This window comes from Paraburkholderia sp. BR10937 (genome assembly GCF_040965695.1).
Lineage (GTDB): Bacteria > Pseudomonadota > Gammaproteobacteria > Burkholderiales > Burkholderiaceae > Paraburkholderia.
In genome coordinates this window covers 1-57671 of record NZ_JBFRCL010000057.1, presented here as the reverse complement: position 1 = coordinate 57671, position 57671 = coordinate 1, and the positions used below count along the sequence as shown (strand labels likewise).

Below are 57671 nucleotides of genomic sequence, written 5' to 3'. Positions count from 1 at the left end.
AGTTTCTCCGACTTGCGACCGAACTGCATACGGCGCAGCTTGGCAATGAGCAGCTTCAGGTGTTCGACTTCGGCGACGCGCGAAGCCAGCGCGGCTTGTTGCGAGTCGACCAGTTCTTGAAGCTTGAGCATTTGCGCGTCGCGCTCGCGCAGCGCCGCCTCCTGGCTGAGCAGCATGGCCTTCAGCGTTTCGACATCGTCGGGAAGTGGGCTCGCGCGCGTCATGCAGGCAGTTTACGCGCCGGCAGCGACGTTTACAACGCTGAGGTCGGTCGAGCCGTTCTCGCCGGTTGCCGCCAGTCGATGCCTTCCAGCAGCATTGATAGTTGTGCCGGGCTCAGGCAAATGACGCCACCATCGGCTTGAGGCCATACGAAGCGCCCCTTCTCGAGTCGCTTCATCAGCAGGCACATGCCATCGCCGCTCCACCACAGCACCTTGAGCAGGTCGCCACGTTTGCCGCGAAACACGAAGAGGTGTCCGCAGAATGGATCGCGTTCAAGCACCGTCTGCACCTTGGCGGCGAGACTGTTGAATCCGGCCCGCATGTCGGTCACGCCGGCAGCCAGCCACACACGCGTGCCGACTGGAAGACCAATCACGTCTCGGCCTCGGCAGCGGCACGCAACGTACGTAACACGACACGCAGCGTGGCTGCGTCGGGCGTGCCCTCGATACGCACGCGTGCGATGCCGACGCAAATCTCAATCACTCCCGCGACGACCGGCTGTGCCTTGTTCTGCGACTGAACGGGCAATGCAGCCGCCGCGCTCTCAATCGTGCGTTCCTCGTGAGTCACTTCAACCGGCAACAGTGTCGGCGGCTCATACTGCCCAGCCTGATAGGCTCGGCGCCATTTGAACAAAAGATTCGTATTGAGCCCGTGTTCCAGAGCGAGTCGTGCGACCGAGACACCCGGTTCACATGCCAGCTTTGCGAGTTCTCGCCGAAACCCAATGGGGTGGTTGGGGGTGCCTTTACGCGTCCGTCTTGCCGCTGTCGCTATCTCAGGTGACAAAGTAGTCTCCACCACTCGTTTGGTGGGGCCTACTTTGTCCACTTTGGCGCCATCGGTCTAGACGGTGCTCAAGCAACGCTTACGTCGCACCACGCCGTTCTCCGTGCGCTTTCTCGGCCGTCGCGTCTACGTTGCCGCAATCATGGTCGTCGTCAGTGCCACGCGCGCCAGTGCCGGCACTGCTGCCGCGATGCATCAGCTCGGCGAGCTGGGCGTGCCGCGCGCAACGATCGCGCAATGGCGGCGCTGGTGGCAGACCGACTTCGTCAGCACGCCGTTCTGAACGCTTGGGCGGGCGGCGTTCGTGCCGCCCGTCGAGACCGTGCAGGCGCCGGCGAGCCTGCTCGAGCGCTTCGCTGCGGCGTTACAGCCTGACCCGATGCTGTGCTGGCTCTCGCCGCTCACCCGCAGCAGCGCCATGAGCACCGTGCATGAGGGACGGTAGCCGCCCGCAGAACTTCTCGCTCGCCCTCTCCGAACAGCGCTTGTAGTCTCGCCTCTCCCCTGAATCGCGGCGCGGTGCGCCGCATCTTTGGAGAACGCATGACTGAACTTCACGATCTACCCGTGCGGGATCGTTGGGCGCGCTTGCGCTTTGCGATCGTCGGCCCCTTGCTTGCAGCACCGCCCGAGTCGGGGCAGTTGCGCGAACTCATCACCGCGCTGGCCGCCAGACGCTGGCGTCATCCCGTCACTGGCGACGATATCCAGTTCGGCCGCTCGACCATCGAACGGTGGTTCTATCAGGCCCGCAAGGCGCCACACGACCCGGTGGCGAAACTGCGCAAGCGCAAGCGCCCAAGTGGCGCCGGCGCAAACCTGTCGCCTCAGACGGTACAGGCGATCCGCACGCAGTACCGCGACCATCCCGGCTGGACCTGCCAGTTGCACTTCGACAACCTCAAGGTCATGCTCGGTGCGGCGAACCTGCCGTCGTACACGACCGTGCGCCGTTACATGCGTGCGCAGGGCCTGTTCCGGGAACGCCAGCCCCGGCACACGGGCGCCGGCGCGATGCTCGCGCGCGATCGCCTCGAGAAGCTCGAGGTCCGCAGCTTCGAGGTCGAGCACGTCAACGCGCTCTGGCATCTCGACTTCCATCACGGATCGCGCAAGCTGCTCATCCATGACGGCCAGTGGATCACGCCGATGCTGCTGTGCGTGATCGATGACCGCTCGCGCGTCGTCTGTCACGCGCAATGGTTTCTCGATGAGACTGCGCGCAGGCCTGATCCACGGACTCGCCCAGGCGTTCCAGCGCCGTGGGCTGCCGCGCGCTGATGACCGACAACGGTGCGGCAATGCTGCCGAGGAGACGACTGCCGGGCTGCTCGCGCTCGGCGTGCTGCATCAGACGACGCTGCCATATTCTCCGTATCAGAACGCGAAGCAGGAGACGTTCTGGGCGCGTATCGAGGGGCGCGTGATGGCCATGCTCGAAGGCGAGACCAATCTCACGCTCGAACTGCTCAACCAGGCCATCCACGCCTGGATCGAGCGCGAGTACCATCACGCGCATCATTCCGAGATCGGCGGCACGCCGCTCAAGCGCTACCTGGCCGGTCCCGACGTGCGGCGCGAGTGTCCCTCCAGCGATGCACTACGGGCCGCGTTTCGCATTGACGTGACACGAACCCAGCGGCGTTCGGACGGCACCGTGAGCCTGGCCGGCACGCGCTTTGAGATCCCCTTGGCTTACCGGCACCTGCAGCGCGTACGCCTGCGTTACGCGGGCTGGGACCTGAGTCGCGTCGATCTCATCGACGCCAACAGCGACGTCGTGCTGTGCCCGCTGTGACCATTGGACAAGGTCGCCAATGCCGACGGCCAGCGCCGTCGCATTGATGCCGTCATTGTCGAGCTGCCACCGGCCACTGCGCCCGGCATCGCACCGCTGCTGCGCCAGATGCTGGCCGAACATGCGGCAACCGGGCTGCCGCCGGCCTGGATTCCCGCTGACTGGCAGGAGGGCGCATGAGCCAACGCCTGCAAGCCCTCTACGGCCTGAAGTGGAACCCGTTCTCGCCGGAGCCGCCGCTCGAAGCGCTGTACGTGCCGCCCCGCGTCGAGAACTTCTGCTGGCGCATCGAGAACGCGCTCGTGCGCGAAGGCGGCTTCGCGATGATCCACGGCGAGCCCGGCACCGGTAAGAGCGTCATCATGCGCGTGCTGGCCGAGAAGCTCGAGCGGCTCACCGAGCTGATGGTCGTCTCGATCAATCACCCGCAAAGCAGTCTCGCCGACTTCTATCGCGAGATGGGCGACATCTTCAATCTGGAGTTCAAGGCACACAACCGCTGGGGCGGATTCCGGTCGCTGCGCGAGCGGTGGCTATCACATCTGCAGAGCACGCGCCGACGTCCGATCCTGTTGATTGACGAGGCCCAGGAGATGAGCGCGGGCGTACTCAACGAACTGAGGCTCATGGCCAGCGCTCGCTTCGATTCGCAGCCGCTGCTGTGCGTGGTGATCGCCGGCGATACGCGCTTGACCGACAAGCTGCGGCGCGACGAACTGCTGCCGCTGGGCAGCCGCATCCGATCTCGCCTGGCGACCGAGAAGGCCACGGTGGATGACCTGCTGGCCTGCCTCGATCATCTGCTCGCGAGCGCTGGCGCCCCACAGCTGATGACGCCGCCGCTGCGCCACACACTGTGCGAACACGCGCTGGGCAACTACCGCGTGCTCACCACGCCTGCCAACGATCTGCTCGCCACCGCCGCGCAGCGGGAATTGACCGAACTCGACGAGAAGCTGTACTTCGAGGTCTTTGCCCCGTCACCGCCATCCTCGCGCCGAACGCCCGCACGTCAACCCAATGGAGCAAGATGACATGTCCCGTAAAACATCACCTCACAAACCCGATGCGGCCCGACGCCTGCCGTTGCCCGAACTCTCCGACGAGGCCGCCTACATGATGCAGTTCTTCATCGAAGACTTCTATCTCTGGTTCAGCCGCGCCTACGCTACCCAGATCCGGCGCTACCGCAAGCCTTGGTACCGCGGTCCGACGCAACCGCCGCATCAGGTCGTCGACGAGCCGTTCTGAAACAACAACGGGGGCTTCATCGCCCCCGTTTTACTTCGTCCCTTGGACATCACATTTAGCTTGCCCATTGCCCCATCGATTTACGTGCTTACGCTCACTGGTTCTGCGCAGTTTGTTGTTCGTAGGCTGACACGGCGGCGGCTATGCCAGCAGGTCAGCCCTTGGCGTTGCAGGCTGCGCGACGTACGCGCTCCGCGCGCGCCGGCTGGCCCTGGGCACGCAACTGCCGCACGATACGAGGACGACGGCAGCTGCCGCGACTCGCCGGGTAGATGGTGGCGACCGCGGCGTCCAGCGCTGCATTGGCCTGAGCGCGCCTGCTCGATCCGCGGCGACGCCACTGGCAATAGCCGCTGCGCGATACATCAAGCATTCGGCACGGGCGGCTGACGCGGTACTGGTCGCGGTGGGAATCGATCCATGCGTACTTCACCGCGACCCTTTCGCGAAGTACGCCGTCGCTTTTGAGAGATTTCGATGTCCAGCTTCGCACTGGCCAATTCCTTGCGCAACCGGCTGTTCTCCGCTTCCAGCGCACTGATCGGGCGAGTTGTTCGTGCCGTGACCGCTTCGCGACCACTCGCCGGGCCAACGCCCTCGAATCGGCAGCCACGCCGCATCCAGTTCCCTAGCGTCGCCACTGGCACCCCAAGCCTTCGTGCAGCCTCGTGCTGCCCGACTGATTCGGCAAGCCTGACGGCCTCGATCATGAATTCGTCTGTGTGTTGTCGTTTCGGCACTGACCTTTCTGACATGCAACCCCTCCGTACAGTAGGAAATTAACAAAATTCCTGCTGTACGCGAAATCGAGGCACGGTCAAACCCGCAATCACTTGAATCAATTCACAAGGTCAGCTACCTCGATCACAGCCATTCCGCAGAGATCCTGGTTTGCATTTCCCACAGCGGCGGCACGGCTAGCCGCTTGCGGCGGTAGCCAGCGAGCGAGCGCCTCCTTGACTTGCATCAAAGTGCAAGCGAGCACTTGTTGGCGGAAGGCTCGGCGCATCTCCTTCGTCACACCGCGACGCTCCGAACGATCGGCTGCACTGGCGAGAGTATATGGTGCCAGAGGTTTGTCGAGTCGCTTGATGACTGAGATGATGGCTCCTTCGAGGGTCTGTTGGCTAAAGTATGCGTCCTGGATCTCGCGCACCGAGCCCGCGAAATCCGCGTAGGTGCCCGCTAGCCGGGGATCGCGAAACGAACTCATCGTAAAAAGGCCATCCTCCGCGCTATAGCTGGCCCAGCCGCCGTAGGCTCCCCCCTCTTCGCGCAGCTTGCGGTGCAGCGCAAGATGGGTCAGGAGCTCGGCGGCAACAGCGAGCGGCGCAGCATCGGGATGCTCGACACTAGGCGCGGCCCATGCAATGTGGCAATGGTTCACCTGGCTTGCCACACGCAAGGCCACGTTGGCGACTTCATGAGCACGCGAGATCGCGTCAGATGCACCCAGCCTGCCAGCCCGAGAGGGGCGCAGGTCCAATGCCTTCGAGGCCTCGAGCGACGATCCGTTCAGGCCAACCCAAATGACGCGATTGGGCACCTCCAGCAACAGCTGGTGAATGCGCTTCAGGTGGTCGGCGATAGCTTGAACGCCCTCCGGCGACTCCAGCATCTTGCCTAGCGCGGCGACGAATGGCAGAGAGGCTAGGCCGTGCACGCGGTGGGCAAATTGCCGACGAATCGAGTAGGCCGCGGCCGCGGCCAGAGAAGCGTACTGGCCGGCCGCCGCTGCTAAGCCGTTGACTTTACGCGCGACGCGCGCTTTGGTCAAAAACGAGATGCGGTCGAGTTCATCGAATCGCGGCACCAAGGTCCACGCCGCGATGGCGGAGGGGATTCCGGCTTCGTCCTCAGTCAGCGCGGAGGCATGAACGTTCAGTTGCGGCGTCAGGCTCGTGCGACCGGCCTCCACCAAGGTGTCCAGCGTCATTGAGAACGAGGACACCTGACGCTGGCGCCATCGGCCCGCTTCTTCAAATCCCAAACTACCAGTCCCGAGGTCCGGCACGATGTCGGCGTACAGGGATAGCCAGGGCCAATCGTCCTTCGGGGCCGTGCTCAGATCGAAAAGCGTGGTCGCATAGGTGATGCCGTTGGTGGCGCCACCGACGACGCTAATCGAGCTGTGCTGATGTTGAATCTCTGGCAACGCGATGGGCTCACGCCTGAGTTCGCTCGGCTGAACGCAAGGCAGTACATCGATGTTGCTTCGAGCCTTGCGGTGTTCGGCCAGAGCGGCCTCCTCGGCGCCGATCTGGCGACGCTCGTCGTCGTTCAGCTCGCGCTCCTTCAGCGCGAGCGCCTTGGCTTCCTGCGCCTCGCGCAGAGTCGCGAAGTCGGCATCTGCAATCACGTGCGTGGCCAGAAGATTCGGGTGATTGATCAGCTCACGGACGGCATGCTTGAAGAAGGCCGGGTCCTCAATCTCTTTCCCGAGTTGCTGAAGCACGGGTTCGATATCGAATGCCGTTGCGACATCGCCTCCGTTCATCAGCAAGGGTACGGCGTCAAGCAACCGGCGCAGTGCGTCTGGGATGGTGTCCCCCTGAATCTCGCGCTTTGCAAAACGCATGTCGCGCAGTGCGGTTTTGAGGACATCCACCGGAACGCCGTCAGTTGCGGCGTCCTCGAGGGCGTGCTCGATACAGCTCTTTGCTCGCTCCACCTGTGTCTCGGTCAATCCTTCCATGCCAATATGCAGCACAAGCTGGCGCAGGCCGCTGTCGACGAAATTCATCTGGCTTGGTCGGCCGAAGCCTGCCGACTGCATCGCCTTCATCACCGGCGCGGAGGCGTCGCCAAGCAAGCCGTGGCTCAGTAGCCGAAGTCGTGCAGTGGCTAGCGGGTCGGTGGATTCACCGAAGCGCCAGCTGAGCTGCAGGCCATGTTCGTCAGGGCGCGCTTGAGCCGACGGTACTCTGACCTGAGCGCGGCGCGGTGCTATCCAGTCAGCAGCCAGCTCTGGCCGACGCGCCGGGCACCGTCCCGTGCGGCGCGAGAGCACGCGCTCAACGAGCTTGGCCTGAATCTCCTTTGCCTCGATTCGACCAGCGCTCATGAACATCGCCTGCGAAGGGTGGTAGTGGCTGGCGTGGAACTCCAGCAGCATTTCGTGTGAAAGCTCCGGGATGACGAGCGGGTCGCCGCCGTAGTTCTCGGCGTAGGACGTTCCGGGGAACAGAGCCTTGTTGAGGCCGGAGTACAGGATGCTCAGCGGATCGCCAAACGCGCCCTTCATCTCGTTGAGCACTACACCTTGACGGACCAGGCGATCGTCCTTGAAGGAATGGCGCCAGCCCTCCTGACGGAAGCTAAGGTAATCCAGCTTGGGGAAGAAGGTCGCGTCAAGATAGACGTCGAGCAGATTGAAGAAGTCGGTGCGATCGGTACTCGCGAACGGATAGACCGTGCGGTCGGGGTACGTCATCGCATTCATGAAAGTCGCCGTTGAGCGCCGCAGCATTGCGAAAAACGGGTCCGCCACCGGGAAACGCTCCGAGCCGCACAGTGCAAGATGCTCGAGGATATGGGCACGCCCGTCGCTAGCTTGCGGAACCGTCGGAAAGCCCACCAGGAAAGCGAACTCGTCCTGGTCGCTGGCCAAATGTACATGACGTGCTCCGGATGCGGGGTCTAGGTATTGCTCGAGCTGCGCGCGCAGATCCGGGATGGGGTGACTGGAGATGTGTTCGAAGGAGGTCATTGTGATTCAGTGTCGGGTTGGCTGATCGATGAGGTACGGCTAAGCGCAGCGGCGCGTGGCCTGTCCTTACGTTCCACTTATGCAACGCCCCTCATTGGTCAAAGAGTTTCAAGCTGTCTAATGATCCCTACTTCGTAGAGAAGGTGCGCGATATTGTCGGGCTGTACCTGAGCCCACCGACCAATGCTTTGGTGCTGTGCGTCGACGAAAAGAGCCAGTGCCAGGCGGGCAGGGCGCTACCCGCTGTTCGCCGCCCTCAATACGGCAACGGGTGAAGTCATTGCGCAATGTAAGCCGCGCCACCGTCATCAGGAATTCCTCGCGTTTCTCAGGCATGCGGATCAGGCGGTGCCCGCACAATCTCGATGTGCATCTGATCGTCGACAACGATGCGACGCACAAGCATCCGAAGGTCAGGGTGTGGCTGGCCAAGCATACGCTACCACATGCACTTCACGCCGACGTATTTTCGCGACATTCGTTAATGTTTAGTTTCGCACACGCTCCAATTTCGTTGTTCATGGCCTCCTACCCGTGTTGACCAATGTTTGACCTACCTCAAGGTCGCCGTTACAGCCGTAGATGAATGGACTCAATTTTGCCTCTGTTGAATTTCCAGTGGGGGGTATCGTCCCGACTTCTGCATAAACACGACGAGGGCAGGTCGTGCACAGCAAGCTGTTCGAAGCCGCATTGGGCGTGAGCAATGAAATGAACGCGTCCGTGCGCCGGTCAAACCCGGCAAGGCGTTGTGAATGAAAGAGTCATACGTTGAAGGTCTAGCCAACCACAACGGCCTCGAGTCATGCGTGTGCGTCCGTAAGGGCGTAGGCGAAGCGTTGGCAGAGGTACGCATCGGCCAGGTATCGAGCTGCGAAATCCATTCCCCGTTCCGAAAGGTGCGGGCTGATCGGGGTGCCGAGGCGCTGGACGCTTGCCGAAAGCCACACCGGGATTGCCGTATTGGCAAGGCAATCCCGGACCCCGCGCGGTCGGAGACCCTGAGCACGTGCGGAAACACCTTGCATGGGAACCGGGAGATCCCGCGCCCTACTGCGTCGCGCTGAACGAGCATCAACATTGCGAAAACGACGAAATGAAGCCCTGCAAGCGTCTGCGGAAGTCGCTCGTAATCTCGTGCGAGCCGCCGGAAGCGATTCAACCAGCCAAAGCTGGCTCGACCACCCAGCGACGCGGCAGGAGGACAAAGCCTTTTTTCGCCTCCGGCAGCTTGATGGCCTGCCGTTCAATGCCTTCATCACGCGCGGCCTGCGTCGCGTCCTCACCTGTATGGTCTTGGTCCGCGAATGCCACCTTCACTGTTTGACCCGATACCTCCTGAACCTGGCGGGCAAGCTCGGCGACCTGCGCTCGCCCCTGCTCGTTGGCCGGCGTAATGTGCACAGCCAGCAGATTGCCCAGCGTATCGAGCGCCATGTGTACCTTGCTGCCACGCTTGCGGTTATAGCCATCGTAGCCCGCACGCGGGCCGCTTTCGCACGTGGACTGCAACGTGCGTCCATCCAGGATAACCGCGCTGGGTTGCCCCCGGCGCTCCTGGGCGATACGCAGCACCGAACGCAATTCGCTGACCATCCCATCGAAACAACCCGCGTTCAGCCAACGTTTGTGTTTGCTGATAGACCAGTTCCGACGGCGCGAAGTTGGTCGGCAGCATACGCCACGAGGCACCGGCTCGCGCCATCCATTTGCGTGCTCCTTCGGAGAAAACGATGTGTGCAAGCTCCGTTTTACTCCAGTCGGGCTTACTTCCGCGGCCCCCCCACATAGCATCTAATGCGACACACAACCGTCACGGATCCCAACATCATTGTTGGCATGCGGTCAGGCGCCTGAGCGCGTTGCACGAGGCAGCACCGTTGCGGCATGTAGAACCTCCACCGAGATCGACCGCAGCGGCGCCTCGTCAATGAAACGGTCCAGCAGTTCGCGCACGTCGTGGTCGATGAAATCGGCGCGGGTTGTGTCGACGATGAGAGTCGCCCGATCCGGGATATGCGCAAGCATCTCCTTGAGCGCCACCTTGCCGAGAAACGACACATCCTTGCGAAACGAGAGCAGGAAATGGTCGTCGTGTCGCGCGAGGGCAATAGGCCGATGCAGATTCGCCCACAACGCGAGCGCGGCGCTGCACAGCACGCCGAGGACAATTCCGGTGAGCAGATCGGTGGCGAGCACCCCGGCAATCGTTACAATGAATGGCGTGAACGCTGCCGCTCCCTGTTTCGCGAGCATAATGAACAGCGACGGTCTGGCGAGCTTGATGCCGGTATGAATGAGAATGGCGGCGAGACTCGCGAGCGGAATCAGGTTGATCGCATCCGTGAGCGCGAACACGCTGACGAGGAGTAGCACGCCGTGCACGATTGCGGAGAGCCTGCTTCGCGCGCCGGCGTGGACGTTGGCCGAACTGCGGACGATGACGGATGTGATGGGCAATCCCCCGATGGCGCCTGCCACCATATTGCCGACGCCTTGCGCTTTGAGTTCGCGATTCGGTGGTGCGGCGCGACGCTGCGGGTCGATCTGCTCGACGGCTTCGAGGCTCAGGAGCGTTTCTAGGCTGGCGACAACGGCAAGCGTCAGGGCGACGATCCAGATTTCTGGATCCACAAGGCGCGCGAAGCTCAACCCGAACTCAGCGAAATGCAAGGCGTCGTGGAGCGCCGCCAACGATTTGATGGCCGGCAACGCTACGCGGAGCTCAGGTGGCAACGCGAGCGTGGCGCCTAACGCGCCGCAAACCAGCGTCGCGCTTACGCCCGCAACTACGACGACAAGCGGCGCGGGCACGAACCGCACTAGGGCGAAGCGTCGCAATGTATGCGTGTCCCAGGCCGCAAGGATGGCCAGCGAGATGGCGGCTACAGTACAGACTATGGGCGAGATGGATACAAGCGCGCCTGCCAACGATTCGGTGTTGCCGCCCGACGTCAGACCGACTGCGAGTGGAACCTGCTTGATGATCAGCAGCAGGCCGATTGCGGCGAGCATTCCCTTGATGACGGGTGTGGGGACATACGACGCGAGCTGCCCGGCTCGAAGCGTGCCGAAGCCGAACTGGATGGCGCCCGAGAGCAGCAATGCAATAAGGAATGCAGAGAAACTACCGAGACGCGCGATGCCGTCGACGACGATCACGACGAGGCCCGCGGCGGGGCCGCTCACACTGAGGGACGATCCGCTGAGCAAGGCGACGACGATGCCACCAACGATGCCAGACACCAACCCGGCTAGCGGCTCTGCGCCGGAGGCTTTTGCAATGCCGAGACACAACGGCAGCGCGACGAGAAAGACTACAGCGCCGGCTGCGAGGTCACGTAGAAGCGCAGAAGGGAAAGCTTTCGAAGTCATGACGGAAACGAAAAATAGTGAAGGGTGAATACCGCGACGGCGAAACTTGTGCGACTGCCATGTTCCGGTGAACGAGGTAAGCGGAGCGATCTGGAGCGGGTCAGACGGGGGCGATTGCCTTCCTTGTTTCACGCCCGTAGCCCGACACGAGTTCGCGCATCTGGCCGTCGTTCAGTGAAAAGATCCAGCCGTGCACAAGGGGAGAGGGTGCACGCCCACGCACGAGCGGATGCTCGCGCAGCAGGCGTACCTGTTCGAGTACATTAAGTTCGACGAGCCGGTTGATGCGTGCCTCTTCCGATGGCAGGCGAGCGAGCGCCGCGTGATGCGTGTGTGCGAGTGCGCAAAGCGGCCTGATGTGGCGGTTGAAGTGCGGCGAGGCATCGGCTGGCGGAAGTAGCGAGGCGCGCACGCCCCCGCATCCGTAATGCCCGCAGACAATGATGTGCGCGACCCGCAGCTCACACACCGCATATTCGAGCACGCTCATGGTGTTGTCGTCATCAACATGAAAAAGGTTAGCGATGTTGCGATGAACGAATAGATCCCCCGGCGCGCACTGGGTGATGGTTTCGACGGGTACGCGGCTATCTGAGCAGCCAATCCAGAGCACTTGCGGTTTCTGCCCCATGGCTAGCGCGCGAAACAAGTTTGGTTCGCGCCGTCCGATTTCCTGGGCCCACGCGACATTGGCGACGAGCATGCGTTTTGGAAGATTCACGAGTCGAGACTCCAATCAGGTCGTTGGCTTCGATCAATGCTTGCGAATAGCCTTCTATCAAAAAAATGGGTCGTTCCAAAATGACGCTGGACGACGCCAATACGTGGCGCGGACTTCGCGGTCACCCGTCAATCAACCAACCCAGTGCACTCGGCCGCCGCCGGGATACCCTAGCAGGCCGCTGGAATACAGCCCAACGGAGACGGCCTTGTTCCGCTTACGCGGTTTCTGCCGAAAATTTTTCTGATTGCGCAATCTCAACGCGAATTCAACGTTGTTTTGGCGGTTTGAGGCTACTTTTTTGGCCTCATTGCCGCTTTCCCGCCACTATGGACGCACCCGTGCCAGCGATCGCATGCGCACAAGGTTGTACGCCGCCATATTCAACACGAACATCTGGTCCACCTTCTTCAAGCCATGCACCATCACCTGGCGCATGCGCCCCACGGTCTTGGCCCTGCCGAAACCCTGTTCAATCAACTTGCGCTTTTGCTCGAAATGGCGTAGCCCACGCTCGAGGCAATCGCATCGTGCACTGCCGAACGCCGCCCCGAGGTGTTTTGCGCAACGTGCGGCGTGACCTTCATCTGCTGGCGCGCCTCGACGAATTCCTGTGCGTCGTAGCCCTTGTCTGCACCCAGCGTGATTTCCGCGCGCGGATCCTCTGCCGCCTGCCGTACGTCGTGGATCATGATCTTGGCCGCTTCACGCTCGGCATGACCGGCGCGTGTCACACGTGCGTTGACCACCAGGCCGTGCCGGTTGTCCGTTAGCGTATGGCCCATGTAACTCAATTCGCTGGCCGTTTTGCCTTTTCGATAGAGCTTCGCATCGGGGTCGGTCTTCGACTGATGTGTCTCGTTGCTGCGTTTCTCGCTTTTTGCAGTCGCCCGCGCCGCCACCATCGTTGTCCTGATCGTCGCCGTTCTTGCGTACAAAACTCTTGTGTCCGACCCACGCCTGGATTAGGGTGCCGTCCACGCTGAAATGCCCGCCCGAGAGCAGACACTTCTTCCCGGCGATGGACACCCCTTCGTTGAAGAATTCGATCACGGCGTCGTGCTCGATCAGACGCTCGCGGTTTCTCGTAAAGACCGTGGGCACCCACACCTCGTCGTCCATCGCCAGGCCAATGAACCAACGAAACAGCAGGTTGTACTGCACCTGCTCCATCAGCTGGCGCTCTGAGCGGATGCTGAAAAGCGCCTGAATCAGCGTGGCTCGCAGCAACTTCTCTGGCGCGATGCTCGGCCTCCCGCCCTTTATGTCCGCTTCGTACATCTGGGCGAACAGTCGATCCATCTTCGCCAGCGCTTCATTCGCCATCACGCGGATCGAACGCAACGGATGCGACTTGGGGACGAAGTCGTCCAGCTTGCACATGGAAAACAGACTCTCGGTGAATGTGTCGGCGCTGACGCCATGCCGACTGCCATTTGCCATCGTCCCGGCAGAAGATTCTTCCATGATGGCGATCTCATACAGTTTTTGCGCCGACAGATGGTGTTGAGCTTGATGAGAATTGCGATGCATTTCATTCCAGTCATTAAGGTTTGCATAACAGAATTCAGTCTACCCGGTATTTTAGATGAGTCATCGTGTCGCAATTGTGTCGTCAAATACGTTAGGCTACCCCGTCCATTGTTTGAACGGAACCATGCGTTGCCTCAGTAGGCGCATAGATTTGCGCACATCTTTTATACCGACTGTGCTTCAGATGCATTGATAAAATGCAGCAAACAGACCTCAATAGGACCTACGCCATAGACATAAGTGCAGGCATAAATTAATTTGATGACGTACTTCTCAGTAGTCTCGCTTACCGCGTGGCATTATTTGCGCTCGGCTGGTTCCGATTATTGGGTGTGCGCAACAAAGTTCGGTGCATGTTGCGGTGGCAGTGCGATGAGTCCGCGTCGATAAAGGACTGCTAACCGGTTTGGTCGCGGATCGATCATATTGGCATTGTCGCGTTGCTGGGGTGGTCGAGTAAAATCGTGGGATGAAGGGTTCTGGTTCAAATAGGTAGGATAGCTTATTGATCGAACAGGACCGCATTCCATACGGTGGGCGCAGCGGCCTCCTTGAGGCCGAGCTTCGCGAGATCGGAGTGCTATCCAGCGAAACCGCGTCGATCCTGATGCGAACGATCTGTGCACGCTGTAATTCCGTGAACACGCGACGCAGCACGCCACTTCTGGACCAGCGGTTCATCCGCGTGTAAATCGTATGCCATCTACCGAAGCGCTTCGGCAGTCCACGCCACTTGCAGCCGTGCTCGGCGACATAAAGATCGCATTGCACTTGCAGGTTCGTCAGACTGACTGTTGCCACGCTGTCGTGGCAGACAATGCTCGATCCGTTGATAATTGGGCTTCGGTGATTTCCATCGCCAGAGTGGACGATCAAACGACATTAGCGTGAACACGCCATAGGACCACTTGTCCACCGGGGCCACGTCACCATCCTTGCCTGTTCGCAGATCTTGCTCCGATACAGCTGCGCAAACTTCCGCAGCTGCGCAAGTTCTTTTCGAGATTGGAACCGAGCCTGATCGGCATCGAACACCGTCACGGTTCGCACTTCTGGGCTCTGGAATTTATCTCGCAGGGGGCACACGGTTCGACTGCTGCCGACACAATATGTGAAACCCTTTGTGGTCGGCGGCAAGAACGACGAGAATGATGCTTCCGCCATCTGTGCAGCTGTGCCACACCCGGCATTGATCCAGCACCGATCAAGCGCCGAACAGCAATCATTGCAGTCGGCTCATCGCATGAGTGAGCGGGCCGTTTGCGAGCGAACCGTGAAGTCAAATCAGATACATAGCATGTTTGCATGCAGAAGAGGGGTTCATCTTCCGGACGGCCCTTGTCCAGCTTCGGTAGGACTTCAATGGTTCAATGGACTGGGAGTCGGTGCCGTCGCAGACGGCTCTCGTGCAAACCTCCTTTGATCGCTATCCGGCGCTTTCGTGCTCGCTGTCTTGCACGTGACCATATTCATTGGACAGGCTTTGACGGATGGGCTTGCCGCATCGCAGATTCAGGTCCAGACGACAGAACGGGCTCGCGAGGATATCGTCGACGCGGTTAGCGGGAAAGAGCGAGTGGAGCGTCAGCCTGATTGCTCGCCAGTCGGTAAAGGCACCGCTTTCGGCAAGTTCGAAGGCCCTCCTCCGGATAATCCCGCGGCACTCGATCGTGTCGGCGTCGGCCATATTTTTCATAGTCGCACCTCCTCCTGAGTAACAGTCATTCGTGCGTCATCCTGACGCGTAACTTCTGGGGAATTCCGGATCATGCGGCCTTGGCACGATGACGAGGAGCCCCCGGGCGACTACGTTGATGGTTTCTCTGCTGCGAACCACGATGCGCCACAAACTAAAAACCTGCCGCCGCCCGCTCGCGCACCTGCATTAGTGAAGATACGCGCGCGATTCACCCTCGATGTTGATATGCGTCAATGCTGCGAACGAGCCAACCAACACCGTGATGCGGTCGGAGTAGAACAGCGAATATAGTCCCTCAATCCCATCTCGTTGTACAGAAGTGTCGTACCCTTCGCGCAGGATCTGTAAAGTGGCTCCCGGATTTGAGACAGTAATTTAGTCGACCCTGAAAAACTCGAAGCGCCTTGCGCGGCAAGGGTTTGAAGCTGATAGTTGTTGATGCATTTGCAGGAACTTCCCGCTCGCGGTGATTTGACTGGTGTCAACCGCAACGATCCCATTCAACTTCTAGCGTTCGTCGAGGCAATTCCGCCCATCCGCGGCAAGCCTGGCAAACCACTATCAAAGCCTCGGGTCGTTGAGGGCGATAGAGGTTACGACCACGACAAATATCGATGTCCACTGCATGCGGTCATGCATTGCAGAAATCGCTCGACGTGGTCAGCCTCTGTTGAGCAGACCATCTCGTGGCTTCACAACTTCCGCCGACTGCGCATCCGCTTCGAACAGATCGCTTCCATCCACGGATGGCTTTCTTCAGAATTGCCTGCTGCATCCATATGCTGGCGACCACCTGAAAAAGTGATTCTGCAAACCCCTTACTGCCGCGGCTTTCCGACACAGCATCAACGTTGAGTGCAAAGTGAGCCACGTCACCCCCCCGAGCCGTGCGCGGGGCTTCTGCGAGAAGAATCAGCGAAGCATTATTCAGTCCCAGCTCGAACTCAAGAGCCGCGAGGAACCGGCTTTGCGCATGACGCTATCCGACGGCTAATGGGTCTACAGGCGGAGCCTTTTCCTCAGGCGTGACGTCAGCGCGCGGGCCGGCAGGCTCGCGAGCGAGGCAACGGCAAATACGGACAGGATCGTCACTGCATCTGCAGCGAGACCCAGCCACACATCATGCTGGCCGCCGGTTGTCCGGGCCAACACGGCATCGGCGCTCAGCGAAACTACGGTGCCGGCGACGAAGCACTGCAGGCTCCTACGGCCGATCGCTCCGACCCACGGTGCCCTCTCAGCAGCGTGTCGTATCCAGCCACGGCGGACGAGATCGGCGACCAGCCACGCCAGCGCGATGAAATTCACCGCGCGTGGCCATTCGAGGTCCCGCTTCATGATGCCAGGCGTTGAGGGCTCGATCCTCAGCTTGTAATAGGCACCAGAGGCGATGATCGCGAGCGCTGCAAGCCACGCGATCCTGCCGAAACGCGCGGAATCGATGTGTTGATAAACGGGCTGGCAGCGCGCGAGTGCGCCGAGCACAAATACCAGTTGCCAGGCGAACGGATTGAAATCCCATCGGTTGTTCAGTGCGGCGGGAAGATACCAATATAAGGTTCCCGCGACCGCCCAGAGCCCGAACGATAGCGCTACAAGTAGCCACGGGCGCTCGCGTGCGAGCGGTACCATCACCGGTGCTGCCAGCGCGAAGAGTACGTACATCGGCAGCACCGACGCAAGATATGGTTGACGGCGTAGCAGCACGATATCGCGCAGCACCGTTGCCGGCGACGCAATCAATTGCTGCAGATCACGTGCCGTGTGCGGCGTTTCGATGTGGAACGCGCGCAAGACGGCGCTCGCCAGCAGCAGTAAGCCAGCCGTGAAAAGAAATGCCCGATAGATCACCCACGCTCGTTTGATAAACCACCTACGCGCGGCCGCTTTGTCGCGGTACGCTGCCAGAGTAGTCCATGCGGTGGCTGTCGAGTAGCCCGCGAGAAACACAAACGCTTCAGCAGCGTCGCAAAGCGCATACGTGTGCAACGTAATGTGCGACACGACGCTGCCGCTGACGTGATCGACGACAACGATCAGCAATGCGAGACCGCGGAGAAAATCGAGTTCTGGCAGCCGGGAGGTCGATGAATGCATGGAGTATGGATGGTGTGAGGCTGGAGCACTCACGGGCAGGGCGCTCGGGTGCAAACAGAACGCATGAAGGAAATTTCATTACGGAAAGGATTCGCCATCAAGAAGAGAGAACGAGCTACCACACTGCTGCCGACGTAGTGTCTTGAAGGCTTAATTTTGCCCGCTAATATGCCCAATATCATTGGGCTTTGCGAACCGCATCGGCTGGCATCTGGCCGTCCCGGGCAGGGCTTCGCTCCTGCTAGCCGCGCAAAAATTCTTTCGACCGCGTAGACATGAAGTCTTCTATGCGCGTGTAATAGCGTGGAGCATCTGTTTGCGTCCAATCCAGAATCCGGGTTAGCTCTTCCCAATAGGCAACTGCAGATTAATTGGTTGTTGCATTCTGCTTCGTCGAACGCTTCGCTCTATAGCCATCACATGCCTTGCCGAACGCGCCTAGCATCTTCCGGCTCCTCGTCGCTTGAGGCGTGCCATTCAGGAGGCCACTGCAGCGCGAGTTAAAATGTGGATGCGTCCGTGTACAGTGCTTCCATGCCTCCGTCATCCGCGACTGCCTCCAACCGAACTCTTTGGCCAACCTGTGCGATTCCTTGCTTGTATAGCGAGTTGACGCGTAACTCGCTGCCGTCGACCGCAGTCCGCCAGACCCGACGACAATCAGACATGCTCGAAGCGGAGCGCGTATTCACGTCCCGTCAAAGCGATATTGCCACATTAGATCAGTTATTGAATATGAATTTTTATTATGGAAACCTAACGCATACTAATGCGTGTATGCGTGGAAGATGATCTTGATGTCAGGTTCGTCAGGTTAGTAGGTAGGGCTCAACCAGCATGAAGCCGCTCACCCTAGCGGCAACGCCCGATTTTCGTCCCATGATCGGTTGCAGCATTGTCATCTTTTCGTCACGGTGCTGCGTCGTTCGTAATACCGTAGATCACGTAGTTTCGCGGAGCTAAAGTCGAAAGTAATGGGATCGACGCCCCCACCCGAAGCGGCATCAATTTGCCAAATCTATGGTCCGCCACATTTTTGCAACCCTGATTTTCGATGGCGAGCTGGCTTGCCTAAATCTATTCGGCGTCGTTTTGGGGGGCGCACCCCGCGCCACGATGAGATTCGCGCCTGACGATCCTTAACAGTGGCTCGGCTTCGAAAGCCTGTTTGGCACGCAGGTTCTTCGTCAGGCCGGTATGCCGTTCACGTCATCAATTTTCGGTCGTCGCAAAACCAGTTGGGTGAGTGTGGTCAATAAAGATGAAGCCATGTTCGTTCAGGTCGGGCGGGTTGTGAAGCCCGCGTCGAATGTGGTGTGGCGCGCAACAATTGCTCAGCCGGTTCGCGCCAGCTTGTTGGCCAGTGCAGACGCCACCAGGCTTGAATGCCGCTGCACGAGCATTGCGCGAACCCAGTCCGTCAGGCGGCCGGTTCGTTTCTCTAGGCCTCGCATGTAGGCTCGGGCGCACAGGACGAGCAGGCGCCTGACATTTTTGGCGCCGCGCCGGCTGATCCCGAGAAGATTGGTCTTGCCGCCCGTACTGTATTGCCGGGGGACGAGCCCAATCGATGCCGCAAAATCGCGGCTGCATCCGTACTGTTTTGCATCGCCCATTTTCGCGGCCAACGCGCTTGCGGTGACCGGGCCAACTCCCGAGATGCTCATGAGGCGCTGTCCCATCTCGTCCTCAGCGAGCTGGCGGCCCAGCTCCTGGTCAATCTCACCGATCTGTTCCTCGAGGTACTTGACGTGCTGGTGGTGGCGCTCCAGAATCGCAACCAGCCGGAGCGGCAGTTCCTGCATGGCGAGCACGGACGGCAGACGTGCGACAGCGGCCTTGCCCACCGGCAGACTGATGCCAAACTCGAGGAGAAAGCCATGCATCTGGTTTACGGTTCTGGTGCGCTCGCGCACCCATCGATTCACGCACACGATGCAGCACCGAAAACGTCTGTTGCGATTCCGTCTTCGGGGTTACAAATCTCCATCGCCGGGCGCGAGGCTGTTTCGCAGATCGCCTCGGCGTCGACGAAATCATTCTTGTTTGACTTGACGAATGGCCTGACGAACTGAGGCGAGATAAAGCGCACCGTGTGCCCGAATTCGGCCAGCTTGCGGGCCATATGATGCGAACCGGCACAGGCCTCCATAACGACGGTACAAGCATGGAACGTCGCGAAGAATTCGACCAGTTGTTTGCGCTCATCTTTTTACGGAACACAGCCTTGCCTTTTGCGTCCTGCCCATGCAGGTGAAATGTGTGTTTGCCCAGATCGATACCAACGAGCGTGACTCCGTCCATGATGGCCTCCAGTTCGGTATGAACACTGCCAGCCTATCCTATCCGCCAGGGCGGGGACCATCCCATTAGTGGAAGTGTCACCGCAACCACCTGACCGAGGGGTGCGCCCATCATGAAGATTACGACGATTGGCATCGATCTGGCGAAGAACATTTTTTCCGTGCATGGTGTAAATGAACATGGCCGAACCGTGCTGAAGAAAGTGCTCAAGCGAAATCACGTTGCGGAGTTCCTTCGCCAACCTCTCCACCTGCGTAATCGGGATCGAGGCGTGCGCCAGCGCGCACTGTTGGGCCCGCAAGCTGCTGGCAATGGGCCATACCGTAAGATTAATCGCACCCCAGTTTGTCAAGCCGTACGTCAAGACGAACAAAAACGACGCGGCGGATGCCGAGGCGATCTGCGAGGCAGTCGCGCGACCTAACATGCGTTTCGTACCGGTCAAGACCATCGAGCAGCAATCGGTGTTGTCGCTGCATCGCGTACGTCAGGGTTTTGTCCGGCCCCGAACCCCACAGGCCAACCAGATTCGCGGACTGCCGCCGAATTCGGGATCGTTGTTCCCCAAGGCATCGGGCATCTCGAGCGCCAGGTGCCCGAACTAATCGAAGATGCAGAGAGCGATCTCACTGGCTCGTCTCGATTGCTGATCCAGCGGCTCATTGACCATCTGAAGGACCTTGGCAGGCGGGTCCGGGAGCTCGAGAAGCAGATTCAGTCCTGGCACCGCAGCGACGAAACGAGTCAACGCCTCGCACGTGTCCCCGGCATCGGGCCACTTACCGCGAGCGCGCTCGTCGCGTCTGTCGGTGACGCAATGAGCTTCAGGAATGCCAGGCAACTTGCGGCGTGGGTCGGTCTGGTACCCCGACAGAACTCCAGCGGCGGCAAGAACGTGCTGCTGGGCATCAGCAAGTCAGTATGACTTCCATTCGGCAAGGCTGGCCGCCGTGCGGTTGTAGACGCGGGTTTGAGCAAGCTTGATGAACAGATTGCCACGATCGAGCGACGTTTGCAGGCGTGGATGAAAGAGGACAAGGCGAGCAAGAGCATTGCCGCCATACCGGGTGTAGGCCTGCTCACGGCGACCGCCGCGGTTGCGACCATGGGAGACTCAAAGTCATTCAGATCAGGCCGCGAATTCGCGGCGTGGCTCGGCTTGGTACCCCGACAAACGGGCTCCGGCGGCAAGGTGGTCCTGCTGGGAATCAGCAAGTCAGTATGACTCCCCGTGAGGCGAGGCTAGCCGCCGTGCGGATGTAAGCGCGGGTTAGCATGGCTGCCAGAGCCGCATTGAGTGGGGACGGATCCGCCGCTCAACGGTCTGTTTCCGACACGGAGGCTAGCATGCACGACGATAGCACGTTGTACGTAGGGCTCGACGTTCACAAGGATTCGATCATGGTTGCCTACTCGGTCGATATGGGCGACGTAGAGTTGCTCGGCAAGATCGGTACGACACAGATCGAAGTTGATCGCCTATGCAAACGGCTGCGGTGCAAAGCACGACACATTTGCGTGGTCTACGAAGCAGGCCCATGCGGTTATGGCCTCTATCGACGGCTGATCGACAAAGGCTTCGACTGCATGGTGTGCGCACCATCGCTCATCCCACGCAAGCCGGGTGAGCGCGTCAAGACAGACCGCCGCGACGCAATCAAGCTGGTGCGCTCACTGCGAGCCGGTGACCTGTCCGCCGTGCATGTGCCAACGATGGAAGATGAAGCGTTTCGCGATCTGGCCCGTGCCTGGTCATCAGCCAGAGAAGACCTCAAGCAGGCGCGATGCCGGCTGAAATCGTTCCTGCTCCAGCATGGTGTGAATTACTTTGGACGAGCGGACTGGGGGCCTGCTCACCGCCGCTGGCTTAGCACATTCTCGTTCGATAGTGGCTGGCAACAACTGGCATTCAACGAGCACCGCCGCACGATCGAGGATCGCTTGGCGCAATGCGAACGACTGGAAACCGCGCTGCGTGAAGCCGTTGCAGATTGGCGTTTCTATCCCGCTGTGCTTGCGCTGCAGTCGATGCGGGGCATTACTTCACGTCGGCTGTCGGCCTTGTGTCCGAACTGGCCGATCTGTCGCGCTTCGAGCATCCACGCCAACTGATGGCGTGGCTTGGCGTGACGCCGTCGGAACATTCGTCAGGTGGCAAACGGCGACAAGGCAGCATCACAAAGACAGGAAACAGTTACGCAAGAAAGCTGCTGGTCGAATCCGCGTGGAGCTACCGTCATCCGGCACGCGTGAGCATTGATATCCAGCGGCGACACGAAGGAATTCCAAAGGCGATCATCGATCGAGCCTGGGACGCGCAACTGCGGCTGTGCCGGAGATACAGGAACCCCCAACCAACATAACCCGAGCGATCGCCAGGCCGATAACTGGTCCGTCCTGTGAACAGGGTGATCTTCATGCGGCAGTCCGACAGAGATATAGTCATGCGACGTTCTCCACGTCCAGAATAACCGCACCTGTGCGCTGTCCGCTCTCGACCAGCTCGTGCGCGCGTGCGCAATCCCGAAGCGGCAGTACCTCATGGATTGGTACGTCGAGCGTCCCCAGCTCCAGAAGATGATTGATGCGCATAGCTGCGTCGGCTCGTTCCCCGGGTGTGAGCAAATAAACCAGCACGAACTGAAGCTCGATGCCCTTGAACAGAAACTTGTAGAACGGTATCTCCGGCCGCATCACCCTGGCTGAGCCATAGGTCACCACTGTCGCGCGATCCGAGAGCAGATCGGCCAGAGACTCCACATTGGCGCCGAATTCGACTTCAACGGCGTGATCGATTAGTCGCCCATTTGTCGCATCGAGCACGTCCGCAACGAAGGTGGGGCTCGTGTAGTCAACGAAGGCATCGGCACCAGCGCTGGTGATGCGTTTTTCATCAGCTGAGCCATGTCCGGATGCGACCACGAACGCGCCTGCCTGCCTGGCGAACTGCACGGCCAGCCGTCCGACTGTGCCGGCTCCGCCACTGATCAGGACGGTGCGCCCGGCCACGTCGCCGAAAGCTGTCGTGACGTGGCACGCCGTGAGGGTTGGAATGCCCAGTGCTGCGCCAACCAGGTAGGAGGCGTTGTCCGGGAGCGGGAAGACCAGCTTCTCGTCAATCGCAATGTACTGGGCAGCGGTGCCGGAAGCCCGTCGCCACTGCCCATTGCTTACCCAGACGCGGCTTCCAGGGGTGAGCCGGTTGCATCCAGGGCCACACTCGATAACGATCCCGGCACCGTCGCTGTGTGGAATGACGAACGCAAAGGCAAGGTCGCTCTTCCCGCCGCGAGTCCCCGCCCTCGCCTTGACGTCCGAGGGGTTGACGCCCGACGCATGGAGTTGCACAAGGACTTCCCCATGACCGGGGGACGGCATTGGACGCTCCCCGTTCACTAGCACCTCGCGTGCGGGTCCGACCCGCTCATACCAGACAGCTTGCATCGCGTTCTCCATTCATTTTCGTAACGAGGAAATCGTATCGCGGAGCCATCAAGCTGAAGAACGCATAATACCGATCGCAGCTATCGTTATTGGAGATTGATGTGCGAGACCTTGACATAGACCTCGTCCGCTGCTTCGTTGCTGTCTCGGATGCGCGGAGCTTCACCGGTGCATCGAAACGCCTTTGCAGATCGCAGTCCGCGATCAGCACGCGGGTTCAGCGGCTTGAAGATTTACTCGGGGTCGAGCTTTTTTCCCGCAACAGTCGCCAGGTCGAGCTAACTACTGCCGGGGAACAGTTCCTCAACTACGCTGTCGGTCTGCTGCGTCTGAACGATGAGGCTGTCGGTATGGTTGGCCGCAGGAACCTCGAAGGGCGCCTGCGCCTGGGCATCGTCGAGTATCTTGTTCCTCACCGGCTGCCGGAACTGTTAGGCCGGATTCGTCGACTGCTCCCGCGGGTTGAGCTGAGCGTCAGGGTAGCGCTTAGTGAGGAGTTGCTACGTGCGTTCGATGCCGGTGACCTTGATGTCGTTCTCGTAAAGGAGCAGGAGGGTCGCGGCTCACCTCACCTGTTTCGCGAGGAAAAGATGCACTGGGTCGCGGCTCAAGATCTGGACGTCCCACCACCCTTGGTTGACCTGTGCCTGCTGCCCGCTCCCTGCGCGTTCAGAGCTGCTGCCATCTCGGCGCTCAATTCGGGCACGATCCAATGGCGAGAAGCGCTGACTTTGAGTGGCGTCGTCGGTGTCCAGTCCCGCATCAAGGAGGGCCTTGGCATTTCGGTCCTTTGCGAATCCGCGCTGGACGACGGACTTGTTACCTTGCCGCAAGGCAATGGTGCCTGGCCCGAATTGCCGGGGATAAGGCTGGTGACCTATGAGCGAAGTCCTGAGCCACTTGGTCGTGCGCTGATTGACCTTCTGAAGGAGTGAGTGCGGCTACCCGTGCGGGAGTGGCGGCAATTTCCGGGCGCCTTCGTTAAAATGCTCGGTGCTGCGCGCGCCCAGCACCGACGCAATGCTTGACCGCTATCGTGCGCGCCGAGCCGGGGCCAAAAAAAAATCGGCGCAGGCCCCGGCAAGAAGTTGTCTGTTGCATATGCGAATGCAACCGCGACTGTATGGCGTTCCTCCTTGAGGCCGAGCTTCGCGAGATCGAACTGCCCATTGCAAATGCGATGCGTCAACTCGATTCCTGAAATCGTGGTCGCCGCGCTCCCGAATCGCTTGAAACCAGGCATCACGTTCGTTCTGGACTTGATGTGGCGATGGCCTTGCTCGATCCCGTTGTTCGGATATTTTGAGGAGCGGACCTTCGTGTCTTCAGCCAGCAGACCATCGGTCTTCATTTCGCGTACCGCGCGGTGTGAGGCGGCATAGCCGTCGAGCGTGATGGTCTGCAGCGGCTGGCCCTGACGCTTGATGGCCTTGCTGAAAAGAGCTTTGGCCGCAGCCACGTCGCGTCGGACTCTGAGCATGAAGTCCACCGTCTGCCCAGCCCGATCCACTGCCCGGTACAGGTAGACCCACCTGCCGCGAATCTTCAGGTAGGTCTCATCGGTACGCCACGAGCGAGCCGCAGGTGTAGCAAAGCGGTTCCAGCGTTTGACGAACTCGGGTGTATAACGCCTCACCCAGCGCAGAATCGTCGTGTGAGCCAGCGACAATGCCCGTTCGACCATCACTCGACCAGATCGCGAAAGCTGAGCTTGTAGCGTAGGTACCAGCGAACGCACACAATGATGATCTCCCGATCAAAATGGCGTCCGCCGAACAACTTCTCCGGACTCTTCAGCTTGTTCGTCGCGGCTCGTCGGTTTGTTTTGTTCCGACAACTCTAACCCATTCGCCGGCCCTATTTGCACCAGAGCCCCACTGAGATGCCTCGATGCGCCATCATTCTTCCAGGTTTCTCAGACTGAGCGGATAGGCCACATACCAGCGCACGCAAGTCAGGATCACATCAAGCGGGTAATGCAGGCGTTTGAGCACGCGGGCCACGGTCGGATTCAGCGTCTTCATCCAGCTTTCAGTCGTTCGTCTTGTTACGAACATCATAGCCGACTCGACCTATTGCAACAAAACACAGCAACATCACGTCTAGCGGGTGATGCAACTGTTTGAGTACTTTTGCCACAGCTCGGATTGAGCTTCTCGGTCATCGATCAAGTCACACATTAAGGGCCGTCAGCATAGCAGACCGCCGTATTGCGACAGATCACCGCAGAGCAGAATTTTATGCGGTCGAGGTTTTGTACCTTCCGGATTTTCTCCTATGATCAATGCGGGCGCGGTACCTCACGCCGACGAGCCTGGAGTGTCAGTGTACGCGTCGTTTGCTCAACGCGTATTCGGCGGTCTGATTCACGAACGGAAGAGATTTAGGATTCCCGTTGCATTGAAAATCCCTGTGGCTGCTCGATGCCACCCGCAATTCGCGGGGCGACACGTAAACGCTGCGCCGCAATCGCACGTGTTATCGGATCGCCACAATTTGACCGGATTCACTCCGGGGACGAAGGAGCATTCAATGGGGCAAGCGAACCGATCCATTTTTGCGCGCGCATGGCCGGTAGTGGTTGCGCGCCTCATCGGGCTGTCGTCCGGTCGGCGTCGCCATAGTGTGATACGTAGCGCATCAGAGGACGTCGCGCAGGCGGAGCCTGTTTCCACACACTCGTCCCGGACGTGTCCTGAGGCGAATGCCACGTATCCCGATCTTGACGGGCACGCGAGCTGGCTCGACGAGCGCTCGTTCTGCCTTTACGTACCGATCGTCGCAGGCAGTGGGGAAAGGGGGCTCGCCGTATGGGCGGACCGGTTGCGTACGCTCGGTCTCGCTTCGGTCGTGACGACGGTCGGTGAATCGTTGCGTGACAGCGTGGACGTCCTCCATGCTGGTTGCGATGCGGGTTTGGCCGAACCCGAACCTTATCTCGAAGTCCTCGTCGGCGGCGAGACGGGCGCTTTTCTCTACTATCGCGGCGACGAGATCGAAGACGAACTCTCCGCCTTACACGACGCGCTCGATCGTCGCAGTCATGCCAGCCGTCCACCATCCTGACAGGGCTTGTCGCCCGTATTTCACAGCGATGCACGCCGGCATCTGCGGTGCCGCGTGCGCGCTTGTTTTCGATAGGGGGTTACACGATGTTGAATGCAGTCATTCCGAGTCAGGCGACCGTCTATCAGCAATGGGTACAGGGCCTGAGCGACTCGAACGAGGCGTTCCGCAGGCTCGCTGACGCGCAGTTGCGCATCAGCGCTCTTGCGATCGACGTTGGCGTCGCGTCGCTTGTGTCGTACCAGTCGGTGCTGCGCGTGGTGATCGACGAGAACGTCGTTGGCAGGCTGTTCGGCCAGCCGCTACGGCAGGCGATGACGGCTGCGGTCAAAATGGCAGCGTGCGGATCGGCGAGCGACGGCGCCGTCGTCTCTCACGCGTCGAGGTAGGCTCGCGATGACGACCTTTCTGCAGCAGCGCATTCGTTCTTTCGGTCCGCGTCCGTGTCTCGTGTCGGCAGGCGAGACCGTCACCTATGATGCATTCGGCAAGCGGATCGATTTCTGGCACGGCGAACTCGACCGTTGGTGCGTGAGGCGCGGTGACACGGTGGCCGTGTGCGGTGACTATGCGCCTGATGTCTGCGCATTGCTGCTCGCACTCGCGTTTGCCGGAGCGATCATCGTGCCCATTGCGTCTGCCGGCGTGAAGCGCGACGAGTTTCTTGAGATTGCGGAGGTCGGCCTCGTCATCATGTTCGACGTGGCAGGTGCTCCCCGAGTTGAACGCCGGTCGATGCCCGTTACCGCGCATCCGCTGATCCGGCAGTTGCGCGCGGAAGGTGCCGCTGGCCTGATTCTCTTCAGTTCCGGCTCCACAGGCCGAAGCAAGGCTTCCCTGCTTGACTTTGACCGGATGGCAGCGAGGCTCGAACGGGCGAAGGGCCGCGCGTACATCACGCTTGTCTTTCTGATGCTCGATCACATCGGCGGCATCAACACGCTGCTGAACGTGCTGTGCCAGGGTGGGACGATTGTGACGCCGGCTACGCGGACACCCGATGCGGTGTGCGAAGCGATCGCGCGCTACCGTGTCGAGTTGCTGCCGACCAGTCCGACGTTCATTAACATGATGCTGATTGGCGGTGTTGCGGCGCGCTACGACCTGTCGTCGCTGAGGCTCATTACATACGGCACTGAACCCATGCCCGAAACGACCCTTGCCGCGCTGCACGGCGCACTGCCCGGTGTGAAGCTGAAACAGACGTACGGACTGTCCGAGCTTGGCATCCTGCCAACGCAATCGAAAGGCGCGGGTTCGTTGTGGATGAAGCTCGGCACGGACGGGTTCGAACACAAGATCGTTGACGGCGTACTGTGGGTACGTTCCGCAACGGCGATGCTCGGCTACCTGAATGCCTCGTCGCCCTTCGATGAGCAAGGGTGGTTCAACACCCAGGATGTCGTCGAGACTGACGGCGAGTATGTGCGCGTGCTCGGGCGCCGCTCGGAGATCATCAATGTTGGCGGCGAAAAGGTTTACCCGGGCGAAGTTGAGAGCACGCTGCTCGCTGCCGGTAACGTCCGCGACGTGACGGTGTCGGGCCGGCCCAATCCGGTGACCGGACACGTCGTCGTCGCGCGCGTATCCTTGATCGAGCCGGAGGCGCCGGCGATGCTTGCCGCCCGGCTCCGGGATTTCTGCGCGGGCCGCCTCGAACGTTTCAAGGTGCCGGTCCATATCGATGTCGATGACGGCGTGCATCATAACGACAGGTTCAAGAAAGCCAGAGTGTCACGACCGACGGAGCAGCCCGTATGAGCGATGCAGACGACGTAGTTATCATCAGTGGAGGAAGCAGGGGCCTGGGGCTTGCGCTGGTGCGCACGTGTCTGAGCGCTGGCCGGCGGGTCGCGACCTTCAGCCGTGCGCGCACCGGCGACATCGACGATCTGATCGAACGCGACACGCACGCCGCGCGGTTTCACTGGCAAGCAGTTGACAGTACCGACAGCGCGGCGGTCTCGCAGTTCGTTGCGGGCGTGGCGGACCGCTGGGGTGGCGTCAGCTCGCTTGTGAACAATGCAGGCGTGAGTCACGACGGGCTCCTGGCGCTGATGCGCGAGGATGCGATCGAACAGATGATCGCGGTCAATCTGACTGGCACGATCCTGCTCACGCAAAGCTGCACGAAGTGGATGCTCCGAGCGAACCGCGGCGCGATTGTGAACATTGCGTCGGTGAACGCGATTCGTGGCCACGCGGGGGTCGCCGTCTACAGCGCAACGAAGGCGGCGCTCGATGGCCTGACGCGCAGCCTTGCGCGCGAACTCGGTGCGTGCAACGTTCGTGTCAATTCGGTCGCGCCCGGTTACTTCGAAAGCGATATGGTGCAGCACCTCGACGAGAAGGCGCGTGCGCGGATTGCGCGACGCACCCCGCTCGGCCGGCTCGCCGATACGACCGACATCACAAACGTCGTCGAATTTCTGATATCCGATCGCGCCTCGTTCGTCACGGGGCAGACGGTCGCCGTGGACGGAGGCATCACATGCTGAATCAACGATTTGAGCGCCACGAGACCGAGCGGCTCGTCCATGGTGCCGTGAGCAAGATCATGAGCCAGCGCGGGCTGCCGGCGCGAGAACTGCGTGAGGACGACAGGCTGAATGCGACGCTCGGCCTGAGTTCGCTCGATCTCGCCCAGCTTGTGTTCGATCTGGAACTGACGTTCGGCGCCGATCCGTTCCAGACCCTCGTGCCGATCACGTCGGTCCAGACTGTCGGGCAGCTCGTTGGCGCCTATCTGCGGCTCTTCGACGACACGGGGCTGGCCGACCCGAATGACGAACTGGCCGATGCGCAGGCGGCAAGCGAGCGTCGCCGACAACGGCGGGGGGCGCGAGGATGACGGACGCGACCACGCACACGCCCAACGACGGAGCGAATACTTCTCCGTCGTCCTCCAGTCGTGGCATCGCGATCGTCGGGATCGGCTGCCGGTTGCCGGGGGCGAGCGACTGGAAAGCGTACTGGCAGAATCTCATCGATGGTGTCGAGTCCATTCGTTTCTTCGATGATGCCGCGCTGCTGCGCGCGGGGGTCGACCCCGCGCAGCTCGCATCGCCCGGTTACGTGAAAGCGTCGCCCGTCATTGACGACTTTGACCGCTTCGACGCGGGCCTGTTCGAATATTCGCCACGCGAAGCACGCGTGATCGACCCGCAGCACCGCGTCTTTCTCGAAGTTGTCCACGATGCGCTCGAGGATGCCGGATACTGGCCAGATACGTATGACGGTTCGATAGGGGTGTTCGCTGGCGCGGGCGGCGTGGTCAGCAGCTACTTCGCGTCGAACCCTGCGTTGCGCGGCTCGACGGGCGGTGTCGAGCACATCGGCAACGACAAGGATTTTCTCGCGACGCGTGTGTCGTACAAGCTGAACCTGACGGGGCCGAGTGTCACGGTGCAGACTGCATGCTCGACGTCACTCGTCGCGATCCATCTCGCATGCAGCAGCATCCTGAACGGTGAATGCGACATGGCGATCGCCGGGGCGTCGACCGTACGCGTGCCGCACATCGCCGGGTACACGGCGCGCCAGGGCGATATCCTGTCTCCGGATGGGCATTGCCGCGCGTTCGACGCGCGTGCGCAAGGCACGGTGTTTGGCAGCGGCGCGGGCGCGATCGTGCTCAAGCACGTCGAAGACGCGCGTGCGGATGGCGATCACATCTATGCGGTGATCCGCGGCACGGCGATCAACAACGACGGTGCGTCGAAAGTGAGTTACACGGCGTCGAGCGTGAGCGGGCAGGCGAAGGCGATGCTCGACGCTTTCGCCTGCGCGGGCGTTGCGCCACGGGCAGTGGGCTACGTCGAGACGCACGGCACCGGCACGGTAGTCGGCGATCCGCTCGAAATCGATGCGCTGACAAAGGCGTTCCGGCGCCACACACAGGACAGCGCGTTCTGTGCGGTCGGTTCGGTGAAGACGAATATCGGACATCTCGAACAGGCGTCGGGGATCGCAAGCGTGATCAAGGTCGCGCTTGCACTCGATCGCGGGCAGATTCCACCGAGCCTGAACTTCGATACACCGAATCCCAGGATTGCGTTCCCGCAGACCCCGTTCTTCGTGAACACCGCGTTGCGCGACTGGCCGCGCGGCGCTGCGCCGCGGTTCGCGGCCGTCAATTCGCTCGGTCTTGGCGGCACAAATGCGTTCGCCGTGCTTGAGGAGGCACCCGTTCGGGCGCCGACGACCGTTGAGGACGACCGTCCGCTGCACGTGCTCACGCTGTCTGCCCGCTCCGGGCGCGCGCTCGGAGCGCTCGCGGACCGATGGCGCCAGTCTCTTGCGACGACAGACAAGCCGGTTGCCGACCTCTGCCATACCGCGAATACCGGGCGCCAGCCGTTCAACTGGCGGCTGACGGCGATCGGCGGCACAGCGAGCGAACTGGCGGCGCAACTCGCTGCGCCCCCGTCGGTGGAGCGCCTTGGCAAGCGCCCGCTTGCGTTCCTGTTTGCCGGGCAGGGCGCGCAGTACGCCGGGATGGCGGCCGCGCTGCATCGAACGCAGCCGGTATTCCGCGCTGCGCTTGACCGCTGCGACACATTGTTGCGCCCGCATCTCGGCAAGCCGCTGCTGTCGGTCCTGTATGGGGACGCGCGCTCAAAAGCGCGCATTGACCAGACCGCGTATGCGCAGCCAGCGCTCTTTGCAGTCGAATGGGCGCTTGCCGAACTCTGGCGGTCGTGGGGCATCATGCCGGACGCAGTGCTTGGGCACAGCGTTGGCGAATACGTGGCGGCCTGTGTGGCCGGCTGCTATGACCTCGAGACAGGCATTGCGCTGATCGCGGCCCGCGGCCGGCTGATGCAGGCGTTGCCGAAGGGCGGTGCGATGGCCGCGCTCTTCGCAGGGGGAGAGACGGTCGCGCAACTGCTTGACATTTGCGACCCGCAGGCAATTGGCATCGCTGCGTACAACGGGCCCGAGAACACGGTCGTGTCGGGTCGCGCAGAGGCCGTCGCCGAAGTGCTCGCGCGTGCGCAGCAGGCGGGCATCGGCGGGCGGGAGCTGAGCGTCTCGCATGCATTCCATTCGCCTTTGATGGCGCCTGCTGCGACTGGGCTCGAAGCGCTTGCGGGCAACTATTGCGCGGCCGCGCCGACGATCCCGCTCGTTGCGAACCTGACTGGCGCCTTCGCGGACGCTCCGCCGACACCCCGGTACTGGAGCGATCACGCGCTGCAGCCGGTGAGTTTCATTCGCGGTGTGCGCACGCTCGCACAGGCTGGCATTGTCGATTTCGTTGAGGTTGGCCCCGGCACGACGCTCGTGTCGCTCGCGCAGCAGATTCTGGGCGATGGCGAAGCAGGCGAGCGGCGCTTCCTCGCCTCGATCGGACCCGACCGTGAATGGAGCGAGCTGACGGCGTCGCTTGCCGCGCTGTGGCGCAGCGGCACGCCAGTCGACTGGCGTGCGTTCGACGCACCGTACTCGCGGTGCCGCGTGTCCGCCCCGACCTGTGTGTTCGAGCGCGAGCGTTACTGGCTCGACGCGGGCCGCGGCGTGCCGGCGGGAAACATTGGTTTTGCGGTCGGTACCGCAACGGGACCCGGAGGCGATATTCCGGGCAGGCGTCTGCTCTCGCCGCTCGCCGCGTGGCAGTTCGCCGCGACCTACGACCTCGACACGGTACCGTGGCTCACCGATCACCGGATTTTCGGGATGGCAGTGCTACCGGTGACAGCGGGGCTGGTTGCCCTCGCGGTGGCCGGGAACGAGCGTTTTGCAGGCGCGCCCGTGTCGGTTGAATCTTTGACGTACGACGATGCGCTCGTTGTCCCCGATGACGGCGCGCGCGCCGTTCAGGTCGTTCTGCAAGGCGATGGGAGTGACATTGATGCCGAACTCGTCAGCCGCAGTGCGACTGACGACGCGTGGCGGCGCCACCTTCGCGCGCGGGTGTGTGCGCGTGCCGCACCACGCCTCGCGTCGATCACGATGCCGTTACCCGCATCGGCAGACCTCGAAAGGATGGTGCCGATCGAGCCGTTGCGATACTACGAGGTGATCGCACCGCTCGGATTCGGCTACGGCCCGGGCTTTCGCGGCATCGTCGCATTGTGGCAGGGCGATGAGGAAGCGCTGGGCCGGGTGGAACTGCCCGCGCATCTCGAAGTGGCCGCGTATCCGCTGCATCCCGCTCTGCTTGACGCGTGCCTGCATATCTATCCCGCGCTCGTACCCGAGTACCGTAGCCTTACCGGCCTAGAACCGAAACCGGAAGGCACATGGTTGCCGATTTCAGTCGAACGGTTCGAGATCGAGCGCACGGGTGCCGGGCACGTATGGGTACGGGCGAAACGGCGCCCGGCGCAGGCGGACGTCGTCACACTGGATATTGAGATCTACGGCGATGACGGCGCTCCCGTCGCACTGCTCGGTGGACTGACGGTGAAACCGATCACGCGCACGCAGATTTCGCCGCAGGTCAACTCACGCAATCGCGCGCTGCATCGGCTCGAATGGATCGAGCGGCCCATGCAGCCGCTGCAGGACGCGCCTGCGGCCGGACCGTCGAACTGGCTGATCGTCACCAGTTCCGATCTCGGCATCGCCGACGCGCTCGACGCACGGCTACGTGCACTCGGACACCATACGTCCGTGCTGCCGCTTCCGGAAAGCGGCACGGACGGCGACGTGCAGGCGTCGCTCGGCACCGCGCTGTCCGCGCACCCCGACGGGACCGGCTCCGTTGGTGTGGTGCTCCTGCATGGGCTCGGCGAGCGCGTGGACGAGGCCACCTCAGTCGACGCACTCGCCGCGGCCGAGCGCCGCTTCAGTGGCGGTACGCTTGCGCTCGTGCGTGCGCTCGCCGAAGCGAACATCGAGGCCGCGCCACGCGTCTGGCTCGTCACGCGCGGCGCGCACGCCCCTGTGGCGCGCGCGCCCGGCGGCGACCCGCTGCAGTCGTCAGTCTGGGGCATCGGACGTGTTGCCGCGCTCGAATATCCCGAACTATGGGCCGGGATGATTGACATCGGCGGGAAAGAAGACGCCGCAGCACTGGCAGCGGAGTTGTTCGCCGTTGACGGCGAAAATGAGGTCGCGTTGCGCGCGGGTCGCCGCTATGCCGTGCGCCTCGATCAGGATGACGAACCGGCGCCCGAACGGATTGTTCCGCCGTTCGATCCGGCCGCGACCTATCTCCTTACCGGAGGGCTGGGGGCGCTCGGTCTGAAGGTCGCGGACTGGCTCATCACCGCGCAGGGCGTCCGGCATCTGGTGTTGACGGCGCGTCGCGCCCCAGGCGAACAGGCCAGGGCGGTTCTCGAGCGTTGGGAAAAGCAGGGGGCGAGTGTGGTCGTCAGGCAGGCCGACATCACGCGCGAGGCGGACACGCATGTGCTGATCCGGCAGATCGGGGCCGAGCTACCGGCACTGAAGGGCGTGTTCCACTGTGCAGGCAATCTTGACGATGGCGTGCTAGCACAGATGGACTGGGACAGGTTCGCGGGAACGACCGGTCCCAAGGTGCTCGGTGGCTGGGCGCTGCACGTCGCGACGCGTGACCTGCCGCTCGATCATTTTGTGTTGTTCTCCTCCGTGCTGAGCCTGACGGGGGCGATGGGGCAGGCGAATTATGTTGCCGGTAATGCATTTCTCGACGGTCTGACCGAATATCGGCGCCGGCTCGGTCTGCCGGCGCAGGCGATCAACTGGGGGCCGTGGGGCGGTGAGGGTCTTGCGACTGAGTCAGGAGAACGGGGCGCGGCAATCTGGCGCGCGCGCGGCACAGTGTACATTGAAACAGAAGAAGGGATCGCGCTGCTGCACGCGATTCTCGCGCGCGGGGTCCAGCAGAGCATCGTTTCGATCACTGAATGGCCGCAATGGGCCGCGCAGTACCCCAGGCGCCCGCTCCTGCTTGAGCGGCTCGTGCGTGGTGCGCCAGCGCCTGCTGCCAGCGCCCTCTTCACGCGCGCCCAGGTGAATACGCGGCTGGGATCGGTGCCGGACCACGAACGGCGTGACGTGCTGCGCGACATCGTCGGTCAGATGGTCCGCGCCATCCTTGAAGTCAAGGGCGCTTTCGATTCGACACAGCCGCTTCGCGAGCTAGGTCTCGATTCGCTGATGGCGATCACACTGATCAACCAGCTCGATGCGGCCATTGGCGTGAGATTGCCAGCCGCAGCAATGCTCAAGGGGCCAAGTCTCGATCAGCTTGTCGACGAACTGCTACCGAAGGTCAAGGTTGAGAGCGACGACGCCGTACCCGAACAGATGGGGGCAGCGATGCCTGCGCTTGTACAGACCACCTTGAGCACGGCGGCTTCGGCGACTGTGCCGGCCGAACGATGGCTTGTCCGGATCCGGCCGAATCCCGAGGCGCGTTACCGGTTGATCTGCTTTCCGTTCGCAGGTGGCGGTTCAGCCGTCTACCGCGCGTGGGCAGATGCGACAGGCCTGGATGCGGAGATCCTTGCGGTCGAGCCGCCCGGCCGGCTCTCGAGGATTAGCGAGCCGCCCGTGAACCGGATCGACGCGTTCGTCGATGGTCTGCTCGCCGAGCTGCGTCCGCTGCTGGACCGGCCGGTCGCATTCTTCGGGCACTGTGTCGGCGGTCTGACCATGTACGAAACGACGCGTGCACTGATCGAGCGCGAGGGCGTTACACCCGCGCACCTGTTCGCATCGGGTGCGCGTCCGCCGCACCGCCTCGTTGCCGATGCCGCGTTCGAGCGCAGGCTCGCGGCGACGCTTGTCGAACTGCGTGAATTCGATATTATCGCACCGCTCTACCGGCAACCGGATGACGTCCTCGCGGAAGCGCTGCGTCACTTCCAGATCGAGGCGACCGAGCGGATGCTCGCGATTCCGGAGTTGCGCGAGCTCGTGCTGCCTGTCGTGCGGGCGGAGTTCGAGATGGCAAGCCGCTACGTGTTTGTGCCGCGTTCGCCGTGGTCCGTGCCGATCACCAGCTTTCGGGGCAAGGACGACATCTATGTGACGCACGAGGACGCGCTCGCGTGGCGCGATTTCACAACAGGTGAGTTCAGCCTGTTTACACGCGACGGGGCGCATTTCGGCGTCGTCGACGATCGCGCGTTCATTCTGGATGCGATTTCGGACGCGCTTGCCGGGTGAACACCGATGACAATGATGCCCGTAATGACGACGCGGTGGTTCCCCTCGGCGACCCCGACGACGACAGCGCGGCTGTCGCTGTTCTGTTTTGCGCATGCCGGCGGTGGCGCGTCGGCATTTCGCGGCTGGCGTCGCCTCCTCGAACCTGCGATCGATGTGTTCGCTGTCCAGTTGCCGGGGCGCGAGAGCCGGCTCGACGAGGTTCCGCATACTCGCATGGACCAGGCTGCAGACGAGGTCGCAGCGGCGATGCAGCCCTATCTTTGCCGACCGTTTGCGTTGTTCGGACACAGTATGGGGGCGGCGATCGCGTTCGAGGTGGCGATGCGGCTCACGTGCGCGCCCGTGCATCTGTTCGTGTCGTCGTGGCTGCTGCCTAAACCTGCGCCGCATCCGGGACGTTTCGTGAACCAGGTGACGGACACGGAGTTGCTCCAGACGGTTTCGCGATACGGCGGCCTGCCCGACGGGCTGTTGCGCGACGCCGAATTCGCACAGGAATTCGTGCGCGTGTTGCGCGCCGACATGACGCTGCTCGATGCTTACCGGCCCGCCGTGGTGCAACTACGCTGTCCGGTGACCGTACTCGGCGGTGCAGACGACCCTGTTGTGCGTGCCGCCGAACTTGAGCGCTGGAGGGGGGTCGAGCGCGTCGCGGCAGTGCGTGTCTTTCCGGGCGGCCACTTCTATCTGCGCGATTCGCAGTCGGCATTGCTCGATACGATTTCGCGGCAAATGCTTGGCTTGCCCGCCGACCTGCAATGAGCGGAGCTTCATGGTGACGCGGGAGGGGGCGCAAATGGACGACGATCTACAGTACCTAAAGGAAATGAAGCACCGGCTCCGGCGCATTCGCGAATATACACGGGAGGGCCGTCGCGCATTCATGGCGTCGAACATGATGCAGGACGCTGTCGTGCGCAACATTGAAATGATCGGCTACACATGGACCTGTCTCAGTCCAGAGTACCGGTTGAGGTTACCGGACTTTCCGTGGCGGCTGATCGGCGCGCGCGTCGACTACCTGATGCACCAGCGCAACCCGGAACGGTTGAGGAAGCTCGTCTGGCTCGCAGTGCGGCGTAGTGTGCCAGAACTAGAGCGGGCGATGCGCAAGCATGTTCCAGAGATCGATGGAATGCCCGTGGACCGCGGTGCATTGCCCGGCCCGCGTCCGGACCTGAAAGCCGTAGCGCAACGGGATGAACGGGCCGCATGACGGATCATTCTCATCACCGTACCCTGTGTAGCACGATGTCCAACACGGACGCAGACGTAGGCGAAAGGAGCAGTCATGAACCTTGCCGGAAAAACGTTGTTTATGTCGGGGGGTAGTCGCGGCATCGGTCTCGCGATCGCGGTGCGCGCAGCCCGCGACGGTGCCAATGTTGCGCTCGCCGCGAAGACCGCGACGCGACATCCCCATCTCGAAGGGACGATCTACACGGCTGCGAAAGTAATTGAGGACGCAGGTGGCCATGCGTTGCCGCTCGTCGCCGATATCCGCGACGAAGCGCGGGTGCAGGCAGTTGTCGATGAGACAGTTGCAGCGTTCGGCGGGATCGACATCGTGGTCAACAACGCGAGCGCGATTCGCCTGACCGGCACACTCGACACGCCTGTCAGTCGCTACGACCTGATGCATGGCGTGAACGGACGCGGCACGTTTGTCTGCGTACAGGCGTGCGTGCCGCACCTACGCAGGTCGTCAAATCCCCATATCCTCACACTGTCGCCACCGTTGTCGACGAACCCAAGGTGGTTTCGTGACTACCCGCCGTACCTGATCGCAAAGTACACGATGAGCCTGTTCACGCTCGCATTTGCGGCAGAATTCGCGGACCTTGGAATTGCCGTCAACTCGCTGTGGCCCAGAACGACGATTGCGACTGCGGCGGTGCGCAACGTGCTCGGTGGCGAGGACATGATCGCGGCGTCGCGCACGCCTGAAATCGTTGCCGACGCCGCGTACGCGATTCTCACGCAGCCGGCAGCCACATGCACTGGCAGGTTTTTCATCGACGACGAGGTACTGCTTGCCGCAGGCGTGCGCGATTTCGCCCATTATGACATGCAGGCGGGCGCGCCCTTGCAGGCGGACTTCTTCGTCGATGCGTTGCCGGGCATGCGCTCTGCCGACATGTTCGCCAAACAGATCGCGTCGCCGTGACGTTTCACGGCGCGAACCACAATGACAATGAGCACATCCCGACTCAAGGCACTGATGCTGAAGGAAACGGACAATGGCGTCCTACCGTCAATCGAATGGCTGAACGTCGACAATCTGCCGGACGGCGATGTCGTCGTCGACGTCCATTACTCAAGCGTCAACTAAAAGGACGCGATGGCGATTGCCAATCGCGGGATTATTCGTACGTTTCCAGCGATACGGGCATCGATCTCGCCGGCGTTGTCGCGACGTCGGCCAGCCCCGGGCTCCAGCCGGGCGACGCAGTCGTGCTGACAGGCTGGGGGATAGGCGAGCGTCACTGGGGCGGTTTGACACAGGTCGTCCAGTCGGACTGGCTCGTCCCGTTGTCGCCTGGTCTCACGCCAAGGCGGGCGATGGGGATCGGCACCGCCGGGTTCACGTCAATGCTTTGCGCATTCGCTCTGGAACCGCACGACGTCCGTCCCGCGGGCCGGAGAGATTCTCGTGACAGGCGCGAGTGGGGGCGTCGGTAGTTTCGCGATCGTGATCCTCTCACAACTCGGCTATCGCGTCGTCGCAATGACCGGGCGGCCCGAGCACGAAAGCTATCTGAGGTCGCTCGGCGCGGCCCGGACCATCGGCCGCGGAGATTACGCGGTGGCGTGCAAGCCCGGGCGTCACGGCATGATGTTCGAACTGTTCGCGAGTGTCATCGATACCGTTGGCGGCCCCGTGCTGTCGTCAGCGATTGCACGGCTCGCATCCGGCGGCTATGTGGCGGTCTGTGGACTCGTGGTGGGACCGAACTTGAAACCACTGTGTTTCCCTTTCTGCTGCGCGCGATCAACGTCGTTGGCATCGATTCGGTGCGCTGTCCCACGCCGCGACGCGTCGAAGCGTGGGAGCGGCTTTCGGAATGCGTGCCAGGCTCACAGCTCGACAGCATGATTCGCGAGATATCGCTCGAACAGCTCGTCGATGCTGCGGACGAGCTGGCAAAAGGGCGGGGGCATGGCAGGACGGTAGTCAATCTGAAGGCGGACCCCAGATCGGGGTGATGTGTCGGGTCGATGTCCCATGCCTTTGGGAAGCGTTCGGTGTTGACCGGGCTTGGCGAGAGATGTCGCCGGGAGACATGACGGACGGGACGTCGCGAGGTCGTAGTCCCGCAGCGATGCGCGTCCGGCTGGTTGCTTCCCCCGCAGGATTCAGCTTGTGCAACAAGCTCGCGAAACGGGACAGGCCACCGGGTATCCGCGAAAACGCGGCGAGTCCCGGCATGTCCGTTACGGACGGCTTCGCGATGTGCAGGCCGCATTGCTGCTCGAAAGAGGTTCGAAGCGACCAATGGGATGCGTGAGATGTTCTGGCCTGGAGTGACACGCCCATGTATCAACAGTTTCTTTGCCGGCGCGAAACAGGCGTAGGTGTGCCCGACGATGTTCGCGTACTGCTTGCCGGTCTCGAATTCGAAAAATCCCCGAGAACGTTGACTTTTCCGGCGCTATCGCGCGACGAAATTCGGTCTGCGCGTCGCTTCTGCGATGAGCGCGACGCAGTGCGGTTCGCCGCTACGCGTTCCATGCTCCGGGCGCATCTTGCGCGAGAGGTTGGTTTCAGTGATAGCGATCTTGACTTCTCCCGGTCAGCCATGGGTCGGCCATTTCTCAGCAACTGTCCCGGCTCGACGATCGATTTCAACGTTTCTCATAGCGGTGCTTTTGCGCTCGTTGCCTGGTCGCATTGCCGCCGGGTCGGCGTCGACATCGAGCAATGTTCGGCGTCGCTGAATTGGGAAACCCTGCAGGATAGGGTGCTGGGTGAGTCGGATCGCGCTGCGTTTTCAGCGCTGCCGCACCAGAAGCGACGCGACCAGTTCTTTGACGTCTGGGTCGCGAACGAGGCATTTCTCAAGGCGCACGGGAGTGTCGGAGCCGGGCTCGCCGATTTTTCTGTGCTGTGGCCAGGGGTTCTGTCGCGGTAAGACGATTTGGGCGAACGATAACGATATGATGAGGATTGCTTACATCGCCAGCGAGTAGAATTGCCGGGCGGCCGATGGCTTGAGTTCGCCTGCGTCTTCCATCTGCCCCTTGGCGATCATATGCATGAGTTCAATGCCGCTCAACAAGATGCGGGCACAATGAAATTCCTTGAATCCCAAGATGGGTCGGGTACGGCGCTTGATCGCCCGATGGTCTTGTTCCACGATATTGTTGAGATACTTGGCCTGGCGGATCTTGATGGGCGTCTCACGCTCGGCGTTCACGGCGCGCAGCCCGGCCAGATTGGCACTACTCTTGTCGATGGTTACCGTTTCGGGCGCGCCATTCTGATCGACGGCCTTCTCGAAGTACCGTCGGGCCGCCTCCTTGTCCGCTTGGCTCGCAGCAGGAAGTCAACCGTGTTGCCGGCCTTGTCGACGGCGCGGTAGAGATACTTCCATGTACCCCGGTACCTTCACATAGGTTTCGTCCATCCGCCAGTTCTTGCCGACCGGGCGCTTGCAGCGGCGGAACGCCTTTTCAAGCACCGGCAAAAGCTTGATGGCCCGCCGGTGCACGGTCGAATGATCGACCGCGATCTCGCGTTCCGACATCATCTCCTCGAGATTGCGCAGGCTCAGCGGGTAGGCCACGTACCAACGCACGTACACCAACATTATCTCGAGCGGATAGTGCAACCGCTTCAGCACTTTGGCTAGCGCTGGACTCAGCGCTTTCATTGTCGTTCACATCATCCTGTAAGGTCCCGCAGCATACCAGCCTCCGCTATTGCAACAGAACCGTGTAATGTTCCTGGATGCGCAGATCCGACTCGTGATACAGCAGTCCGTCGAGTACATAGGTCGAATCGCGCACACCGACGTTCACGAGGTTCGGATAGAACGGCGCGTACTGGTCGGAGATGTGCGTGTAGAACATGCGTCCGGGCTCGGCGCCGTATTTCGGATTCACGTGTCCCGTGCTCTCGGCCTTGTTGCCCGCACGGAAGCGCTGCCCATCGGATGACGAGGTGGTGCCATCGCCCCAGTGGGCGGCGAACGGAAGGGCGAACTGTGCGTTGACGAGTTCAGCGAGCGCCTGTGAGTAGGTCTCATCCCGGATGTGCCACGCCTGCAGCCACGACAGTTTCGCGTAGGGTATCCGACGGTTGATCATTCTGATATGCGTGGGTTGGTTACCGCATGACAAACAAAACGTCGGGGAGCTGCCTCAATCTAGATTTGAGGGTTGTGCTGTTTCCAGTTACCTCCTAGTGTTGCCAAGAGGGTTCTCTCACCGTTGCCTGGTCCTAGCCCAAACATCCTGTTGCGTGCTCAACTAACCTCTCATGCTGGCTAAGCCCAACTGAGGGGGGCGACGTGTTGCCCGGTTGCCCAGATAAAGCCTACGAGTTCGCGCGCAATGGCGGTACAGATTGGTTCTTGAGCTTGCCGCGTGCCATCAGGTTTCGAAAGCGCTGACACAGCCGCTTTTGCGCCGCGATCTCCTGGACCTCCGGCGGTGTACGCTCTGCGCGCCGCTGCAGGATTGCGGTCTTTCGTGCGGGATGTCGGTAGGCCCACGCTGCTTCAACCAGCATGCGTCGCACATGGCTGTTGCCCGTCCGCTTGCGTCCACCTCGAGCGGCCCATGTAGCGATAGCCATGGCGCGACAGAAACGACGGCAGCCATTGCTTGGCCTGGCGTTGCAGATGCTTCATGTCCTCCCGCGCACGGGGCAGATCGCGCAGCGCCTCCTGTGCCTCATCCGGAATCCACACGGGGCTCAACTCGCCGGCTCGGTGCAGGCGCGCCAGGCTTAGGGCCTCGCGCCGGTCGGTCTTCACACGTTCGCCCGGCTTCTTCGGAATCAGCGACGGCGCCACGACCTGACAGTCCTGCTTGAGCTCACGCAGCTGTCGGCAAATTGTGTAGCCGCAGGGGCCGGCTTCGTAGCAGAACGACAACCTTCCCGTGCCGCGCCTGACCTGTGCCACCAGTTTCGCGATGGCCTCGGGCGTGATCACGATCTCGCCCATATACCGCAGCTCGCCGGCCGTGTCGGCGACCGCCACGGCAACCGTTTCCTGATGTACATCCAGGCCCACGTACTTGCTAAACTTGTTCATGACCTGCCCCCTCAATGCGGCTCTGAGCCGCGGTGTAGCCCACCTCAAGCTTAATCCGCGTACCTTGAGGTGCGGCAGGTCCATACATGATGTCTAGGGGTCAGATTTCAATCGGCGTTGACACCGTCGCGGGAGTCGTCCATCACATCAGACCATCACGGGCGACCGCCCCTCTGGCTCTGACACCGTTTGTCCGCAACCCCACATTGCCTACATCCGTCGGCCCGATTGGAAGAAATTCGACACTTCACGTCGAGATGGCCAGACTCCGTTGGCTGTGTCGTGCTCGCATTCAGCGCCAGCGACCTTCAGCCGTACGCCTACCACGTGCATATGCTCACCGGATGGCCACCGCGCGAACCGGTTGCGATCTGGCTGCGCGTTTACCGCGTCACCTCGCAAGGCTCAAACCATTGCAGAGCATTGGGTTTGGACTGCGGCCGCGCTTGAAACCATTAGCAACCGATGCACATGTGATGGCGTTGGCCCAAGTTTTGCGTTTGCTTTTCGCGGACCATTATGAGTGGATTGAATTAGGACTTACGCAGCGTCGAGTGTTGCGCCTTTATGTCTCGACCAACTGCACGCTGACCAACTTCGCCGACCACGTTGACAACATGAGCCACGATGCCATCAACCGTTTTTTGCGACGGGAGCACATGACGCTGCGCCTGGTGTGGGACAACGTGCGTGGGCAGCTCGTCGCGCATGAAGACGGCTGCATCGTATTCGACGATTCCGTGACCGACAAGGACTTCTCGCACAAGATCGAACTCGTGCGGCGGCAATACAGCGGCAACGCCCACGGCCTCATCAAGGGCATCGGTGTGGTGAACTGTGTGTACGTGAATCCGCAGAGCGGCGAATACTGGATTATCGATTACCGTATTTACGATCCGGACGGCGACGGCAGGTCCAAACTCGATCACGTGCTGGACATGCTGACCAACGTGGTTCATCACAAAAACCTGCCGTTTCGCCGCGTGCTCATGGATATGATGCTGTTCATCGAATCGCTTTGGAGGACGTACTACTGCCCGCTGCGCAGTAACCGGCTGGTCGACGACTCCGAAGGTGAATTGCCATACCGGCATGTTGATTCGCTGCAATGGGACGCCCATTCTCTCGCGCACGAAGACGATCAAGATCAGGGGCTTTCCGAAACATCACAAGGTGAAACTGTTCCGGGTAGAGGTGTCGACACACCGCACGGACTGGGTCGTGACCAACGAGCTCACCCAGGATTCTTTGCCGGCGACACAAGACGCGTGTGGCCTGCGATGGAAGGTCGAGCAGTTAAACCGCGAACTCAAGCAGCTCACGGGTCTTCAGCGTTGCCAGTGCCGAAAGGCCGGCATCCAGCGCAACCATATCGCGAGCGCGGTACTCGTATGGGTCCGTCTGGCCGATATCGCGCGCAAGACCGGGCGCACGCTCTACCAAGTCAAGCAGAACTGCTCGATGATTTCCTCCGCCGCGAACTCAGAAATCCGTCCGTAACCATGCGTTTTGCGTAAGTCCTATGAATGACGATTGAACACGAAATCAAATCTCAACGGCGCTGCAGTTACAGCCGGCGTTTTTGCGCGAGCACCCAACACGGTTGCGGAGCGTGTGCCTGCCACGAACCCGCGACCCTTGTCTGGACGGATCACGGGGACTGCGTACACGCACAAGGAATGCGGCTAACACTGGCACGCAAACCACGACAACGGCAAGGATTGCGGCAATGCAATAGGGGAGTGTTCAAAAGTGTCAAAGCCACCATGCCGAATGTCTACTGACATTACAAGATGACAAAATTAGACGCTTCTTTGCACGCCGTGCCGTCCGGCCAAGACTCTGGGCTTTCTTGCCTCATCATGATGGCGATGTTGCACGGCCTTCCGGTTGATGAATCTCAGCTGCGCCACCAATTTGGGAACAACGTCTTTGGCAACCAGTTGCTGCTGTTGGCGGCCAAGGAAATCGGCATGACAGCAAAGCTGGTGCATCAGTCCGTGGACCGAATTGATCGCGCTCCGTTGCCAGCCATCGGTATCGACAACGACGGGCAGTATTTCATCGCAGGAAAATACGATACTAGTGGGGAAGAGCCGCGAATGGTCATGCAACGGCCGGGTAGCACACCAGTTATCCTCCCATTGAATGAATTCATCGGGTTATGGTCCGGGAAGCTAATTTTTTGCACCAGCAAAGCTAGTTTTACCGGAAACCTGGCCAAGTTCGACTTCACGTGGTTTATCCCTGCGATCGTAAAATATCGGAGTCTGCTGCGCGAAATTTTATTGATATCCCTAGTATTGCAAATCATCGGCCTTGTCACGCCGATGTTCTTTCAGGCCGTAATGGATAAGGTTCTTGTCAGTAATGCGATGCAGACGTTGAATGTGATCGCGATTGGGCTCATTTCTGCGATCTTCTTTGAAGTGACCTTGACTGCAATTCGAAACTGGGTATTTGCTCATACCAGCAGCAAGATCGACGTTGAACTCGGAGCTCGGCTATTCCGCCACCTGTTAGGCTTGCCGCTAACGTATTTTCATACTCGCAGGGTTGGTGATTCAGTGGCGCGCGTACGGGAGTTGGAAAATATCCGAAGTTTTTTGACCGGCAACGCCATGACATTAGTGCTGGATCTGATTTTTTCGATCGTATTCTTTGCTGTAATGATGGTTTACAGCGGAGCGCTAACGTTAATTGTGACTGTCTCGATTCCGCTCTATGCACTGCTATCAATGGTGTGCACGCCTATCATTCGCAACCGACTTGATGCCAAGTTCAATCGCAGCGCCGAAAACCAATCGTTTCTGGTTGAGACGATCAGTGGGATTGATACCGTCAAGGCGATGGCCGTCGAACCCCGCTGGACTCAGAAGTGGGACAAACAGCTAGCTGCCTATGTAGCCGCGGGGCTGTCTGTCAATAACGTCGCGGCCATCGCCAATAGCGGGGTCACACTGATAAGTAAGCTAGTCAACGTAGCCATCATGTGGTGGGGCGCGAAGCTCGTGATAGACCAAAAGATGACAGTAGGTGAATTGGTTGCTTTCAATATGCTGGCAGGGCAGGTCTCCAACCCAATCTTGCGCCTAGCGCAACTATGGAATGATTTCCAGCAGGTAGGCGTCTCAATGGGAAGATTAGGCGACATCCTCAACGCTCGCACGGAGGTCGTCGGCCGCAAGTCGCGCTTGCCGAAGCTGACCGGTGCGGTGGAATTCGACCGTGTTGTGTTCCGCTATCGGCCCGATGCACCGGAAGTCATTCGCGGAGTTTCATTGTCCATCAGGCCGGGCGAGGTGATTGGAATTGTTGGTCGTTCGGGTTCGGGAAAAAGCACGCTTACGAAGCTGGCACAAAGGCTCTACATCCCGGAAAGCGGGCGTGTACTAATTGACGGTCACGATATTGCTACGATTGAAACCGCTTCATTGCGCCAGCAAATCGGAGTGGTGCTGCAAGAAAACATGCTATTCAATCGATCGATACGAGACAACATCGCGTTGTCAATGCCGAACGCCTCTCTGGATGCGATCATCGCAGCGGCTAGCCTTTCCGGTGCGCATGAGTTTATTTGCCAGTTGCCAGAAGGATACGACACGATGGTAGGCGAGCACGGCACCGGTCTGTCGGGCGGGCAAAGGCAACGCGTTGCGATTGCCCGTGCGCTCCTTCCCAATCCGCGAATCCTGATTTTTGACGAGGCCACGAGCGCATTGGACTATGAATCGGAGAAGATCATTCACAAAAACATGCGAAGCATCTGCCGTGGGCGCACTGTGCTGATCATCGCGCACCGACTATCAACCGTCCGTGGGGCGAATCGCATCGTGACAATGGAGCGCGGCCAGATAGCGGAGGTCGGCAGTCACGAAGAGCTCCTCAAGATCCCGCAGGGAATGTACGCTCACTTGTACAGCCTGCAGCAGGGGGGCATGGCGTGAATCTGCGTCACCAATGGCAGGCATGGGGTGAACTGTGGCGCAGGTACCGCGATCATTTCGCGTACGCGTGGCGGGAGAGACGCGCACTTACACCACGTGACCTGAACTCCGAGGAGGCGGAGTTTTCGCCTGCAGCTCTATCGTTGCAGGAAAAACCGGTCTCGCCAACTGGCCGCTGGGTGGCAAAGATCTTAATTCTGTGGATTGTAGTCGCAATCACGTGGTCAATTCTGGGGCATGTCGACATAGTTGTGAATGCCGTCGGCAAGGTGATTCCATCAGGATACAGCAAGGCTCTTGCGTCAGTTGAGGTCGCTCGCGTGCGAGCATTGCACGTCACGGAAGGTCAGACGGTTCACGCTGGCGACGTTCTCGTTGAACTCGATTCGCGCACTGTGGACAGCGACCTAGAAAAGGCTCGCGGCGGTGCAGCGATAGCTGCATCGCACGCTGCCGGTGCACGCGCTTTGATTGCGGCGGTTGACAGCGATCGGCCGCCTGTTCTGGCGCCGAATTCGGGCGTTCCGCGTGAGCGCTGGCATGAAACCGAACAGAACTTGAACGGGCAGTGGCATGACTATGTCGCCAAGCGGCGCCGATTGGAGGGAGAGATCAGCCACGCTGAAGCGGCGCTTCCGTTGGCAGTAGAGCGCGAGCGGGACTACGCGCAGCTGTCGAAAGAAGACGACGTGTCACGCGATGCATATCTCAAGAAGAAGCAGGAGCGTATCGACCTCCAGGCTCAACTTATTGACGCGCGAAACCAGAGAGCGGTTTTGATTGCGGAAACGCGCAAGACGGCACTCGATGCGCTGGACGACGCGGAGCGGGTGCTCAATGATGCTACGAAGGATGCTGCACGCGCCGAAGCGCACGGCGACCTTCTCAAACTGGTTGCGCCTGTGGACGGTACTGTGCAGCAACTGGCTGTACATACTATCGGAGGAGTGGTCCCGGCGGCTGTGCCTTTGATGAAGCTAGTTCCCACCAAGAGCAAGGTAGAGGTCGAAGCCTTTATCGAAAGTAAGGATGTCGGTTTCGTCAGGGAGGGACAAAGCGCGGCTGTCAAGATCGATGCCTTCGAATACATAAAATACGGCACTGTTGCTGCGCGTGTGACCCATGTTTCACACGACGCTATCAAGGATGAGAAGCGGGGGCTGATTTATTCCGTAAAGGTGATGCTGGATCGACCGACGATGGAAATTGATGGCCGATCCGTTGCCCTGACGCCTGGTATGGGCGTAAGTGTCGAAATCAAAACTGGAACGCGACGAGTCATTGAATATGTTTTGTCACCGCTTATTGAGGAATCCCGCGAGAGTTTGCATGAACGGTAAGAGAGCGAGCAGCCGGCTGCGCGGAATAGTGATTCTGCTTGGCTTATTCGTCGGCGCACGCGCCCATAGCTCTGGCGTACCGGACCTTCTGGAAGACCCGCTGCTGACCCGACCGCCCCTGCTCAGTCATGGTGCCATTTTACAAAGTGGAACGCCGGCGGTTACATGTCCCGCCGCCATCGATCTCGCACGGCCGCTGACCTTGGCCGGCGCAGTCGACATCGGTTTATGCAACAACCCACAGATCGGTGCTTCGTTTGCCGCAATCAAAGCGCAAGCCGCGGCGGTCGGCGAAGCACGGGCGTCCTATCTTCCAACGCTGTCGGCAGATGTATCACCCTTACGTACCCGGACACAGTACCCTGACTCGCCTATTTCTAGCTCAACCGCAAATGGGCATACCCTGAGTGCGGGCGTGGCTTGGCGAATGTTCGACTTTGGCGCGCGCGCTGCGAGCAGCGAAGCTGCAAACCGTTCATTGCAGGCCGCTTTGGCTAGCCACGACGCGTCGATTCAAAAGGTGATGTCGGACATTGTGGAGGCTTACTTCAACGCACAGATGGCTCAGGCGACGCTAGCGGCGCGCGCCGAATCTACCTCGATGGCTCAACAAACCTATGAGGCCGTTGAACGCCGGCAGCGAATGGGCGTGGCTGAGCAAAGCGATAGCTTGCAAGCCGCCACGGCCCTTGCCAAGGCGAAACTCGCCGAACAGCAGGCTGCCGCGGACGATCGCGTATCGAATGGAGCTTTGCTCTATTTTCTCGGGGTAGCTCCTTCAACCGAACTGAGGCTCGCAGGATTGGAAGACGCGGCGACATCTCATGTTGTGGAAGACCTGAATTACTGGCTCGAGGAGACTGCCACGCGGCATCCAGCGATTATCGCGGCCCGCGAGCAGTGGAAAGCCGCGCGGGCGGAGGTGAAGGTCGCACGGTCCGAAGGCCTACCGACTATTGACCTCGTGGGCAACTTTTTTCAGAACGGTTACCAGAACCAAGGGATGCAGGCGATTCACAGTAATACAACAACTGTGGGTATCACTGTGACGATTCCGTTCTTTGATGGGTTCTCAAGCACATACAAGGTGAGAAGAGCGCAAGCGCAGGCAGAACAAAGCGAGTCCCAGCTCCATGATACTGAGCAGCAAGTTTTAACGGACGTGATTAAGGCTCAGGCGGAGGCTGTCGCCGCGGCAGGAAAATTGCAAGCCGCGAAAGAGCTGCTTCGAGCGGCCCGCTCTGCGGTTGCGTCTTCGCGGCGGCGCTACGACAAGGGCGTTGCCAACATCCTTGAGTTGCTATCGGTGCAGTCGGCACTTGCGGACGCTCAGCAGGAGCGAGTTCGCAGCGTTGTCGAATGGGAGTCGGACCGCGTGAAGCTGCGGGCGGCAGCCGGCGCACTTGATCGGAGTGCGATAGGAGATCATGTGTTCTAGCGGGGAATCCAGTTTGCCGCAAGCATCGGACTGGCGGTGGTTATGGAGCAGCTGCCATCCGTAATGGGCATTCCCTTTGAAGACGGAGTCCCGGTGATTGAAAGCGCACCGGTTCCTCAAGCGCTGGCCGCCTAATCATGCGACCGACCCGCATACACCACTCTTGACGATTTCTCCGGCATATCAGCGCAAGATGAAACTCAATCTCCACGATCTCTCTTCTATGCGCGTTCATGTGTTTGAAGGGGCCCGGAATAGTTGGTAGGCAGTTTGAAAGGCGTGCCTGCTTGTTCCTCAAGTGTTGTGATTTGTGATCTTTTCAGGGGGTGACATGGCGTCAATTACGCGAAGCAGAAGGGAACTGGTCGTTACGGAAAGACAGGGATTTTTGACGAAATCATCAAAAACGGGCGAGACGATCGAGGGTAGAGTAGATAACAATATCGATGTGTTACGTAATTCACTTGGGAGCCCATTAATCAGCGCAGGATCTGGAAATTTTAACGATATGATCGGCGGTCAAGCCAACTCAGTGGGGCTCGCTCGTAACGATTTCGACTCTATGTCAATTGATTGCGGGCTTCCAAAATCAACTCGTATGTACAGGACCGATGATATCGCCCAAACCGGTGTCAATGGCTTGAGAACCCATCTTTCAGAGCTTACGGATAGAGTCGATATATACCGAAACTGCGTCGCCGCATATCTATCTGATACGATCGATAGCTTTGAAATGCGCAGATATAACGACAAGATCGCCTGCGTTCATCCGCAGCCACAATCACAGCAAAAATACACATACAGCTCGATACTTTCAGATTTACAAAGCGTTGCTAGCGCCATTGGAAGCGGTGGATTAACAGACGCACAATTGAATAGTCTTAAGACTTACGCGTCAGAAGTATCGGCGCAACTTGGAAAATCGTCATGCCTTGCCTATGTGACCAATGCATTGGTCAACGGCAACGCCGCTAACGTTGACTGGACGGGCGGACAGAACACCTCATCCAAGCTGGGCGATCTTGCCCCTGGCAGTAGTCAGCTCCAGTTCAACGAGCTGATTGATAAATGGTTCCTAGGTTCCGACAACCCATCGTTGTCGGGCCTTGGCGGTAGCTATGCGAACGTTACGCACCCGTTGTTCGGCACGAGCGGCGCGCCAACTGCAAACGATGTCAACCAAGGCCGCGTAGGCGACTGTTATCTGATGGCGGCACTCGCATGTGTGGCACAGGATGAGCCGAGCAAAATTGCGTCGATGTTTACGAGTGATGGCAACGGGGTTTACGGGGTTAGGTTCTTTGATGGCCCAGGAAATCCCGTTTACGTTACTGTGAATGATGCAGTTGCTCAAAATGCTGCGGAAAATTCCTGTGATAGCTGGGTTCAAATTCTCGAGAAGGCCTTTGTAGAATACCAGCACATGAACGGCCTCGCGAATCAATATAAAGCAATTGACGGTGGCTGTGACATTGGCCTCACGGCTGTGACTGGAAGGCAAGCGGAGTCCTATGAGTGTTCCTCTTTTTCACAGACATCGTGGGATGACACGGTGAAGCAATCCATCATCAGTGGTTTGAATAATAAAACCGAGGTGATGTACGGTTGCTCTCAGAACACTACGGATCCTTCAGGCCAGATAGAGCTGGTGAACGAACACATGTTCTCTGTTCTTGGGTATGACCAATCAACCGGGGATTTTATTCTCCGGAATCCGTGGGGAAACCATAATGGCAACAATCGATACGACACTCAGTTTGAAGTGTCTGCCGATCAACTTTGGAACAAGGGTGGGGGCGGCGAAGTAATCATTTCAGATCCCGAATCTAATTGCGTTGCCAAATCCACATCCGGTGGCACGCTTGGTAGTCAGGTTAATAGCCTGGTCGCCAGTATGAGCGCGCTGCATTTTCAATCATCCGAATGGGGTGCGGCGTATACGAGGCTGCATTCGGTCGATCAGCAAATCAACACAACACAACACATATAGCGTAGGCCAAAACGCAAGGTGGATCGAAGGTGTGAAGGTCTACCACCCGGGACTGCGGCGAGGCGTCACGCGCGGATGGCGGGCGATGATCAGACGCCGCAGTGCGATTGAGCCAGCCATCGGCCACATGAAAACAGATGGCAAACTCGATCGGAACTGGCCGAAGGGAGCGCTCGGTGACGCGCTGCATGCGACACCCGTCCAACAATTTGGGGTGTTTTTTCATGAGCAAGTACAGCGTGCGGTTCAAGCGCTCGGTTGTCCTTGAACTCAACAGAATACGTTTGTTTCGTCTTCAACTCGTACCTCTGACTCTTCTCGATAAGAAAGTTCAGAGGCGACAACTACTATGACGCCGGGGGCTCATTGAGCCGATCCTCGATCCACTATTCCATGCGGATTCGTATGGTTATCGTCCCAAGCGTACCACGCATGAAGCGGTGCATCGGGTGGCGACGGCGATTGTTCAGTGGAAGACCCGAGTCATAGATCTGAATTTGCGTGCGTACTTTGACACCGTGCGGCATCACCTACTGCTCGAAAAAGTGGCGCGTCGGGTCAATGACCGGGACGCCATGCATTTGCTGAAGCTGATGCTGACGGCATCGGGTAAGCAAGGTGTTCCGCAAGGCGGGGTGATTTCGCCACTGCTCAGTAACGTCTACCTCACTGAGGTGGATCGGATGCTGGGGCGGGCGAAAGAAGCCACGCGCAATGGGAAGTATACCTACGTCGAGTATGCCCGCTTCGCTGATGATCTCGTCGTGCTGATCGATGCACACCCGCGCCATGACTGGCTGCTGGGGGCGGTAAGCAGACGACTACGGGAGGAGTTTGACAGGCTACAGGTCGAGGTGAACGAGGAGAAGAGCCGCACCGTGGATCTGAGATGCAAGGAGAGCTTCGGCTTTCTGGGGTTTGACTTCCGTCAATTCCGCAGCTTCGGGACAGGGCGTGGCGAGCGCACTACACGCCGAAGCTGAAGAAGCGTACGGCGTTACTGCGCAAGCTCAAGGAGGTGTTCCGGCGATACCAGTCACAGCCGGTAAATCCAGTAGTCTAACTGATTAATCCGGTGCTGCGGGGCTGGGTGCATTACTTCGCTATCGGGGACTCCAACGAGTGCTTCAACTTCATCAGGGACTGGGTGGAAAAGAAGATCCGGCGCCACATGGGGCGATCCCGGAACCGACGGGGCTTCGGCTGGAAGCGGTGGAGTAGGCGTTGGCTGTATGAGGAACTGGGGCTGTTTAATGGCTACAGGGTCCGCCGTACCGTCGCACCGAAAGCGCGCCCGGCATGATAGGCCCCATAAACCTTGACGTGAAGCAAACAGGAGAGCGTAGTGCGGGAAAACCGCAAGCTGCGTTCGACGTGGCGGGAGCTGGAAACGTGACTATGGCAGCCGGACTGAGGGCCACCGCGAAAGCGGTGGAAAGACCACCGGAGCCTACCGTGCGCGCGCCAGTTCTCGACCCTACCTGAGAGGGCCTGCGGGTGCGATTCCCGCGGGCTACTCACCCACGGTGTACGGGGGATCTGAGGCGGGGAATTGAAGGCGGTGGACTTGGTCTGGACGAATTGGTTCGTCACGGGGCGCAGCAAGTGATTCAATAAGCGATCGAAGCGGAGCTGGCAGAACTGATGGAGCGGTTCGCGAACGTCAAGACTTTGCACGGGCAGCGCGCCGTCGTGCGCAACGGCTGCTTGCCAGAGCGCGAGGTGTTGACAGCCGCCGGCCCGATTGCTGTGAAGGTGCCAAAAGGTGCGCGACCGATCGGGATCGGGCGTGAAGTTCAATTCGACGATTGGCCGCCGTACGTGAGGAGTCGCCTCGCGTGAGCGCAGCGCTGCCCTGGCTGTATCTGAAGGGTATCTCGACGGGCGATATGAGCGAAGCGTTGAGCGTGCTGCCAGGCGATGACGCCAAGGGCTTGTCGGCCAACGTGGTAAGCCGGCTTAAGGCGCAATGGGCCGACGAGCATGTGGCCTGGAGCCGGCGTGATCTGTCGGAGTCGCACTATGTCTATTGGTGGGTCGACGGCATTCACACGGGGCTGCGCAGCGAGAACTCCGATGGGCAATGCTTGCTCGTGATCATCGGCGTGAAACCGGACGGGAGCAAAGAGCGTGTGGCGATCGGCGATGGGTATCGCGAGACGAAAGCGTCGTGGCTGGAGCTTCTGCTCGACCTGAAAAAGCGCGGTCTGAAGGCAGGACCTCTGGCTGGCGGTCGGCGACGGCGCAATGGGCTTCTGGGCGGCGACTCGGTGCAAGACGATCGACCGGTTCAGCAGAAACTCGCCGCTTGATATCGACCGTCACGATGCTGCCCATACACCACTCTTGACGTTAGCTCTGTTTCGTGTTGCGTGAAGACAAAGAGATCGTGGATTCCGCTCATTGTGAGTGAATGAGGGCGAATGAATGAGGGGGGTGTGACTGCGGCCGCGCTCCGATGTCCCGGACCAAGATTCCCGGTTGAAACTTGCATGTAGAACAGTCATCTCATCCATCGCTTGGCTTCATGACGCCAACCCGGTTCGTGTAAGCCTGGCTGGCGGCGCAGCGGGAAGGGGATTCTGCTGCATAACCCGGGGGTGTCCGGAAGGGGAGATTTGGGGGGCCATATGCGGTTAAAGAGCGCGACGCGCGGCAATGGTCTGTATTTGGACAAGGTAGGTCGACGCAAATCAATTTGCGAGTTTGGTGCGTCGGCTACTTTTCTTTAAGCATATCCTATATTGATAGAAAACGTCGATAAGGAAATGAAAATGGCAACGGGTAAGGTTAAATGGTTCAACGATGAAAGAGGGTACGGATTCATTCAGCCAGACGACGGAAGCTGCGATCTGTTTGTGCATTACTCTGATATCCAGATAGAGGGATTCAAGACGCTACAGGATAATCAAAGGGTAACCTTCGAAGCAAAAAACGGGCCCAAGGGCAGGCAGGCGATAAGCATCCAGCCGCACTGACCATGCGCTTTCTGGTAATGCCGCGGCAGCAAGGAAGACATCGGCGCAATGCGGCATCAGGTGGCCGCCGGTAGGTGGCGTTTAATCTGGGCGAGGAGAGCTGGAACCTAACACTGGTTGATAGCCGAGGTGACACAGCGGCGGAATGGTCGCTGCGCGTGATACGGCAGCTGTCCTCATCGCGAACGCAAGGGTGCGATGCAATCCCGGCAATGCGCACGGTTCTAGAGTCCAATTCGCAGCTTGGCATGTCAATGTCATAGAGCCAGCGTGTATGGCGCCCGGATCGAAGGTTGGGCCTGGGCTGCTTTCTGTGTAGGCCTATCACCTCATGCCGGATATGATGCCACCCCTGTTATTGACGTGCTCGTTCGATACACGGCTAGCTGTTTCGTGCATGCGGATATCGCGGGTTGTGTTATTGCAACATGCAGCGAACGGGAAGGTGTTTCGGTCCACAAACGAAGTTTGACTCCATGTATTCGATCTCACCCACTAGCTCAGCGCGTTGCAATCTCGGAATCAGCTCATCGAACAGAATCCGCATCTCCATGTGCGCGAGATGTCGACCAAGGCATACGTGGCCGCCGACACCGAACGCGATATGTGGGTTGGGTCTGCGATCAATATTGAATGTGAATGGCGAAGGGAAGACTTCTTCGTCGCGATTCGCCGAGCCATAGCACAACATCAGCCAATCTCCTTTGCGAATTTTGCGGCCCCGGATATTAGTGTCGGCAGTCGCTGTACGCATGAAATGATGAACCGGCGATGCGAATCTAAGGCATTCATCGATAAAATGTGGAATGAGCGATCGATTTGCCTGAAGCTGTGGTAGCAACTCCATAAAGCGGCACAATGCCCACATTGCGACCGACGTGGACGACGACACTGTATGATGCCCTGCGGCAGCGATAATTACGTAATAGCCGAGGCGGGTTACGTCATCGATAGGCTGCCCATTGATGACCGCGTTGGCTAGCAAAGTCGCGACATCATTGCGCGGGTCCTTCCGGCGCGCTTCGTTTAAGCTTTCGAAGTACTCCCTGAAGTCGTCAACTACAGACAGGAGCGCATTGCCCGTCGCACTGCTCGCGTCGCCTTGGCGCACCGTATCGCGTGTGTATTCCTCGTCTTCACTCCCGAACATCTCGTAAGTTAGTGCAAGTATGCGAGGAAAATCCTCCTGAGGGACACCGAGAATATCCATGATTACGTGCAGTGGGTACTGCGACGCGAATGCGCCTGAAAAATCGATCACCTTTCCGTTGTGTTGCTGCAGCTTCGCGACCATCGCACGGGCTAGCGATCTAATACGGTCTTCAAGCTTGAGAATACTGTTCGGCATGAACCAGGATTGAGTCAGCGCGCGTAAACTTTTGTGTTCTTCGCCATCGATGTGCACGAGCGACCGAACAATGTTCGGTGAACCGGTCGTGGACATAATATGCTCTATCGATGCTCTAGGGCGACACACGACAGAATAATCTCCATTATGGAATAGAGAATTATTCCGTGAGATCATAGAGACGTCGGCGTGTTTTGTAATCACCCAAAACGGGTCATGCCCGGCAGCCGTCGCTCTCCCGACAGGGTTGTTTGCGCGTACCCAAGTGTAAATTTCGTGGAGGCCATCGATGTCCGTGTGGGACTTCGGATCGACGATGCGGTTCGCTATTTCTCTTGGTAGGTCATATTTTTGCATTCTGTTTGAGTCCAGGGGAGGTTCGTGTTAGTGGACGCGCGACACGAACGAGCGTCGACGCGCGCGATGATCCAGTCTGCTAACGTAGAGAGCTCATTTCAGTTGGTGCTTGCCGATCGATTTAACTTTATCGCAGGCGGGTGCTCCCCGCGGGTGGTGGTTGGTGTGGTGGCTGTCAATTTTCGTCCGGGGTATCTAATTATCATATTATGATTTCTCATTTCATCCTTAATCCATATCAACATTGTTCTTTGATATCGACGATATTGAGAATACGCGGCGGAACGTATGCAAATTAGTGCGCGGACTGTAGTCTCCTGTTGAAGTTAAGATAATTAATTGGTGTGATGGTTTCGCCAGTTTAACCAATAAGACGCAACGCCGATCAGGAATGTCAGGAAGGTCAGAAAATTTAGTCATGCATCGAAAGTGGGGGCGTGACTCGCCAACGCTGGCAGCGTCAGTCGCGTCATTTGGGAGGATCGATCGGTGCTGTGAGTCGTTGCATTCCAGCATGTTTAGCTCTATTCAGAACTTTTGACGGATCGCGGCGCGAGCAAGGATCTGGCGATTGCTGGATGAGTCACCCACATTCGCGACGCTCGCAACAGCGGGAACCCCAAGAGACGATGTCCCAGATGCTTGTTGCCAACCGATTTCGAAATAGACGTCGGTTCGCTTGGATAAAAAGTAGTCTGTTGAAATCGTTACTTGGTTGAAGTGCTGGTTTCCGAGTATGTGTCCCGAAACGTCTTGAATGCCATTCGATTGCAAGTAGTCGTATGATGCTGCGACTGTCCACGCTTGGCTGAAACGATACATTATTCCGACATCGTAGTTGTTGAATATGACTGTTCCGTCCAGCTGAGGCAGGGCGAGATTCGCGTATTGAACATTAGAGAACGATGCTGCCACGATGACGGGGCCGATTGTGAAGTTGGATGCTACGACTACAGACTGATACGCTTGGGCGGAGGCATATCCACGGTTGATAGCACCTTGAAGAGGAGAGATTCCATTCAAATAAGCAGTAAAAAATCCTGTGCCTGGCGCTGCGGTGGGGTTCTTAAAGTACTCGAATGATGCCCCCAGTTTCAATGGCCCGTTCACGTAACCTGCACCTACCGAATAACCACTGGTAGATGTGAAGTTACCGGCAATACCACCAAAGCTGTACTCAATTCCGAAGCTCGCGCCGTAGATGTCAGGGCTCATGTATCGGACAGAATTATTCGGTCGAACCGTGTTGGACGCATTGTCCAGATCCCCTGGGTGTCCCGCCGGCGCGCCTCCGACCAGTGCTTCGGCAGTCAGCGGCTCGGGAAAGTAGAAGATCATGTCGTATTGACGTCCAAATGTCAGGCCGCCGCAGTTGTCGCTTTTGATACCGATGAAGGCTTGACGACCAAATAGCAGGCCGCCCTGACCAGCCTGACCTTGATTTAGGTTTACGCCTGACTCAAGGGTGAACGTTGCATGTAAACCGCCACTGAGGTCCTCGCTTCCGGTCAGGCCCCATCGACTTCCCATGAGGCCGCTAAGCGAGTCAAGCGAAATTCTCTTGCTATCAGCAACGTTGCTTTGGTACATAATGCCTTCGTCGAGTACACCGTAGAGATTCACAGTCCCTTGTGCTTGAGCCAAGGATGACGCACCAAATAAAGCCAGAAATATCGACCTTTCCCAACCACGCATAATTAGATTTCCAGGAGCGTGTGAGTGAGAAGCTCTGTTTCGCTCGACGACATCTGTCTGTACAGCGCTGCGACGTGCTGCCACGATTGCGCCGATGTTGGTGTGCTCCAAAATAGAGCGCTACAGCGGAAGAAAGCCACTGTATCGTTGATATGTGCAGTTGCCTCTTTGCATTTTTTGGAGATCATATCTGTGCGACTTAGGCTTTACTGTATGGCGTCCAAGGTGTCAAACGGGTTGAGCGCGAGATCGCTTCACATTTCCAGAGCACAGATCGTGCCGACTCAGATTAGTCGGCGAAAAGGAGCCACCAGGCGCAGTGCGACGTCTTCAGGTGGATTGATATCCGATGAAGATTGTCGTGCGGACCGCCCGATGTGCGACAGTCCTCATTTCGTTTGTGAGCATTTGGTCAATACGCGACAATCGACATGGGCTGAAGAGGCGTCTATTCGAACAAGAACCCTCGTAAGAGATCGTGAAGCCGGTAGCGTCCTTGACTAGTCGTGTAAAACGGGGGGCTTGTCACGAGTCGCGCTCAACAATTCGTCTCACGAGGGCGGCAGTCATGCCGCGAAGACCACCGGTGCCGAAGGTTGACATACCCCCGGAAGGCAGGGTGTGGGGACGAGGCCGTTGGAATTCCCACATCTCAATGCATCGCTCAGACGGTGGTCAAGCGATATCTGTAATCGCTTGTGGTTTCACGACGACTCATGCGGCTATCATCCTGGGCGGTCCGCGCATCAGGCGCCCGACGTTGGCCGGCGGCGCGGCCGGGGGCTATGCTTGGGCGCTGGGCCTCGACATCAAGAAGTTCTTCGGTAGTATCGAACTGGTAAATCATGATGCGACAACGAGGCTGAGCAAGGCGAGGCCGGCAACCATCGCAACTGGGCCAGGCGCTAGACTTCACCAACAAGCGCACGCGTCGCAAGGGCGTCGTCGACGAGGTGGCGTGGCGCAAGAACCGTAACAAGTCGAAGATCTGAGCTTGCCCCTGAAAAACGTATCCCTTGCTGAGGTTTAAACTGCAGCAAGGAGAAACGAAGATGAGCCAATTGAGGCGTGCGCGGTACACCCTGGAATTCAAGCTGGAGGCGGTGCGGCTGGTGAAGGCCGGCCAGAGCCTGGCAGCGGTGTCGGCGATTCTGGGGGTGTCGAGCCAGACGATCTCGAACTGGGTGCAGGCG

35 protein-coding genes and 22 pseudogenes (1 of these 57 running past the window's edge) are annotated in these 57671 nt (G+C 59.6%); 35 read left to right on the top strand and 22 right to left on the bottom strand.

The genetic code is table 11. The annotated features are described in order from the left end of the window. From AB4Y44_RS33715 to AB4Y44_RS33705, 3 genes and pseudogenes are all read right to left on the bottom strand, one after another. Positions 1-224, bottom strand: a pseudogene (locus AB4Y44_RS33715) (IS66 family transposase); its annotated part reaches 817 nt to the left of the window's first position; the annotation flags it as partial. Between the two features lie 29 nt (positions 225-253). Beyond that, entirely contained in the window at positions 254-574 is a 321-nt protein-coding gene (tnpB, locus tag AB4Y44_RS33710; protein ID WP_368685613.1) for an IS66 family insertion sequence element accessory protein TnpB, read from the bottom strand. 23 nt (positions 575-597) lie between these two features. Continuing rightward, the gene (locus AB4Y44_RS33705) at positions 598-1017 is read right to left on the bottom strand and encodes a transposase (protein WP_083245090.1); all 420 of its coding nucleotides are present in this window, start codon (positions 1015-1017) and stop codon (positions 598-600) included. A gap of 64 nt (positions 1018-1081) precedes the next feature. Between AB4Y44_RS33705 and AB4Y44_RS33700 the strand changes: the two genes are divergently transcribed. From AB4Y44_RS33700 to AB4Y44_RS33685, 4 genes and pseudogenes are all read left to right on the top strand, one after another. Beyond that, the gene (locus AB4Y44_RS33700; protein WP_368661795.1) at positions 1082-1300 is read left to right on the top strand and encodes a hypothetical protein; all 219 of its coding nucleotides are present in this window, start codon (positions 1082-1084) and stop codon (positions 1298-1300) included. Positions 1301-1560: 260 nt separating this feature from the next. Further along, positions 1561-2995: pseudogene (locus AB4Y44_RS33695) on the top strand (DDE-type integrase/transposase/recombinase). After that, on the top strand, positions 2992-3849 hold the full coding sequence (locus AB4Y44_RS33690; protein WP_368661796.1) for an ExeA family protein: 858 nt from the start codon (positions 2992-2994) through the stop codon (positions 3847-3849). Before AB4Y44_RS33695 ends, AB4Y44_RS33690 begins: the two are co-directional and overlap by 4 nt. 1 nt (position 3850) lies before the next feature. After that, on the top strand, positions 3851-4066 hold the full coding sequence (locus tag AB4Y44_RS33685; RefSeq protein WP_069269390.1) for a hypothetical protein: 216 nt from the start codon (positions 3851-3853) through the stop codon (positions 4064-4066). A 155-nt stretch (positions 4067-4221) separates the two neighbouring features. On the opposite strand, the pseudogene AB4Y44_RS33680 reads toward AB4Y44_RS33685, so the two are convergent. Beyond that, positions 4222-4821, bottom strand: a pseudogene (locus tag AB4Y44_RS33680) (transposase); the annotation flags it as partial. Between the two features lie 83 nt (positions 4822-4904). After that, entirely contained in the window at positions 4905-7775 is a 2871-nt protein-coding gene (locus tag AB4Y44_RS33675) for an insulinase family protein (RefSeq protein WP_368661797.1), read from the bottom strand. An 89-nt stretch (positions 7776-7864) separates the two neighbouring features. Between AB4Y44_RS33675 and AB4Y44_RS33670 the strand changes: the two are divergent. After that, positions 7865-8239 (top strand): annotated as a pseudogene (locus AB4Y44_RS33670) (transposase); the annotation flags it as partial. A gap of 605 nt (positions 8240-8844) precedes the next feature. Here AB4Y44_RS33670 and AB4Y44_RS33665 read toward each other — a convergent pair. From AB4Y44_RS33665 to AB4Y44_RS33640, 6 genes and pseudogenes are all read right to left on the bottom strand, one after another. Next, positions 8845-9507, bottom strand: a pseudogene (locus tag AB4Y44_RS33665) (IS5 family transposase); the annotation flags it as partial. A 113-nt stretch (positions 9508-9620) separates the two neighbouring features. Beyond that, positions 9621-11150 carry a SulP family inorganic anion transporter gene (locus AB4Y44_RS33660; RefSeq protein ID WP_368661807.1) on the bottom strand — a complete coding sequence of 510 codons (1530 nt, stop codon included), beginning with the start codon at positions 11148-11150 and terminating at the stop codon, positions 9621-9623. Positions 11151-11250: 100 nt separating this feature from the next. Beyond that, complete coding sequence (locus AB4Y44_RS33655; protein WP_368661798.1) at positions 11251-11871, bottom strand: carbonic anhydrase; 621 nt, start codon at positions 11869-11871, stop codon at positions 11251-11253. Between the two features lie 327 nt (positions 11872-12198). After that, a pseudogene (locus AB4Y44_RS33650) lies at positions 12199-13314 on the bottom strand (IS5 family transposase). A 660-nt stretch (positions 13315-13974) separates the two neighbouring features. Next, positions 13975-14287: pseudogene (locus AB4Y44_RS33645) on the bottom strand (transposase); the annotation flags it as partial. A 543-nt stretch (positions 14288-14830) separates the two neighbouring features. After that, a complete protein-coding gene (locus tag AB4Y44_RS33640) occupies positions 14831-15100 on the bottom strand; it encodes a hypothetical protein (RefSeq protein ID WP_342922778.1) in 270 nt (89 codons plus the stop codon). A gap of 474 nt (positions 15101-15574) precedes the next feature. Here AB4Y44_RS33640 and AB4Y44_RS33635 point away from each other — a divergent pair. Continuing rightward, positions 15575-15958: pseudogene (locus AB4Y44_RS33635) on the top strand (hypothetical protein); the annotation flags it as partial. Positions 15959-16102: 144 nt separating this feature from the next. Here the strand turns inward: AB4Y44_RS33635 and AB4Y44_RS33630 are convergent. The 3 genes and pseudogenes from AB4Y44_RS33630 to AB4Y44_RS33620 all read right to left on the bottom strand — a co-directional run bounded on the left by AB4Y44_RS33630 (position 16103) and on the right by AB4Y44_RS33620 (position 19504). Beyond that, the gene (locus AB4Y44_RS33630) at positions 16103-17200 is read right to left on the bottom strand and encodes an OpgC domain-containing protein (protein WP_069269243.1); all 1098 of its coding nucleotides are present in this window, start codon (positions 17198-17200) and stop codon (positions 16103-16105) included. A 500-nt stretch (positions 17201-17700) separates the two neighbouring features. Then, positions 17701-17868: a gamma-glutamyl-gamma-aminobutyrate hydrolase family protein gene (locus tag AB4Y44_RS33625; RefSeq protein ID WP_368661808.1), complete on the bottom strand. Its 168-nt coding sequence runs from the start codon at positions 17866-17868 to the stop codon at positions 17701-17703. 666 nt (positions 17869-18534) lie between these two features. Further along, positions 18535-19504: pseudogene (locus tag AB4Y44_RS33620) on the bottom strand (IS110 family transposase). Positions 19505-19616: 112 nt separating this feature from the next. On the opposite strand from AB4Y44_RS33620, the pseudogene AB4Y44_RS33615 reads away from it, so the two are divergent. The 3 pseudogenes from AB4Y44_RS33615 to AB4Y44_RS33605 form a co-directional block, all read left to right on the top strand. After that, positions 19617-20420: pseudogene (locus AB4Y44_RS33615) on the top strand (IS110 family transposase); the annotation flags it as partial. 54 nt (positions 20421-20474) lie between these two features. Next, positions 20475-20720: pseudogene (locus tag AB4Y44_RS33610) on the top strand (transposase); the annotation flags it as partial. Between the two features lie 131 nt (positions 20721-20851). Then, positions 20852-21849: pseudogene (locus AB4Y44_RS33605) on the top strand (IS110 family transposase); the annotation flags it as partial. A gap of 97 nt (positions 21850-21946) precedes the next feature. On the opposite strand, the gene AB4Y44_RS33600 reads toward AB4Y44_RS33605, so the two are convergent. After that, positions 21947-22948, bottom strand: a complete 1002-nt coding sequence (locus AB4Y44_RS33600) for an NADPH:quinone reductase (protein WP_368701944.1) — start codon at positions 22946-22948, stop codon at positions 21947-21949. A 101-nt stretch (positions 22949-23049) separates the two neighbouring features. Between AB4Y44_RS33600 and AB4Y44_RS33595 the strand changes: the two genes are divergently transcribed. Then, positions 23050-23883 (top strand): LysR family transcriptional regulator, encoded by an 834-nt coding sequence (locus AB4Y44_RS33595; protein WP_368701943.1) that lies wholly within the window; start codon positions 23050-23052, stop codon positions 23881-23883. Between the two features lie 197 nt (positions 23884-24080). On the opposite strand, the pseudogene AB4Y44_RS33590 reads toward AB4Y44_RS33595, so the two are convergent. Together AB4Y44_RS33590 and AB4Y44_RS33585 are read right to left on the bottom strand one after the other, a co-directional pair. Further along, positions 24081-24745 (bottom strand): annotated as a pseudogene (locus AB4Y44_RS33590) (IS6 family transposase); the annotation flags it as partial. Between the two features lie 104 nt (positions 24746-24849). After that, positions 24850-24972 (bottom strand): annotated as a pseudogene (locus AB4Y44_RS33585) (IS6 family transposase); the annotation flags it as partial. A 508-nt stretch (positions 24973-25480) separates the two neighbouring features. Between AB4Y44_RS33585 and AB4Y44_RS33580 the strand changes: the two are divergent. The 13 genes and pseudogenes from AB4Y44_RS33580 (at position 25481) to AB4Y44_RS33520 (ending at position 39255) form a co-directional block, all read left to right on the top strand. Further along, a complete protein-coding gene (locus AB4Y44_RS33580) occupies positions 25481-26014 on the top strand; it encodes a hypothetical protein (protein ID WP_368685616.1) in 534 nt (177 codons plus the stop codon). A gap of 86 nt (positions 26015-26100) precedes the next feature. Next, positions 26101-26403 (top strand): hypothetical protein, encoded by a 303-nt coding sequence (locus AB4Y44_RS33575; protein ID WP_069269246.1) that lies wholly within the window; start codon positions 26101-26103, stop codon positions 26401-26403. Positions 26404-26410: 7 nt separating this feature from the next. Beyond that, positions 26411-27775, top strand: a complete 1365-nt coding sequence (locus AB4Y44_RS33570; protein ID WP_069269247.1) for a fatty acid--CoA ligase family protein — start codon at positions 26411-26413, stop codon at positions 27773-27775. Next, a complete protein-coding gene (locus tag AB4Y44_RS33565; protein WP_069269248.1) occupies positions 27772-28512 on the top strand; it encodes an SDR family NAD(P)-dependent oxidoreductase in 741 nt (246 codons plus the stop codon). Before AB4Y44_RS33570 ends, AB4Y44_RS33565 begins: the two co-directional genes overlap by 4 nt. Next, a complete protein-coding gene (locus tag AB4Y44_RS33560; RefSeq protein WP_069269249.1) occupies positions 28506-28865 on the top strand; it encodes an acyl carrier protein in 360 nt (119 codons plus the stop codon). The genes AB4Y44_RS33565 and AB4Y44_RS33560 overlap by 7 nt, the downstream gene beginning before the upstream one ends. Further along, the gene (locus AB4Y44_RS33555) at positions 28862-35119 is read left to right on the top strand and encodes a type I polyketide synthase (protein ID WP_368685618.1); all 6258 of its coding nucleotides are present in this window, start codon (positions 28862-28864) and stop codon (positions 35117-35119) included. The genes AB4Y44_RS33560 and AB4Y44_RS33555 overlap by 4 nt, the downstream gene beginning before the upstream one ends. Before the next feature lie 24 nt (positions 35120-35143). Beyond that, positions 35144-35884 (top strand): thioesterase II family protein, encoded by a 741-nt coding sequence (locus AB4Y44_RS33550; protein WP_368661801.1) that lies wholly within the window; start codon positions 35144-35146, stop codon positions 35882-35884. Between the two features lie 34 nt (positions 35885-35918). Next, positions 35919-36338, top strand: coding sequence for a DUF86 domain-containing protein (locus AB4Y44_RS33545; RefSeq protein ID WP_141710950.1), 420 nt, complete (start codon positions 35919-35921; stop codon positions 36336-36338). A gap of 75 nt (positions 36339-36413) precedes the next feature. Beyond that, complete coding sequence (locus tag AB4Y44_RS33540) at positions 36414-37289, top strand: NAD(P)-dependent oxidoreductase (RefSeq protein WP_069269252.1); 876 nt, start codon at positions 36414-36416, stop codon at positions 37287-37289. Positions 37290-37316: 27 nt separating this feature from the next. Then, complete coding sequence (locus AB4Y44_RS33535) at positions 37317-37454, top strand: hypothetical protein (protein ID WP_256095096.1); 138 nt, start codon at positions 37317-37319, stop codon at positions 37452-37454. 396 nt (positions 37455-37850) lie between these two features. Beyond that, positions 37851-38024: pseudogene (locus AB4Y44_RS33530) on the top strand (oxidoreductase); the annotation flags it as partial. A 65-nt stretch (positions 38025-38089) separates the two neighbouring features. Then, positions 38090-38329 carry a hypothetical protein gene (locus AB4Y44_RS33525; RefSeq protein WP_368661811.1) on the top strand — a complete coding sequence of 80 codons (240 nt, stop codon included), beginning with the start codon at positions 38090-38092 and terminating at the stop codon, positions 38327-38329. Between the two features lie 329 nt (positions 38330-38658). Continuing rightward, on the top strand, positions 38659-39255 hold the full coding sequence (locus AB4Y44_RS33520) for a 4'-phosphopantetheinyl transferase superfamily protein (RefSeq protein ID WP_368661802.1): 597 nt from the start codon (positions 38659-38661) through the stop codon (positions 39253-39255). 39 nt (positions 39256-39294) lie between these two features. Here AB4Y44_RS33520 and AB4Y44_RS33515 read toward each other — a convergent pair. From AB4Y44_RS33515 to AB4Y44_RS33505, 3 pseudogenes are all read right to left on the bottom strand, one after another. Then, positions 39295-39996: pseudogene (locus AB4Y44_RS33515) on the bottom strand (IS6 family transposase). Between the two features lie 61 nt (positions 39997-40057). Further along, positions 40058-40450: pseudogene (locus tag AB4Y44_RS33510) on the bottom strand (Tn3 family transposase); the annotation flags it as partial. Between the two features lie 161 nt (positions 40451-40611). Continuing rightward, a pseudogene (locus tag AB4Y44_RS33505) lies at positions 40612-41385 on the bottom strand (transposase). 554 nt (positions 41386-41939) lie between these two features. Here AB4Y44_RS33505 and AB4Y44_RS33500 point away from each other — a divergent pair. From AB4Y44_RS33500 to AB4Y44_RS33455, 10 genes and pseudogenes are all read left to right on the top strand, one after another. Continuing rightward, positions 41940-42902: pseudogene (locus tag AB4Y44_RS33500) on the top strand (transposase). Positions 42903-43178: 276 nt separating this feature from the next. Then, positions 43179-45332, top strand: coding sequence for a type I secretion system permease/ATPase (locus tag AB4Y44_RS33495; protein WP_069268851.1), 2154 nt, complete (start codon positions 43179-43181; stop codon positions 45330-45332). Next, the gene (locus AB4Y44_RS33490) at positions 45329-46672 is read left to right on the top strand and encodes an HlyD family type I secretion periplasmic adaptor subunit (protein WP_368661803.1); all 1344 of its coding nucleotides are present in this window, start codon (positions 45329-45331) and stop codon (positions 46670-46672) included. The genes AB4Y44_RS33495 and AB4Y44_RS33490 overlap by 4 nt, the downstream gene beginning before the upstream one ends. Further along, a complete protein-coding gene (locus tag AB4Y44_RS33485; RefSeq protein ID WP_368701942.1) occupies positions 46662-48110 on the top strand; it encodes a TolC family protein in 1449 nt (482 codons plus the stop codon). The genes AB4Y44_RS33490 and AB4Y44_RS33485 overlap by 11 nt, the downstream gene beginning before the upstream one ends. 331 nt (positions 48111-48441) lie before the next feature. After that, positions 48442-50100 (top strand): C2 family cysteine protease, encoded by a 1659-nt coding sequence (locus AB4Y44_RS33480; RefSeq protein ID WP_368661804.1) that lies wholly within the window; start codon positions 48442-48444, stop codon positions 50098-50100. Positions 50101-50122: 22 nt separating this feature from the next. Further along, a pseudogene (locus tag AB4Y44_RS33475) lies at positions 50123-50293 on the top strand (IS5/IS1182 family transposase); the annotation flags it as partial. Between the two features lie 172 nt (positions 50294-50465). Further along, complete coding sequence (locus tag AB4Y44_RS33470) at positions 50466-51083, top strand: reverse transcriptase domain-containing protein (protein WP_368701945.1); 618 nt, start codon at positions 50466-50468, stop codon at positions 51081-51083. A gap of 92 nt (positions 51084-51175) precedes the next feature. Then, positions 51176-51403 carry a group II intron maturase-specific domain-containing protein gene (locus AB4Y44_RS33465; RefSeq protein ID WP_368701941.1) on the top strand — a complete coding sequence of 76 codons (228 nt, stop codon included), beginning with the start codon at positions 51176-51178 and terminating at the stop codon, positions 51401-51403. A 236-nt stretch (positions 51404-51639) separates the two neighbouring features. Further along, a pseudogene (locus AB4Y44_RS33460) lies at positions 51640-52365 on the top strand (transposase); the annotation flags it as partial. Positions 52366-52874: 509 nt separating this feature from the next. Next, positions 52875-53078: a cold-shock protein gene (locus AB4Y44_RS33455; RefSeq protein ID WP_069268847.1), complete on the top strand. Its 204-nt coding sequence runs from the start codon at positions 52875-52877 to the stop codon at positions 53076-53078. A gap of 418 nt (positions 53079-53496) precedes the next feature. Here the strand turns inward: AB4Y44_RS33455 and AB4Y44_RS33450 are convergent, their stop codons facing one another. Further along, positions 53497-54783: a cytochrome P450 gene (locus tag AB4Y44_RS33450; RefSeq protein ID WP_368701940.1), complete on the bottom strand. Its 1287-nt coding sequence runs from the start codon at positions 54781-54783 to the stop codon at positions 53497-53499. 528 nt (positions 54784-55311) lie between these two features. Further along, entirely contained in the window at positions 55312-56478 is a 1167-nt protein-coding gene (locus AB4Y44_RS33445) for a porin (protein ID WP_368661806.1), read from the bottom strand. Between the two features lie 887 nt (positions 56479-57365). Here AB4Y44_RS33445 and AB4Y44_RS33440 point away from each other — a divergent pair. Beyond that, positions 57366-57467 (top strand): annotated as a pseudogene (locus tag AB4Y44_RS33440) (IS5/IS1182 family transposase); the annotation flags it as partial. A 63-nt stretch (positions 57468-57530) separates the two neighbouring features. Next, a partial coding sequence (locus AB4Y44_RS33435) for a transposase (RefSeq protein ID WP_368661810.1) occupies positions 57531-57671 on the top strand: 141 nt, incomplete at its 3' end.

Excerpts from the sequence above, each read along its gene's own strand:
- AB4Y44_RS33560 (WP_069269249.1), top strand. The coding sequence starts at position 28,506 with ATGCTGAATCAACGATTTGAGCGCCACGAGACCGAGCGGCTCGTCCAT.
- AB4Y44_RS33580 (WP_368685616.1), top strand. The coding sequence starts at position 25,481 with ATGGGGCAAGCGAACCGATCCATTTTTGCGCGCGCATGGCCGGTAGTG.
- AB4Y44_RS33535 (WP_256095096.1), top strand. The coding sequence starts at position 37,317 with ATGAGCACATCCCGACTCAAGGCACTGATGCTGAAGGAAACGGACAAT.
- AB4Y44_RS33600 (WP_368701944.1), bottom strand. The coding sequence starts at position 22,948 with ATGCAAGCTGTCTGGTATGAGCGGGTCGGACCCGCACGCGAGGTGCTA.
- AB4Y44_RS33640 (WP_342922778.1), bottom strand. The coding sequence starts at position 15,100 with ATGAAAAATATGGCCGACGCCGACACGATCGAGTGCCGCGGGATTATC.
- AB4Y44_RS33540 (WP_069269252.1), top strand. The coding sequence starts at position 36,414 with ATGAACCTTGCCGGAAAAACGTTGTTTATGTCGGGGGGTAGTCGCGGC.
- AB4Y44_RS33485 (WP_368701942.1), top strand. The coding sequence starts at position 46,662 with ATGAACGGTAAGAGAGCGAGCAGCCGGCTGCGCGGAATAGTGATTCTG.
- AB4Y44_RS33575 (WP_069269246.1), top strand. The coding sequence starts at position 26,101 with ATGTTGAATGCAGTCATTCCGAGTCAGGCGACCGTCTATCAGCAATGG.
- AB4Y44_RS33495 (WP_069268851.1), top strand. The coding sequence starts at position 43,179 with ATGACAAAATTAGACGCTTCTTTGCACGCCGTGCCGTCCGGCCAAGAC.
- AB4Y44_RS33520 (WP_368661802.1), top strand. The coding sequence starts at position 38,659 with ATGTATCAACAGTTTCTTTGCCGGCGCGAAACAGGCGTAGGTGTGCCC.
- AB4Y44_RS33445 (WP_368661806.1), bottom strand. The coding sequence starts at position 56,478 with ATGCGTGGTTGGGAAAGGTCGATATTTCTGGCTTTATTTGGTGCGTCA.
- AB4Y44_RS33690 (WP_368661796.1), top strand. The coding sequence starts at position 2,992 with ATGAGCCAACGCCTGCAAGCCCTCTACGGCCTGAAGTGGAACCCGTTC.
- AB4Y44_RS33630 (WP_069269243.1), bottom strand. The coding sequence starts at position 17,200 with ATGCATTCATCGACCTCCCGGCTGCCAGAACTCGATTTTCTCCGCGGT.
- AB4Y44_RS33570 (WP_069269247.1), top strand. The coding sequence starts at position 26,411 with ATGACGACCTTTCTGCAGCAGCGCATTCGTTCTTTCGGTCCGCGTCCG.
- AB4Y44_RS33550 (WP_368661801.1), top strand. The coding sequence starts at position 35,144 with ATGACGACGCGGTGGTTCCCCTCGGCGACCCCGACGACGACAGCGCGG.
- AB4Y44_RS33625 (WP_368661808.1), bottom strand. The coding sequence starts at position 17,868 with ATGTCTGATTGTCGTCGGGTCTGGCGGACTGCGGTCGACGGCAGCGAG.
- AB4Y44_RS33660 (WP_368661807.1), bottom strand. The coding sequence starts at position 11,150 with ATGACTTCGAAAGCTTTCCCTTCTGCGCTTCTACGTGACCTCGCAGCC.
- AB4Y44_RS33675 (WP_368661797.1), bottom strand. The coding sequence starts at position 7,775 with ATGACCTCCTTCGAACACATCTCCAGTCACCCCATCCCGGATCTGCGC.
- AB4Y44_RS33685 (WP_069269390.1), top strand. The coding sequence starts at position 3,851 with ATGTCCCGTAAAACATCACCTCACAAACCCGATGCGGCCCGACGCCTG.
- AB4Y44_RS33545 (WP_141710950.1), top strand. The coding sequence starts at position 35,919 with ATGGACGACGATCTACAGTACCTAAAGGAAATGAAGCACCGGCTCCGG.
- AB4Y44_RS33450 (WP_368701940.1), bottom strand. The coding sequence starts at position 54,783 with ATGCAAAAATATGACCTACCAAGAGAAATAGCGAACCGCATCGTCGAT.
- AB4Y44_RS33455 (WP_069268847.1), top strand. The coding sequence starts at position 52,875 with ATGGCAACGGGTAAGGTTAAATGGTTCAACGATGAAAGAGGGTACGGA.
- AB4Y44_RS33555 (WP_368685618.1), top strand. The coding sequence starts at position 28,862 with ATGACGGACGCGACCACGCACACGCCCAACGACGGAGCGAATACTTCT.
- AB4Y44_RS33480 (WP_368661804.1), top strand. The coding sequence starts at position 48,442 with ATGGCGTCAATTACGCGAAGCAGAAGGGAACTGGTCGTTACGGAAAGA.
- AB4Y44_RS33565 (WP_069269248.1), top strand. The coding sequence starts at position 27,772 with ATGAGCGATGCAGACGACGTAGTTATCATCAGTGGAGGAAGCAGGGGC.